Annotated in this window: 47 protein-coding genes and 1 tRNA gene (1 of these 48 running past the window's edge); 18 read left to right on the top strand and 30 right to left on the bottom strand. The window is 62.5% G+C overall.

What is annotated here, in order from left to right; all coding sequences use genetic code 11:
• Nucleotides 1-325: 325 nt before the first annotated feature.
• Genes queF through yaaA form a run of 3 tightly spaced genes read right to left on the bottom strand, consistent with a single transcriptional unit; the run spans nucleotide 326 to nucleotide 2,889 of the window.
• The gene (gene queF, locus AC1DMA_RS27555; RefSeq protein ID WP_478146114.1) at nucleotides 326-1,183 is read right to left on the bottom strand and encodes an NADPH-dependent 7-cyano-7-deazaguanine reductase QueF; all 858 of its coding nucleotides are present in this window, start codon (nucleotides 1,181-1,183) and stop codon (nucleotides 326-328) included.
• A 54-nt stretch (nucleotides 1,184-1,237) separates the two neighbouring features.
• Complete coding sequence (locus tag AC1DMA_RS27550) at nucleotides 1,238-2,083, bottom strand: 2OG-Fe(II) oxygenase (RefSeq protein WP_478146113.1); 846 nt, start codon at nucleotides 2,081-2,083, stop codon at nucleotides 1,238-1,240.
• Entirely contained in the window at nucleotides 2,080-2,889 is an 810-nt protein-coding gene (yaaA, locus tag AC1DMA_RS27545; RefSeq protein ID WP_478146112.1) for a peroxide stress protein YaaA, read from the bottom strand. Before yaaA ends, AC1DMA_RS27550 begins: the two co-directional genes overlap by 4 nt.
• 88 nt (nucleotides 2,890-2,977) lie before the next feature.
• Between yaaA and AC1DMA_RS27540 the strand changes: the two genes are divergently transcribed.
• From AC1DMA_RS27540 to galU, 3 genes are all read left to right on the top strand, one after another.
• A complete protein-coding gene (locus tag AC1DMA_RS27540) occupies nucleotides 2,978-3,955 on the top strand; it encodes an MBL fold metallo-hydrolase (RefSeq protein WP_478146111.1) in 978 nt (325 codons plus the stop codon).
• An 86-nt stretch (nucleotides 3,956-4,041) separates the two neighbouring features.
• Complete coding sequence (locus tag AC1DMA_RS27535; protein WP_478128226.1) at nucleotides 4,042-6,912, top strand: valine--tRNA ligase; 2,871 nt, start codon at nucleotides 4,042-4,044, stop codon at nucleotides 6,910-6,912.
• An 89-nt stretch (nucleotides 6,913-7,001) separates the two neighbouring features.
• Nucleotides 7,002-7,892 (top strand): UTP--glucose-1-phosphate uridylyltransferase GalU, encoded by an 891-nt coding sequence (gene galU / locus AC1DMA_RS27530; protein WP_478146119.1) that lies wholly within the window; start codon nucleotides 7,002-7,004, stop codon nucleotides 7,890-7,892.
• Nucleotides 7,893-7,938: 46 nt separating this feature from the next.
• On the opposite strand, the gene AC1DMA_RS27525 is transcribed toward galU, so the two are convergent.
• From AC1DMA_RS27525 to cysM, 3 genes are read right to left on the bottom strand one after another with little or no spacing between them, the layout of a single operon-like run.
• Entirely contained in the window at nucleotides 7,939-8,166 is a 228-nt protein-coding gene (locus AC1DMA_RS27525) for a sulfurtransferase TusA family protein (RefSeq protein WP_478146118.1), read from the bottom strand.
• Between the two features lie 26 nt (nucleotides 8,167-8,192).
• Entirely contained in the window at nucleotides 8,193-8,723 is a 531-nt protein-coding gene (locus tag AC1DMA_RS27520) for an NUDIX domain-containing protein (RefSeq protein ID WP_478146110.1), read from the bottom strand.
• A 6-nt stretch (nucleotides 8,724-8,729) separates the two neighbouring features.
• Complete coding sequence (cysM, locus tag AC1DMA_RS27515) at nucleotides 8,730-9,632, bottom strand: cysteine synthase CysM (protein WP_478128224.1); 903 nt, start codon at nucleotides 9,630-9,632, stop codon at nucleotides 8,730-8,732.
• A gap of 40 nt (nucleotides 9,633-9,672) precedes the next feature.
• Here cysM and AC1DMA_RS27510 point away from each other — a divergent pair.
• Nucleotides 9,673-9,757, top strand: a tRNA-Leu gene (locus tag AC1DMA_RS27510).
• Nucleotides 9,758-9,817: 60 nt separating this feature from the next.
• On the opposite strand, the gene AC1DMA_RS27505 is transcribed toward AC1DMA_RS27510, so the two are convergent.
• On the bottom strand, nucleotides 9,818-10,603 hold the full coding sequence (locus AC1DMA_RS27505; protein WP_478128223.1) for a methyltransferase, TIGR04325 family: 786 nt from the start codon (nucleotides 10,601-10,603) through the stop codon (nucleotides 9,818-9,820).
• Between the two features lie 169 nt (nucleotides 10,604-10,772).
• Nucleotides 10,773-11,702 carry an SDR family oxidoreductase gene (locus AC1DMA_RS27500; RefSeq protein WP_478146109.1) on the bottom strand — a complete coding sequence of 310 codons (930 nt, stop codon included), beginning with the start codon at nucleotides 11,700-11,702 and terminating at the stop codon, nucleotides 10,773-10,775.
• A 38-nt stretch (nucleotides 11,703-11,740) separates the two neighbouring features.
• Between AC1DMA_RS27500 and AC1DMA_RS27495 the strand changes: the two genes are divergently transcribed.
• Nucleotides 11,741-12,805 carry a CDP-6-deoxy-delta-3,4-glucoseen reductase gene (locus AC1DMA_RS27495; protein WP_478128221.1) on the top strand — a complete coding sequence of 355 codons (1,065 nt, stop codon included), beginning with the start codon at nucleotides 11,741-11,743 and terminating at the stop codon, nucleotides 12,803-12,805.
• Nucleotides 12,806-12,846: 41 nt separating this feature from the next.
• Entirely contained in the window at nucleotides 12,847-13,818 is a 972-nt protein-coding gene (locus AC1DMA_RS27490) for a Bug family tripartite tricarboxylate transporter substrate binding protein (protein ID WP_478128220.1), read from the top strand.
• Between the two features lie 34 nt (nucleotides 13,819-13,852).
• Here the strand turns inward: AC1DMA_RS27490 and AC1DMA_RS27485 are convergent, their stop codons facing one another.
• The 8 genes from AC1DMA_RS27485 to AC1DMA_RS27450 all read right to left on the bottom strand — a co-directional run bounded on the left by AC1DMA_RS27485 (nucleotide 13,853) and on the right by AC1DMA_RS27450 (nucleotide 22,962).
• A complete protein-coding gene (locus AC1DMA_RS27485) occupies nucleotides 13,853-14,569 on the bottom strand; it encodes an ABC transporter ATP-binding protein (protein WP_478128219.1) in 717 nt (238 codons plus the stop codon).
• A 1-nt stretch (nucleotide 14,570) separates the two neighbouring features.
• A complete protein-coding gene (locus AC1DMA_RS27480; protein WP_478128218.1) occupies nucleotides 14,571-15,341 on the bottom strand; it encodes an ABC transporter ATP-binding protein in 771 nt (256 codons plus the stop codon).
• A 17-nt stretch (nucleotides 15,342-15,358) separates the two neighbouring features.
• Nucleotides 15,359-16,540 (bottom strand): branched-chain amino acid ABC transporter permease, encoded by a 1,182-nt coding sequence (locus AC1DMA_RS27475; RefSeq protein WP_478128217.1) that lies wholly within the window; start codon nucleotides 16,538-16,540, stop codon nucleotides 15,359-15,361.
• Between the two features lie 10 nt (nucleotides 16,541-16,550).
• Nucleotides 16,551-17,480, bottom strand: a complete 930-nt coding sequence (locus AC1DMA_RS27470; RefSeq protein WP_478128216.1) for a branched-chain amino acid ABC transporter permease — start codon at nucleotides 17,478-17,480, stop codon at nucleotides 16,551-16,553.
• A gap of 258 nt (nucleotides 17,481-17,738) precedes the next feature.
• Complete coding sequence (locus AC1DMA_RS27465) at nucleotides 17,739-19,031, bottom strand: replication-associated recombination protein A (protein WP_478128215.1); 1,293 nt, start codon at nucleotides 19,029-19,031, stop codon at nucleotides 17,739-17,741.
• Between the two features lie 86 nt (nucleotides 19,032-19,117).
• Nucleotides 19,118-19,750, bottom strand: a complete 633-nt coding sequence (lolA, locus tag AC1DMA_RS27460) for an outer membrane lipoprotein periplasmic chaperone LolA (protein ID WP_478128214.1) — start codon at nucleotides 19,748-19,750, stop codon at nucleotides 19,118-19,120.
• Nucleotides 19,751-19,772: 22 nt separating this feature from the next.
• Entirely contained in the window at nucleotides 19,773-22,157 is a 2,385-nt protein-coding gene (locus AC1DMA_RS27455; RefSeq protein ID WP_478146108.1) for a DNA translocase FtsK, read from the bottom strand.
• A 130-nt stretch (nucleotides 22,158-22,287) separates the two neighbouring features.
• On the bottom strand, nucleotides 22,288-22,962 hold the full coding sequence (locus tag AC1DMA_RS27450; RefSeq protein ID WP_478105128.1) for a Crp/Fnr family transcriptional regulator: 675 nt from the start codon (nucleotides 22,960-22,962) through the stop codon (nucleotides 22,288-22,290).
• Between the two features lie 162 nt (nucleotides 22,963-23,124).
• Here AC1DMA_RS27450 and trxB point away from each other — a divergent pair, with 162 nt between their 5' ends.
• The 3 genes from trxB (at nucleotide 23,125) to rpmG (ending at nucleotide 24,748) form a co-directional block, all read left to right on the top strand.
• Nucleotides 23,125-24,075, top strand: coding sequence for a thioredoxin-disulfide reductase (trxB, locus tag AC1DMA_RS27445; RefSeq protein ID WP_478128212.1), 951 nt, complete (start codon nucleotides 23,125-23,127; stop codon nucleotides 24,073-24,075).
• A 254-nt stretch (nucleotides 24,076-24,329) separates the two neighbouring features.
• A complete protein-coding gene (rpmB, locus tag AC1DMA_RS27440; protein ID WP_028251282.1) occupies nucleotides 24,330-24,563 on the top strand; it encodes a 50S ribosomal protein L28 in 234 nt (77 codons plus the stop codon).
• An 11-nt stretch (nucleotides 24,564-24,574) separates the two neighbouring features.
• Nucleotides 24,575-24,748: a 50S ribosomal protein L33 gene (gene rpmG / locus AC1DMA_RS27435; protein ID WP_007830291.1), complete on the top strand. Its 174-nt coding sequence runs from the start codon at nucleotides 24,575-24,577 to the stop codon at nucleotides 24,746-24,748.
• Between the two features lie 134 nt (nucleotides 24,749-24,882).
• Here rpmG and AC1DMA_RS27430 read toward each other — a convergent pair whose 3' ends face one another.
• The 3 genes from AC1DMA_RS27430 to AC1DMA_RS27420 form a co-directional block, all read right to left on the bottom strand.
• The gene (locus AC1DMA_RS27430; protein ID WP_478128211.1) at nucleotides 24,883-26,097 is read right to left on the bottom strand and encodes a DesA family fatty acid desaturase; all 1,215 of its coding nucleotides are present in this window, start codon (nucleotides 26,095-26,097) and stop codon (nucleotides 24,883-24,885) included.
• A gap of 130 nt (nucleotides 26,098-26,227) precedes the next feature.
• Nucleotides 26,228-27,496: an RsmB/NOP family class I SAM-dependent RNA methyltransferase gene (locus AC1DMA_RS27425; RefSeq protein ID WP_478146107.1), complete on the bottom strand. Its 1,269-nt coding sequence runs from the start codon at nucleotides 27,494-27,496 to the stop codon at nucleotides 26,228-26,230.
• 27 nt (nucleotides 27,497-27,523) lie between these two features.
• On the bottom strand, nucleotides 27,524-29,383 hold the full coding sequence (locus tag AC1DMA_RS27420; RefSeq protein ID WP_478128209.1) for a M48 family metallopeptidase: 1,860 nt from the start codon (nucleotides 29,381-29,383) through the stop codon (nucleotides 27,524-27,526).
• Nucleotides 29,384-29,417: 34 nt separating this feature from the next.
• On the opposite strand from AC1DMA_RS27420, the gene AC1DMA_RS27415 reads away from it, so the two are divergent.
• Nucleotides 29,418-29,654 (top strand): DUF1653 domain-containing protein, encoded by a 237-nt coding sequence (locus AC1DMA_RS27415; protein WP_478128208.1) that lies wholly within the window; start codon nucleotides 29,418-29,420, stop codon nucleotides 29,652-29,654.
• Between the two features lie 74 nt (nucleotides 29,655-29,728).
• Here the strand turns inward: AC1DMA_RS27415 and purN are convergent, their stop codons facing one another.
• Complete coding sequence (gene purN, locus AC1DMA_RS27410) at nucleotides 29,729-30,316, bottom strand: phosphoribosylglycinamide formyltransferase (protein WP_478128207.1); 588 nt, start codon at nucleotides 30,314-30,316, stop codon at nucleotides 29,729-29,731.
• Nucleotides 30,317-30,459: 143 nt separating this feature from the next.
• Here purN and AC1DMA_RS27405 point away from each other — a divergent pair, with 143 nt between their 5' ends.
• The 3 genes from AC1DMA_RS27405 to AC1DMA_RS27395 all read left to right on the top strand — a co-directional run bounded on the left by AC1DMA_RS27405 (nucleotide 30,460) and on the right by AC1DMA_RS27395 (nucleotide 34,239).
• Nucleotides 30,460-31,641: an acyl-CoA dehydrogenase family protein gene (locus AC1DMA_RS27405; protein WP_478146106.1), complete on the top strand. Its 1,182-nt coding sequence runs from the start codon at nucleotides 30,460-30,462 to the stop codon at nucleotides 31,639-31,641.
• A 24-nt stretch (nucleotides 31,642-31,665) separates the two neighbouring features.
• The gene (locus tag AC1DMA_RS27400) at nucleotides 31,666-32,781 is read left to right on the top strand and encodes an acyl-CoA dehydrogenase family protein (RefSeq protein WP_478146105.1); all 1,116 of its coding nucleotides are present in this window, start codon (nucleotides 31,666-31,668) and stop codon (nucleotides 32,779-32,781) included.
• A gap of 123 nt (nucleotides 32,782-32,904) precedes the next feature.
• Nucleotides 32,905-34,239, top strand: coding sequence for a twin-arginine translocation pathway signal (locus AC1DMA_RS27395; RefSeq protein WP_478146104.1), 1,335 nt, complete (start codon nucleotides 32,905-32,907; stop codon nucleotides 34,237-34,239).
• Between the two features lie 27 nt (nucleotides 34,240-34,266).
• On the opposite strand, the gene AC1DMA_RS27390 is transcribed toward AC1DMA_RS27395, so the two are convergent.
• Nucleotides 34,267-34,824 carry an HNH endonuclease gene (locus AC1DMA_RS27390; protein ID WP_478128203.1) on the bottom strand — a complete coding sequence of 186 codons (558 nt, stop codon included), beginning with the start codon at nucleotides 34,822-34,824 and terminating at the stop codon, nucleotides 34,267-34,269.
• A 164-nt stretch (nucleotides 34,825-34,988) separates the two neighbouring features.
• Between AC1DMA_RS27390 and AC1DMA_RS27385 the strand changes: the two genes are divergently transcribed.
• The 4 genes from AC1DMA_RS27385 (at nucleotide 34,989) to AC1DMA_RS27370 (ending at nucleotide 41,364) form a co-directional block, all read left to right on the top strand.
• Entirely contained in the window at nucleotides 34,989-36,026 is a 1,038-nt protein-coding gene (locus tag AC1DMA_RS27385; RefSeq protein WP_478128202.1) for a bifunctional riboflavin kinase/FAD synthetase, read from the top strand.
• A 107-nt stretch (nucleotides 36,027-36,133) separates the two neighbouring features.
• Nucleotides 36,134-38,977, top strand: coding sequence for an isoleucine--tRNA ligase (ileS, locus tag AC1DMA_RS27380; protein ID WP_478146103.1), 2,844 nt, complete (start codon nucleotides 36,134-36,136; stop codon nucleotides 38,975-38,977).
• Complete coding sequence (lspA, locus tag AC1DMA_RS27375; RefSeq protein WP_478128200.1) at nucleotides 38,977-39,474, top strand: signal peptidase II; 498 nt, start codon at nucleotides 38,977-38,979, stop codon at nucleotides 39,472-39,474. The genes ileS and lspA overlap by 1 nt, the downstream gene beginning before the upstream one ends.
• A gap of 234 nt (nucleotides 39,475-39,708) precedes the next feature.
• A complete protein-coding gene (locus tag AC1DMA_RS27370; RefSeq protein WP_478146102.1) occupies nucleotides 39,709-41,364 on the top strand; it encodes a Na/Pi cotransporter family protein in 1,656 nt (551 codons plus the stop codon).
• A gap of 27 nt (nucleotides 41,365-41,391) precedes the next feature.
• On the opposite strand, the gene AC1DMA_RS27365 is transcribed toward AC1DMA_RS27370, so the two are convergent.
• The 5 genes from AC1DMA_RS27365 to AC1DMA_RS27345 all read right to left on the bottom strand — a co-directional run bounded on the left by AC1DMA_RS27365 (nucleotide 41,392) and on the right by AC1DMA_RS27345 (nucleotide 46,880).
• Nucleotides 41,392-42,378, bottom strand: coding sequence for a quinone oxidoreductase family protein (locus AC1DMA_RS27365; protein WP_478146101.1), 987 nt, complete (start codon nucleotides 42,376-42,378; stop codon nucleotides 41,392-41,394).
• A gap of 23 nt (nucleotides 42,379-42,401) precedes the next feature.
• The gene (locus AC1DMA_RS27360; RefSeq protein WP_478146100.1) at nucleotides 42,402-43,205 is read right to left on the bottom strand and encodes an SDR family oxidoreductase; all 804 of its coding nucleotides are present in this window, start codon (nucleotides 43,203-43,205) and stop codon (nucleotides 42,402-42,404) included.
• Nucleotides 43,206-43,221: 16 nt separating this feature from the next.
• Nucleotides 43,222-44,136 carry a DMT family transporter gene (locus tag AC1DMA_RS27355; RefSeq protein WP_478146099.1) on the bottom strand — a complete coding sequence of 305 codons (915 nt, stop codon included), beginning with the start codon at nucleotides 44,134-44,136 and terminating at the stop codon, nucleotides 43,222-43,224.
• Nucleotides 44,137-44,143: 7 nt separating this feature from the next.
• Nucleotides 44,144-45,757: a gamma-glutamyltransferase family protein gene (locus tag AC1DMA_RS27350; protein WP_478146098.1), complete on the bottom strand. Its 1,614-nt coding sequence runs from the start codon at nucleotides 45,755-45,757 to the stop codon at nucleotides 44,144-44,146.
• Nucleotides 45,758-45,908: 151 nt separating this feature from the next.
• Nucleotides 45,909-46,880, bottom strand: coding sequence for a Bug family tripartite tricarboxylate transporter substrate binding protein (locus tag AC1DMA_RS27345; protein WP_478128194.1), 972 nt, complete (start codon nucleotides 46,878-46,880; stop codon nucleotides 45,909-45,911).
• A gap of 95 nt (nucleotides 46,881-46,975) precedes the next feature.
• Between AC1DMA_RS27345 and AC1DMA_RS27340 the strand changes: the two genes are divergently transcribed.
• Nucleotides 46,976-47,902 (top strand): LysR family transcriptional regulator, encoded by a 927-nt coding sequence (locus tag AC1DMA_RS27340; RefSeq protein WP_478146097.1) that lies wholly within the window; start codon nucleotides 46,976-46,978, stop codon nucleotides 47,900-47,902.
• Nucleotides 47,903-47,962: 60 nt separating this feature from the next.
• On the opposite strand, the gene AC1DMA_RS27335 is transcribed toward AC1DMA_RS27340, so the two are convergent.
• From AC1DMA_RS27335 to tfpB, 4 genes are all read right to left on the bottom strand, one after another.
• On the bottom strand, nucleotides 47,963-49,474 hold the full coding sequence (locus AC1DMA_RS27335) for a tripartite tricarboxylate transporter permease (protein ID WP_478128192.1): 1,512 nt from the start codon (nucleotides 49,472-49,474) through the stop codon (nucleotides 47,963-47,965).
• 9 nt (nucleotides 49,475-49,483) lie between these two features.
• On the bottom strand, nucleotides 49,484-49,972 hold the full coding sequence (locus AC1DMA_RS27330; RefSeq protein ID WP_478146096.1) for a tripartite tricarboxylate transporter TctB family protein: 489 nt from the start codon (nucleotides 49,970-49,972) through the stop codon (nucleotides 49,484-49,486).
• Between the two features lie 141 nt (nucleotides 49,973-50,113).
• Nucleotides 50,114-50,269 carry a hypothetical protein gene (locus AC1DMA_RS27325; RefSeq protein ID WP_478128190.1) on the bottom strand — a complete coding sequence of 52 codons (156 nt, stop codon included), beginning with the start codon at nucleotides 50,267-50,269 and terminating at the stop codon, nucleotides 50,114-50,116.
• A 111-nt stretch (nucleotides 50,270-50,380) separates the two neighbouring features.
• Nucleotides 50,381-51,318: the 3' portion of a type IV pilus assembly ATPase TfpB gene (gene tfpB, locus AC1DMA_RS27320; RefSeq protein ID WP_478128189.1), read on the bottom strand. Its footprint extends 859 nt past the window's final position; 938 of the gene's 1,797 nt are visible here — the last part of the coding sequence; the start codon falls outside the window, past its right edge — the gene reads right to left on this strand; it ends in the stop codon at nucleotides 50,381-50,383.

Below are 51,318 nucleotides of genomic sequence, written 5' to 3'. Positions count from 1 at the left end.
GCGAAGCCCTCTATTATTACACGATTTTCAGAAGATTCGAAAAACTTTTGAAGTTTTTTTCTTCCCCCTCTCCGCTCATCTCAATACCACCCCGGAGAGCAACATCAAGATCCGTGTTTAGCGGAGCCTTCGATTATGACACGGTTTTTAGAGGCTTTGAAAACATAAAGAAGTTTTTTTAAAACCCGCTCTATTTACTCTTTTGCCTCCGCTCACCTCGACCGTCTTATAAAGACTCGCCGAGATCCGTGTTTAGCGAAGCCCGCGATTATGCCATCGCTTTTCGGCTGCGGGCAACACTTTGCGAACTTTCTCGTAGACGCATCTACTGGCGCGCGGTACGCACGTTGTCCGGAAGGGCCTGAGGCCAGCTTGTGCGGAACGGGTTGATGTCCAAGCCGCCGCGGCGAGTGTAGCGGGCGTAGACAGCCAACTTGGTTGGACGGCAGCGGCGCCACACATCCGTGAAGATGCGCTCCACACAGGGTTCATGGAACTCGTTGTGATTGCGAAAGCTCACGATGTACGCTAGGAGACCTGCTTGGTCGATGGGGGGCCCGTTGTAGCGGATCTGCACGCTGCCCCAATCGGGCTGCCCTGTTACGAGGCAATTGCTCTTGAGCAATCGACTGGTCAGCGCCTCGGTAACGGGCGCTTGCGCGAAGTCGCTCGTGAGCAGTTCGGGCGCTGGCTGGTATTGAATGCATTCGATATCGAGGCGGTCCAAGTCGAGGCCGTCCAGTTCATGCACAGGAACTTGATCGAACGCCGCGGGCGCCAACAACTTCACCCCGATGCTCGCCACCCGGCCACTGCCGCGCCAGACCGCCTCGCTCAGGTCAGCGCGAAGCCGCTCCCTGACGGCCGCTGAATCGGGAAACACGGTACTGTTGAAGCTGTTCAGGTACAGCTTGAACGACTTGCTTTCGATGATGTTGGGCGTCTCGCAAGGGATCGTGAAGTGCGCGATGGCCAACTGTGGCTTGCCTCGTGCGTTGAGCCAGCTGAGCTCGAAGGCTGTCCACAGATCGGCACCAAAGAACGGAAGCGCACTGCCATCGATGCCCATGGCTTCACGTTGCGTCGCGCGCGAGATCGGGAACAGCAGACTGGCGTCGTATTGGTCAACGTACGCCGAGGCGCGGCCCAACTGCGATTGTTCCGGGGTGTTGTCAAGGCTCATGGGCGTCCTTCAGCTGACTTTTGAAAGGGAATCATGTTGTCCGGAGCATCCGGATCAGATGAACTCGCGTTCGCGCAGCCACTTGGTCGCGACCCACTTTTCGCCGGAAAGCACGGGCGCACCTCCATGCAAGGTGCGCGTTGCAGGATCAGGACGGTCGTAGCTGAAAAACACCCCCGTTCCACGTTTGGGCGCCACTTCGAGGCCGACATCGGGGAAGGTCGTCGCCCCACCCTGTTGCGGCTCCTGCAGGTACATGACCAGCGTGGCCACCCGCTGCCCACCGCGCCGAAGAATGAGCGGCGTGCCGAGCTCGCCCGGGTCGAAGTAGTCGTAGTGCGGCCGATATTGCGCGCCCGGCGCGTATCGCAGGATCTGCAGGCCTTCGCCGAATTCGAGAGGCCATTGAAGCAGCCTGGCGATGCGTTGCTCCAATCGCGCAACCACGGGGTTCTCTCCGCGCTCGAAGAACATGCCGTCGCTGGTTCGATCGACATTGAGCGCCTCGCCACCGGTTTGCGTTTCGACCGTGAGCGACCGCGCGAGACGCTGGCGCGCTGTGGCGATCAACGCGTCGCACTCTTCATCGGCCACGAGATTTCCGAACACGATCACGCGCGGGTTGCGCATTGTCTGGAGGACTTGCACGCGACGGTCACCGGCTTCGATGTAGAGCGGTGCGGCCGACAGATCCGGCCCAGGCATCGGCTTGCTCGGCTCGGCAACCGCCGAGGTCCCGGCCGATTTGAGCTCGACTTCCGCCAGAGCTGCGTCTGCCGCGGCGTCTTGCCATCCGGCTGCGCGCATCGATGCACGCAGGCTCGCAACCGTATGGCCCGCCGCCACTTGCGTGGCGACCCATTCGCGAAGTTCAGGACTGATCGCCTGTCCATGACTCATGATGATCTCCGTCGAAAGACGAGGCGCTCGGGCTTGGACGCCGCGGCATCGAATCCGTACCCCTCGAGGTCGAACTTCTCCAGCACCTTGGGCGTGGCAGCCTTGTGAAGGATGGCCCATCGCGCCATGAGGCCCCGCGCGCGCTTGGCGAAGAAGCTCACAATCTTGTAGCGTCCTTCATCACCCTTGGCGCCAGTGCTGCCTTTCCACTCTTCAAAGACACACTCCACCACGCGAGCCTTGAGAACGCTCTGGTCGACCGACTTGAAGTATTCCTGCGAAGCCAGGTTAATGACAACCGGCGTGCGATCAGCGACCAACCGCTCGTTGAGATGCGCCGCGATCCGCGCTCCCCAGAAGGCGTACAGGTCCTTGCCGTGGCGATTTGCAAGTTGCGTTCCCATCTCGAGCCGATAAGGTTGCAGCAGATCCAGCGGCCGCAGCACGCCGTAGAGCCCGCTCAGGATGCAGACATGGTCCTGCGCCCAGGCAAGCTGTGCCTCACTCATCGTTCTTGCGTCGAGCCCGCCGTAGACATCGCCATCGAATGCGAGCGCGGCCTGCTTTGCGTTCCGCTCGGTTCCCCTGGAAGCCCAGGCCGCATAGCGCGCCACGTTGAGCGCGGAAAGCTTATCGGACAAATTCATCAACTCCGCGACCTGCTGTGGCGACTTCTCGCGCAGGAGCTTGATGAGTTCTGACGCCGGGCTTCGGGGCCCTTCGAAGCGGGCCTGGGTGGACGGTACCGTTTCAGATACCGGAGTTTCGTAGTCGAGAGACTTGGCAGGAGACAGCAAAAACAGCATCGTTCAATTATGTGCGGCGCGGCGCTGGGGCGAGAAAGCGGTATAGAGTGCGCGGTTCATTGCAACACGACCGTTCTGGAGACCCACGATGAAGGCTGCCTCTTTGCTGCGAACCGGTGCTTTCGTTCTTGCCGCCGCCTGTGCAAGCAGCGCGTTTTTGACGTCGCTGCCTGCCGGGGCCGCAGCGCCCTTCGCCAAGGAACAGGCTCCCGGCTTCTACCGGCTGATGGTGGGTGACTTCGAGATTACCGCACTCGCGGACGGCACCGTCGCGCTGCCAGTGGATCAGCTTCTCACGAACACCACCCAAGGCGAGGTCAAGAAGGCGTTGGCCAAGTTCTCCCTCAGTTTGCCGCTCGAAACCTCGGTGAACGGATTTCTGATCAATACAGGCAGCAAGCTGATCCTGGTCGACACCGGAGCCGCTGGCCTGTTTGGCCCCACGCTCGGGAAACTGACGGGCAACCTGAAAGCCGCCGGATACCAACCTGAGCAGGTCGACGAGGTCTATATCACCCACATGCATCCGGACCACGTCGGCGGCCTCATGTCAGGTGACAAGCTGACATTTCCAAACGCGATCGTCCGGGCCGACAAGCGCGACGCCGATTTTTGGTTGAGCCAGGCAAACCTGGACAAGGCACCGGACGCCTCCAAAGACTTCTTCCGCGGTGCAATGGCGTCGCTCAATCCCTACATCGCCGCGGGCAAGTTCAAGCCGTTCGACGGAAACACGGAACTCGCGCCGGGCATCCGCGCAAGGGCCGCACACGGTCACACGGCGGGGCACTCGATCTTCATCGCCGAAAGCAAGGGCGAGAGGATCGCATTCTGGGGCGACCTGATGCACGTCGCCGCGGTGCAGTTCGAACGTCCGTCGGTCACCATCCAGTTCGACTCCGATTCCAAGGCCGCCGCTGTCCAGCGCAAAAAAGCCTATGTCGAGGCTGCCCGCGACGGCTACCTTGTCGCTGGCGCGCATCTTTCTTTTCCGGGCATCGGCCACGTCCGGTCCCAAGGTGCCGGCTATGCATGGGTGCCCGTCAACTATGCAGCGCCGCATTGATCGCGGCACACTCTCAGTCGAATAAAATCCGCCCACTTCCACCCACAAGCGGCATCCTGCGGGATGCCGTTCGTCTTTGTACCGCCATGAGCGAAACCTTGCCCCAACCCGGCCTCGAGAGCCTTTCCAAATCCTTCGAACCCGTTGCCATCGAGGCGCATTGGGGTCCCGAGTGGGAGCGGCGCGGCTATTCGGCCGCTGGCTTCCGCGGCACGCAGAAGGCCAAGGAAGGCGCGCCATCCTTCGCGATTCAGCTTCCGCCGCCGAACGTCACTGGCACGCTTCACATGGGGCATGCGTTCAACCAGACCATCATGGACAGCCTCACACGCTACCACCGGATGGCAGGCGACAACACCCTGTGGCTGCCCGGCACCGACCACGCGGGCATCGCCACGCAGATCGTCGTTGAACGCCAACTGCAGGAACAGAAGATCAGCCGGCACGATCTCGGCCGCAAGAATTTCGTCGCTCGCGTCTGGGAATGGAAAGAGAAGTCCGGCAACACGATCACGGGCCAGATGCGCCGCATGGGCGACTCGGTCGATTGGAGCCGCGAGTACTTCACGATGGACGAGACGCTCTCCAGCGTTGTCACGCAGACCTTCGTTCAGCTCTACAACGAAGGCTTGATCTATCGCGGCAAGCGTCTGGTCAACTGGGACCCGGTGCTCAAGACAGCGGTGAGCGATCTCGAAGTCGAAAGCGAGGAGGAAGACGGCTCTCTCTGGCATATCGCCTATCCGCTGGAAGACGGTTCCGGCTCTCTCACCGTTGCGACCACTCGCCCTGAAACCATGCTGGGTGACGTTGCCGTGATGGTGCATCCCGATGATGAGCGCTACAAACATCTGATTGGCCAGCGGGTCAGGCTGCCGTTGGTCGACCGACTGATCCCGGTGATTGCCGACGACTACGTCGACAAGGAATTCGGCACCGGCGTCGTCAAGGTCACGCCGGCGCACGACCACAACGACTATGCAGTGGGCCTGCGCCACGGCCTTGAGGTCATCGGCGTATTGACGCTCGATGCCACCATCAACGACAACGCTCCCGAGAAGTACCGCGGTCTGGATCGGTTCGTGGCACGCAAGGCTGTCATTGCCGACCTGGAGGTGCTGGGCCTGCTGATCGAGACCAAGAAGCACAAGCTGATGGTGCCGCGCTGTGCGCGCACAGGTGCGGTGGTCGAGCCGATGCTCACCGATCAGTGGTTCGTCGCCATGACCAAGCCAGACGCCAGCGGCCAGTCGATTGCGCAGAAAGCCATCGATGCGGTGCGCTCGGGCGAGGTCACTTTCGTTCCGGAAAACTGGATCAATACCTACAACCACTGGATGGAAAACATCCAGGACTGGACCATCTCCCGCCAGCTCTGGTGGGGCCACCAGATCCCCGCCTGGTATGACGAAGACGGCAAGGTCTACGTCGCAGCCAGCGAAGCCGAAGCGCAAGCGCAGGCCGTCGGAAAGACACTCACGCGCGATGAAGACGTGCTGGACACGTGGTACTCGTCGGCGCTGGTGCCCTTCTCTTCGCTCGGCTGGCCCGAGAAGACGCAGGACCTCGATCTGTACCTGCCCTCGACCGTGCTTGTCACAGGCTACGACATCATCTTCTTCTGGGTCGCCCGGATGATCATGATGACCAAGCATTTCACCGGCAAGGTGCCTTTCAAGCACGTCTACATCCATGGGCTGGTCCGCGACTCGCATGGCAAGAAGATGAGCAAGTCGGAAGGCAATGTGCTCGATCCCGTCGACCTGATCGACGGGATCGCGTTGCCCGAACTGCTCGAAAAGCGTACGCAGGGGCTGCGCCGGCCGGAGACGGCACCGACGGTCCGAAAGAACACTCAGAAGGAATTCCCGGACGGCATCCCGGCCTTCGGCGCCGACGCGCTGCGCTTCACCTTCGCATCGCTCGCCTCGCTGGGCCGCAGCATCAACTTCGACGCCAAGCGCTGCGAAGGCTACCGCAACTTCTGCAACAAGCTCTGGAACGCCACTCGCTTCGTGCTCATGAATTGCGAAGGCCAGGACTGCGGCCTCCGTGAACACACGAAGGAAGAATGCGCTGTCGGCGGCCCTGCGCACGGCTATCTGAAATTCAGCCAGGCCGATCGCTGGATCAGCTCGCGGTTGCAGCGCGTCGAAGCCGATGTCGCCAAGGGTTTCGATGAGTACCGGCTCGACAACGTTGCCAACGCGATCTATCAGTTCGCATGGGACGAGTTCTGCGATTGGTATCTCGAAATCGCGAAGGTGCAGATCCAGCAAGGCGAAGACGCGCAGAAACGGGCGACGCGGCGCACGCTGATCCGAACCCTCGAGACGCTGCTGCGCCTCGCGCATCCGGTCGTTCCGTTCATCACCGAAGAGCTGTGGCAAAAGGTCGCCCCAGTGGCAGGGCGTGCGGGTGAGTCAGTGATGGTCGCCGCTTATCCGAAGAGCCAGCCCGAGAAGATCGATGAGGCCGCCGAAGCGCACGTCGGGCGACTCAAGTCGCTTGTCGATGCCTGCCGCACGCTGCGTGGCGAGATGAACGTCTCGCCTGCGACGCGGCTGCCGCTCTACGCGGTTGCCGACGATGCTGCAGGAAGTGCCTTCCTCCGCGAAGCCGTCCCGGTGCTTCAGGCCTTGGCAAAGCTCAAGGAAGTGAAGGTTTTCGACGACGAGGCCGCCTGGTCCGCCGCCGCCGAGGCTGCACCGGTCGCGGTGGTCGGCGGCGTCCGTCTCTGCCTGCACATGGAAATCGACAAGGCGGCGGAAAAGGTGCGCATCGGCAAGGAACTTGCCCGCGTCGAAGGCGAAATCGCCAAAGTCAACGGCAAGTTGGGCAACGAGGCGTTCGTCGCCAAGGCACCTCCGGCTGTCATCGAACAGGAGCGCAGGCGGCTGACGGACTTCAGCGCGACCGTCGATCGGCTGCGTGATCAGCTTGTCCGCCTCGGCTGACAGACGAAAGTATTGTGCGGGGCTTAGTATCAGACAGCACGTCTCGTACGCAGCCCTCATCCGATCTACCTCGATTCAACCTCATGCCCATGTCCACTTCCCCGACGCGCATTCGCAAGGCCGTGTTTCCAGTCGCAGGCTTCGGCACTCGATTTCTGCCGGCAACCAAGGCCCAACCAAAGGAAATGCTCCCGGTGGTGGACAAGCCCTTGATTCAATACGCCGTCGAGGAAGCCTATGCGGCGGGCATTCGCGACATGATCTTTGTAACGGGGCGCAATAAGCGCGCCATCGAAGATCACTACGACTCTGCCTACGAACTAGAGTCACAACTCGAAGCCAATGGAAAGACCGAACTGCTCGCGATCGCGCGTTCCGTCATGCCGGACGACATGACGTGCTCCTATGTGCGCCAGCCGCGCATGCTGGGCCTGGGACATGCCGTGTTGTGCGCCGAACATCTGGTGGGCAACGAACCCTTTGCGGTACTGCTGGCCGATGACCTGATGGTGGGTCCGGACGGCGGCGAGCCCGTGCTCGCGCAGATGACGCACGCATTCGGCAAGCTCGGCGGATCATTGCTGGCGGTGCAGGAAGTGCCGCTGGAGCACGTCAAACGCTACGGCATCGTCGCTGGCGATGCCGTGGAAGACGGACTGATCAAGGTTAACCGGATGATCGAAAAGCCCAAGCCCGAAGACGCCCCTTCGCGGCTCGGCGTCGCCGGCCGCTACATCCTCACACCTGGCGTGTTCGCTGAAATCCGCAATCAGCCAAAGGGTGCGGGCGGCGAAATCCAGCTCACCGACGGTATCGCCGCGCTCATGGCGAAGGAGTCGGTCTATGCCTATTCCTACAAAGGCACGCGCTATGACTGCGGCAGTAAAGAAGGCTTCCTGCAAGCATCGGTAGAGTTGGCGCTGGCACACCCCGAGGTTGGAGCGTCTTTCCGCCAATATTTGAAGACGCTGGAGCTTTGAGTCGGCTCTGACGCCTCGCAACAGCGAGGCAACAGCGTCGCGGCTGTTACCGACGCCGGAGCACGTGGATGAATTCGTTGCCGACTGTCTGCTGCTCGACGAGATCGTTTCCTGTCTGCCGCGCAAACGCCTGAAAGTCGCGTACCGACCCTGCGTCAGTGGCTACAACCCTCAACAATTCGCCGCTCACCATTTCATTGAGCGACTTCTTGGCCTTCAAGATGGGCAACGGACAGTTGAGCCCGCGGGCGTCGAGTTCTTTGTGGATCTGCATGGCCATTGTTTGAAACTCCAACGATATCAGGAGGCCGGCCTCGGCCATTCCATGAACTGAGGCTCATGCCCTCGCGTGCGCAGCCAGTCCGCCAATGCATAGCCGGTGCCGGCCGGCCAGCAGCGCAGCGCGGAAAGGTCATACAGGCGATAGTCCACCAGCTCGGGCGACAGCATCACCTCGCCGTCAGCCACCGCGTGGTAGGCAATGATGACTTGGTTCATGCGCTGGAAGTCATAAACGCCCACGAGATTCAGCTCGCTCGCATCGAGGTTGGTTTCTTCCTTGATTTCGCGCGCAATGCCTTCCTGCGGCGTCTCGCCGGCTTCCATGAAGCCGGTGATGAGGGCATACGCCTTGTGAGTCCATGCCGCATTGCGCGCAAGGAGCACCTGCCCGCGGTATTCGATGATCGCGGCGAGAACCGGAGTCGGGTTGTTCCAGTGCGTGAAGTCGCAGGCGGTGCAGCGCAGGCGTGACTTCGGACCGCCATCTTCCTGTGCTTCGATCCATGCCAGCGGAGTCGCGCAGGAGGGGCAAAAGCGAGGTTCTTTCATCGTGGTTCAGGCGGGAAAGACGCCGGTCGACAGATAGCGATCACCGCGGTCGCACACGACGAAAACGATCGTTGCGTTTTCGACCGTCTTGGCGATTTCGAGCGCGACCCAGAGGGCCCCTGCAGCTGAAATGCCGCCGAAAATGCCCTCTTCCCGCGCAAGCCGGCGGCACATCTCTTCGGCATTGTCCTGACTCACGTTGACAACCTGGTCAACACGGCTAGGGTCGAAGATCTTGGGCAGATATTCCTGGGGCCATTTGCGAATGCCGGGAATGCGTGAGCCTTCCTCCGGCTGGGCACCGACGATTTGCACCGACGAATTCTTCTCCTTGAGAAACTGCGAGACGCCGGTGATGGTGCCCGTCGTGCCCATCGCGCTCACGAAGTGCGTGATGCGCCCGCTGGTGTCGGCCCAAATCTCAGGCCCGGTCGTCTCGTAGTGGATGCGCGGGTTGTCGGGATTCGCGAACTGGTCGAGCACCCGCCCTTTCCCCTGCTGCATCATCTGCTCTGCGAGGTCGCGCGCGTACTCCATGCCGCCGCTTTTCGGCGTCAGGACGAGTTCGGCACCAAAGGCTTTCATCGTTTGCGCACGTTCGACCGACAGGTCCTCCGGCATGATCAGCACCATCCGGTAGCCTTTGACCGCCGCGGCCATCGCGAGCGCGATGCCGGTGTTGCCGGAAGTCGCTTCGATCAGAGTGTCCCCCGGCTTGATTTCCCCGCGCTCCTCGGCACGCTTGATCATCGAAAGCGCCGGCCGGTCCTTGACCGACCCGGCCGGGTTGTTGCCTTCGAGCTTGCCAAGAATCACATTGCCACGCTTCGCATTGGCATCTGCGTCGATGCGTTGCAACGCCACCAGGGGCGTTCGGCCAATCGCGTCTTCAATCGTCGGATATTGCATGGAGGCACTGTGCCATAATTTCGCGCTCTCTTCCTTCCCTGCCCGGGTGGTGAAATTGGTAGACGCAGGGGACTCAAAATCCCCCGCCGCAAGGCGTGCCGGTTCGATTCCGGCCCCGGGCACCATGGCGCTCCGCCGTGGTTCGGAGACGCCTAAGCTTTCCGAGGGCCGGCAGTCACTTCGACTCAGCCTGCGGGCGATTGCAGATCGAAGCAGCACCCCGCGTAGTAAGCCTGATCGCCGCCCTCCACAAAGGGCACTTCAATCTTCTTTCCTTCATTGCGCCAGGCGTCGCGCCGCACATAGCCGGACTGAACCAGATCCGCGATCAGCTCGTCATACTTCTGGATCCGGTAAGGCGTGAACCCAAAGCCAATGCTGTGCACCGTGAAGATGGTGCGATCGGGATGCACGGTGGTCGTGTTGAGGATGATGCGCTTGGGCTTGACCGGCAGGGCCGCCAGAATCTCAGTCATGCGCTCCGGCAGGAACTGCAGGCATCCGGCAATAAAAAGGACATCGAAACCGCTCGCTTCCTTGTAGTCTGTCGTGAAGCTCAGTTCATCTCCAATGCCTCTTTCTGCGGCAATCTCACGGCCTGCCTGAATGACGCCCGCCACGTCGCAGGTCCTCCAGTGCATCCCCCGCGGGTAATGGAGCATGCGCCGGAACGCGTGGAACTTGATGGCCGCGTGACCCCCGAGGTCGAACACGGTGCGCAGCCCGTCTTCGAACGACCGGGTCAGCCAGAACAAGGCCGGATAGTCATAGAAGAAGACCTGGGGCGTAAAAAGCCGCCTGGCCTCCGCGACGTTGTCAAAGCCGATCGGTTTCGACTTCGGCGCCGCTGCGAGGGCCGCGTCAAAACTTTCATACGACCCCATGAACAGATGTTCGTCCACGTTGTCGACAAACTTGCGGCGGTATGCGGACTCCCGCAGCCGGCGCAGGGGAGCAAGGTTGACGCTCATCTTTAGACTTTCAGGCCGCTTCCAGAGCCATGGAGGATATGTGACAAAAGGCTCTCCCTGTTATCTTTTGCAAACGTTTATCTTATATAGGCGGATTACAGCTCGCAATCGAAATGCCCATGACATCGGGGCTATGCAGCTTGGCATATCGCGGGGCAGCCCCCGCAGCTCACGCGCCGGATTGAAGCCCCGACACGACGGTCGGATAGAGCAGGCGGACGCGCAACTCACGCTTGAGCCGCATGTTGTCCAGCCGCCGCGATTCACCCATGAAGCTGAGCAGTGACAACGGGAGCTGGGCCCGCGCTTCTTCACGCGCGATGCGCGGCGGGCGTGCAAGACCGTACATGTTCGCGGCGAGATCAACGTAGTCACCCATCTTCAGTTCGCTGTCGTCGCTGACATGAAACACGCGCTGCGGACCGCCTCGCCACAGCGCGGCAACGCAGGCTCGCGCGAGATCATCGGCATGGATGTGATTGGTGAAGACGTCGTCTTCCGCACGAAGCACCGGCGTACCTTTCAAGAGGCGCTCGCGCGGCGTGCCTCCCTCGCGGTCCGGCGCATAGATGCCGGGTATACGGAGGATGCGCGCCGACACGCCCGCCCTTCCAAGCCACCGCACGGTGCGCTCCGCATCGACACGCCGATGTGCCCGTGGCGTGTCGGGGCGTACCGTGCGCGTTTCATTGACCCACGCCCCACCGCAATCTCCATAGACACCGCTGGTCGAACCGTAGACGAAGGATGTCGGAAGCGAGCGCAGGCGCAATGCCCGCGCGAGCGCCAACGTGCGGGGGTCTCGCCACCACAGCAGCCCCTCGGCGCGCGGCGGGGGCGCGAGATGAAGCACGCGGGTTGCGAGGCCCGAGATGCGGCGCAACGTGGCCCCTGAGTCCAAGTCCGCGAGAAGCGGCGCAAAACCGCTCTGGCGCAGCAAAGGAACACGTTCGGGCGACGAAGTCAGCGCGATCAGATTGACGCGGTCCCGGAGAAGGCGAGCAGCCCGAAGCCCCACGTCGCCGCATCCGACAACAAGCACGCGCTCCCGCCGGAAGCGCGAGGGCCTCGCGCCCAGAGGGCTGTTGATTGAGGGCAAAATCCATCTCCCTATAGAAGCAGTAGCGAAGAATAACCATGACCAGCGCAGCGCCGAGCGAATCGGGCTTTCACATCACGGTAGAACCCAGCGGCCGCCATTTCGACGCTCAACCGGACGAGACCATTCTCGCGGCCGGGATCCGCCAGGGCATCGGACTGCCCTATGGCTGCAAGGATGGCGCGTGCGGTTCGTGCAAATGCAAGAAGCTGTCAGGCACGGTCACGCTGGGTTTGCATCAGAGCAAGGCGCTGAGCGCCGAAGAAGAATTGGGCGGCTTCATCCTGACCTGCTGCGCCCGAGCGGAAAGCGACGTGGTGCTCGAATCGCGCCAGGTCACCGAGGCTGGCGCCTATCCGATTCGCAAGATGCCGGTGCGGGTGCTCGCATTGGCGAGGAAATCACACGACGTCGTACTGCTGCGCCTGCAATTGCCCGCCGGCGAACCACTGCAGTTTCATGCGGGCCAGTACATCGAGTTCATCCTGCGCGACGGCACGCGCCGCAGCTACTCGATGGCCAACGCGCCGCATACGCTGCTGGAGCCCGGAACGGGCATCGAGTTGCACATCAGGCACCTGCCGGGCGGCAAGTTCACGGATCACGTGTTCGGCGCGATGAAAGAAAAAGAGATCCTTCGCGTCGAAGGCCCCTATGGCAGCTTCTTCTTGCGTGAGGAATCCGAAAAGCCTCTGATCTTCTTGGCTTCGGGCACCGGGTTCGCACCGATCAAGGCGGTGCTCGAACACATGAAGCTGAAGGGCATCGAGCGACCGGTCACCCTGTACTGGGGCGGTCGCCGCCCAGAGGACCTCTACATGGACGACTGGGTCCGAGCACAGCTGGCCGAGATGCCTCATCTGCGTTATGTGCCGGTGATCTCGAACGCAGTGCCCGAAGACGACTGGAGAGGACGAACCGGCTTCGTTCACCGGGCCGTCATGGAAGACTTCAGCGACCTGTCGGGCCATCAGGTCTATGCGTGCGGCGCTCCGGTGGTCGTCGATTCCGCAAAGCACGACTACGTGGCCGAGCGCGGATTGCCCGAGGAAGAATTCTTCGCCGACGCCTTCACGACGGAAGCAGACAAGGCCCTGCCCTGACCCTCACTGACACCCAGATATCAACCAGCACAATCGGATTCATGAACGCCAGACATTTCCTCCTCACGCTCGTTTCTACCGCAGCGGTTCTCGTCTCCGGCCAGGCGGCCGCCGAACAGCGACCGATTCGTCTCGTCGTGCCGTACGCTGCCGGAGGACCGATCGACGTGACGGCCCGAATTCTTGCCGAACGTGTGAAGGACTCTCTGGGCCCGGTGATCATCGACAACAAGCCCGGTGCCGGCGGCAACATCGGCGCCGACATCGTCGCAAAAGCTGCGCCTGACGGTCTCACGATCGGCATTGCTGCCACGGCGACGAACGCAGTCAATCCTTGGCTCTATTCCAAGATGCCCTTCAACGCCGCCACGGATTTCGCGCCCATCACCCAGATGGTCCGCGTGCCGAATGTACTGGTGATGAACGCACAGGCCGCGCAGCGCTTGAAGATCAACACGCTGGCAGACCTGATCGCCTATGCCAAGGCGCATCCCGCACAGCTCAACTATGGCAGCGGCGGCAACGGCAGCGCCGGGCACTTGGCTGGCGAGATGTTCAAGAAGGAAGCCGGCATCTTTGCCGTGCACATTCCCTACAACGGCGGCAATCCCGCCCAGCTGGCACTGATCTCGGGGCAAGTGGATTTCAACTTCGACAACCTCGCGACAGCCGCGCCGAACATTCGCTCGGGCAAGCTGAAGGCCATCGCCGTGACCACGGCCGAGCGGAGCCCCATGCTTCCTGATGTACCAACGGTTGCCGCCACGTTGAAGGGCTTCTCGGTGGACACCTGGTGGGGTCTGGTCGCTCCAGCTGGCACGCCTCCAGAAGTGATCGCCAAGCTCAATCACGCGTTCGTGGACGCGCTCCATTCGCCGGAAACCAAAAGCAAGTTCGCATCGCTATTGGCCGAGCCAGTCGCGAGCACGCCCGAACAGTTCGGCGCCTTCATGAAGAGCGAACTCGCCAAGTACGAAAAGGTCGTCAAGTCCACCGGCGCTCAAGTGGACTGATCTGCGCGCCCCGTGGGGCGCGCGCAGGGCCCGTTCATTCGCCGAGGTAGGCCGCGCGCACTTTCGGGTCGCTCAGCATCACCTTGGCGTCGCCGCTCATGGTGATCAGGCCCGACTCCATCACATAGCCGCGATCGGCCAACTGCAATGCCCGGCTCGCGTTCTGCTCCACCAGCAGCACGGTCACGCCCTGGTCGTAAACCTGCTTCACGACCTCAAAGATCTTGTCCACCATGATCGGCGACAGGCCCATCGAGGGCTCATCGAGCAGCAACACCTTCGGCCGCGCCATGAGCGCGCGACCCATGGCGAGCATCTGCTGTTCGCCACCGGACATGGTGCCGGCGAGCTGCGTTGCACGCTCCTTGAGGCGCGGGAACGTGGCAAAGACGCGATCTATGTCCTTGGTGATCTCCGCCTTGTCGTTGCGGATGTAAGCGCCGATCTGCAGGTTTTCCGTGATGGTCATGCGCGTGAACACGCCACGACCTTCGGGCACCATCACCAGCCCCTCGCCGACCAGATCCCATGCGCCGCGGCCCTTGATGCTCTTGCCCAGGTACTCGATGTCGCCACCCAGAAACGGCAGCGTGCCGGTGATCGCCTTCATGGTGGTGGTCTTGCCAGCGCCGTTGGAGCCGATCAGTGAAACCAGTTCGCCCTCGCGCACCTCGAAATCAACGCCTTTCACGGCCTGGATGCCGCCATAGGCGACCTTCAACCCGCTGACCTTCAAAAGGGTTTGCGCCATCTCAGTGTCCTCCCGTGCCGAGGTAAGCCTCGATCACCTTTTCGTTCTTCTGCACCGAGGCGGGCGTGCCCTCGGCGATCTGTTTGCCATAGTCGAGCACCGTGACGCGGTCGCACAAACCCATCACCAGCTTCACATCGTGCTCGATCAGGAGGATGGTGCGATCATCCTTGCGGATGCGATCGATCAGTTCGCGCAACTGCATCTTCTCGGTCGCGTTCATGCCGGCTGCGGGTTCGTCCAGCGCGATCAGTTGAGGGTCGGTAGCGAGCGCGCGCGCGATCTCCAGGCGCCGCTGGTCGCCGTAGCTCAACGTGCGCGCCTTGTAGTCCGCGAACTTGCCGATGCCGACGTAGTCGAGCAACTCGTGCGCGCGCTTGGTGATCGCAGCCTCTTCGGCCTTGAAGCCACCGGTGCGGAAGATCGCACCGATCACGCCCGAACGGGTGCGGATGTGCCGGCCGACCATGACGTTTTCAAGCGCGGTCATCTCCGAGAACAGGCGAATGTTCTGGAAGGTACGCGCAATGCCCGCCTTGGCGACTTCGTGCACCGCCGTCGGCTGGTAGGGCTTGCCCGCCAACTCGAAAGTGCCGCTGTCAGGCGTGTAAAGGCCCGTGATGACGTTGAAGAAAGTGGTCTTGCCTGCTCCGTTGGGGCCGATCAGGCCGTAGACCTGGCCGCGATCGATCTTCATGCCGACGTCCGAAAGCGCCTGCAAGCCGCCGAACCGTTTCGAGATGCCTTGTACGTTGAGGACGGTGTCGCTCATTCTTGTTCTCCCATCGCTCACGGATTGATCGACATCGGACGGGAGGCCACGCCCGGAACCTCGTCGGACGGGACTTCCACCCCCGGCGCCGCTGCCGGCATGCCAGACGCCGGCGCCGTGCCCTTGCGCGCCAGCGACTTGCCGTGCTCGGGCGACGGCCAGAGCCCACGCGGACGAACCAGCATGATGATGATCATGGCAAGCGCAATGAAGAGCTGGCGCAAGATGGATGCATCGAGCCGGCCGTCGGTCATCGATTGCAGGGGACCTGCCACGTAGCGCAGCACTTCGGGCAGCGCAGCCAGCAGCACCGCTCCGAGCACCACGCCGGGCAAGTGCCCGATCCCGCCAAGCACGACCATGGCGACAATCATCACGGACTCCATAAGGCTGAAAGACTCCGGCGAGACAAACCCCTGGAACGCCGCGAACATCGCTCCGGATACGCCGCCGAAGCTGGCGCCCATGCCGAACGCCAGCAGCTTCAGGTTCCGGGTGTTGATGCCCATCGCCTTGGCGGCGATTTCGTCTTCGCGGATGGCCATCCAGGCGCGACCAATGCGCGAGATCTGCAAGCGATGCGAGATCAGAATGGTGACAAGCACCAGCGCGAGGAAGAGGTAGTAGTAGAGCGTGACGGACGATATCGTGAAGCCATCGAACTTCAGCGGCTTGCCGAGGTTCAGCCCCCAGAAATGGACCGGCTCGATCGCGGTGATGCCTTTGGGGCCGTTCGTGATGTTGACCGGCTGGTCCAGGTTGTTCAGGAACACGCGAATGATTTCACCGAAGCCGAGCGTCACGATCGCGAGGTAGTCGCCGCGCAGCTTGAGCGTTGGCGCGCCGAGCAGCACGCCGAACAGCGCTGCAAGCCCGAACGCCGCGGGTATCACCAGCACCAACGAACTGTGCAGCCCGTTCGGGAACATGGCCTTGAACGCGGGGAATGTCTCCGTCAGGTGCGGCGACTCCAGAAGTGCAAACAGATAGGCACCGATGGCGAAGAAGGCCACATAGCCCAGGTCGAGCAATCCTGCGTAGCCCACCACGATGTTCAGGCCCAGTGCCAGGAGCACGTAGAGGAGCGCAATGTCCGCGATGCGGACCCACGCGTTGCCCTGCATTTGCAGGAGCAGCGGCAGCGCCAGCAGGGCGATGGCCCCAATCAGGATGAAAAGGAAATTCTTGCCTTGTTTCATGGCTGGCTCCTCAGGCGCGGTCCGCCACACGCTCGCCGAGCAGCCCTGAGGGCCGCAACGTCAGCATGATGATGAGCACGACGAACGCGATGATGTCGCTGTATTGGCTGCCCAGCACATCGCCCGTCAGCGCACCGAGATAGCCCGATCCGATGGCTTCGATCACGCCCAGCAGGATGCCGCCTACGACGGCGCCCGCGAGGTTGCCGATACCGCCGAAGACTGCGGCCGTGAACGCCTTGAGACCAGGAATGAACCCCATCGCGTGCTGCGCGATGCCGTAGTTGGAGGCGTACATCACGCCGGCGATGGCCGCCAGCACAGCACCGATGATGAAGGTGGCCGAGATGACCATGTCAGGCCGGATGCCCATGAGTGCAGCCACGCGGGGGTTCTCGGCTGTGGCGCGCATCGCCCGGCCCAGCTTGGTGTAGTTGACCAGCCACGTCAGCACTGCAAGGCAGATGGCGGTGACGCTCAGGATCATCACCTGTGTCGGCGAAATCACGGCGCCGCCGAGGTGGATCGGCGTCGTGGAGAGCAAATTGGGATATGCCTTGTTGGTCGGCTTCCAGATGATCATTGCCAGTGTCTGGAGCAGGATCGACACGCCAATGGCAGTGATGAGCGGCGCCAGCTTCGGACTGTTGCGCAGCGGACGGTATGCAACCTTCTCGATGACGAAGTTGAGAGCGGCAGCCACGACGCAGGCAATGATGAGCGCGACGAGCAGGATCAGCCATCCCGGGGTGCCTGGCATCGACTCCTGCATGAGGCCGATGATGGTCCAACTGGTCAGTGCCCCGACCATGAGCACTTCACCGTGCGCGAAATTGATGAGATTGATGATGCCGTACACCATTGTGTAGCCCAAGGCTATCAAGGCGTACATGCTGCCCAGTACCAGACCGTTGATGATCTGTTGCAGCAAGATGTCCATAACGGGATTCCCTTTTTTTGTGGTTACACCCTTGAGAGGTGTCTCGGCCAGCTCGGCGTACTGAATTGACGCCATACGCTTCACTTAGCAAAAAACCCGCCAGCATGTGTCGGCGGCGGGTTTGTGGGCGGGATTTTAGTCACGGCGGAACGCCGGTTTGGTGCGTTTACGCCCGGGTTTTCCCGCTGGCGCGAGTGTTTTCGGCTTGCGGGCTGCAGAACGCTTGCAAGAGGGTATCGGCCCCCTCAACTCTACGTATCAAGCGGCGGCGTCGCCGTTGCGCTTTCGCAGTTCGCGAAGCTTCTCGGCGATGCGGATTTCGAGCCCGCGTTCGACGGGCCTGTAGAACGGCGGCGGGTCGAGGCCGTCCGGCATGTATCTCTCGCCAGCAGCGAAGCCGCCCTCCTCGTCATGCGCATAGCGGTAGCCCTTGCCGTAGTCGAGCTGCTTCATCAGCCGTGTCGGGGCATTGCGCAGGTGCATTGGCACCGGGCGCGTTCCATCCGCCTTGATGAACGCCTTGACCTCGTTGTAGGCCTTGTAGACAGCGTTCGATTTGGGCGCGATGGCCAGGTAGACAACGCACTCGGCCAATGCGAGTTCGCCCTCTGGCGTGCCGAGACGCTCATAGACTTCGGCGGCATCGAGCGCCAGACGCAATGCGCGAGGGTCCGCCAGCCCGATGTCTTCGCTTGCCATGCGCACGAGTCTGCGCGCCATGTATCGGGGGTCGGCGCCACCATCGAGCATGCGCACGAACCAGTAGAGAGCAGCGTCGGGGTCACTCCCGCGCACGGACTTGTGCAGCGCGGAAATGGTGTCGTAGAACTGCTCGCCGCCCTTGTCGTAGCGGCGCATCCGTTCGCCCAGAACGCGCAGCAGCCAGTCGTCCCTGATGTTGTCGAGCGACTCTGTGCTGGCGGCGATCGACAGCGTCTCGAGCGTGTTGAGAAGCCGTCTTGCGTCACCGTCGGCGTAGGCGATCAGCCGATCGATGGCCTTCGACTCGATCGCAGGCACTGCCTGGATGTCCTGGGCACGGGTCACGATCTGCTTCAGATCGTCCTCGCCGAGCGGTTGCAGCACGTAGACCGCCGCCCTCGACAACAAAGCCGAATTCACCTCGAACGAAGGGTTCTCGGTCGTCGCACCGATGAAGGTGAAAAGACCCGATTCGACGTGCGGCAGGAACGCGTCCTGCTGGCTCTTGTTGAACCGATGCACTTCGTCGACGAAGACGATCGTGCGGCGCTGCTCGAGCCCGTCACGCGCGGTGATGGCTCGCTCGACGGCGTCGCGAATATCCTTCACGCCCCCGAGCACGGCGCTGATGCTGAGAAATTGCGCATCGAACGCATCGGCCATCAAACGCGCAATGGTGGTCTTGCCCACGCCCGGCGGGCCCCACAGAATGCATGAATGCGGCTGGCCTGATTCAAAGGCGATGCGCAACGGCATGCCGGGACCGAGCAGATGCTGTTGGCCAATGACCTCGCCCAAGGTCTTGGGGCGAAGGCGTTCTGCGAGAGGTTGATGCGTGGAGGGAGCCATCGATGAGCCGTAGTGTCGCGCAGCATTCGAAGCGGCGGCCGATGACGACTACCGAGGGTCGGCAGCATGCCGGGACCGCGAGGGTGCTACTGCCGGACTACGTCGGCGCCCGCGGGCGGCTTAAAGACAAAAGTGCCGGCCGGAAGTGAGGGATTGACCTCGACCTTGCCGAACTTCAGTACCGACCGTTGGCCAAAACTGTCGAGGATTTCAAGTGCCGCCAGGGAATCGCCCTGGAACCCGATCTGCACGCTTTGAAGTTGACCGTCCTTATTCTTCGGTGTGGCCTTGACCCACTGCAAACCATCGCGCTCGGGCGCGGCCTCCAGCATGAAGTCGGCCTGCAGGGTCTTCAGGTCGGGCGCAGCCGCAATCAACGCCGCCGGCGTCGATCCAAGCGCTTGGGCCTGTTTGCGCTGCGTGACCTGGTTCAGATCGGCGTCGTAGAGCCAGAGCGTCTCTCCATCGGCAACGATGCTCTGGACGAAGGGTTTCTTGTAGTCGAATCTGAATCTGCCCGGCCGCTGGAATGCGAAGGAGCCGGTGGACACTTTGTCGCGCGAGGCGACGCCTTCTTTCGGCGGCGAGGTCACGGTCTGGGTGAACTCGGCAAGCCCCGACTTGGCCGTCTTCACGAAAGCCTCGAGGCTTTCCATCCCGCCGGCGCTCGCGGCGGCCGCCAGGACCGCCAGCGCCATACCCACAATCAACTTCTTCATCGGCATCCCTCGCTGGACAAGTTCATTCAGTGCGCGCAGGGACGAGAATTTCGCGCTGGCCGCTGCCGCTCATCGCACTGACGAGACCTGCGTTTTCCATGTCTTCGACCAGCCGCGCGGCACGGTTGTAGCCGATCTTCAGGTGACGCTGAACCAGCGAAATGCTCGCCTTGCGGTTCTTGAGCACGACTTCCACGGCCTGGTCGTACATCGGGTCCTTTTCGCCGCCATCGCCGCCCCCTTCGCCGAGCAGGTCGCTGTCACCGTCGACTGTGCCGCCTTCGAGCACACCCTCGATGTAATCCGGCTCGCCCTGCGATTTCAGATAGGCAACGACGCGATGCACTTCCTCGTCGCTGACGAACGCGCCATGTACCCGGACTGGCAATCCGGTGCCGCTCGGCATATAGAGCATGTCACCCATGCCCAGCAGCGCTTCAGCCCCCATCTGGTCGAGGATGGTGCGCGAATCGATCTTGCTCGACACCTGGAATGCGATACGGGTTGGAATGTTGGCCTTGATCAGACCAGTGATCACATCCACGCTCGGTCGCTGCGTGGCGAGGATCAGGTGGATGCCCGCCGCGCGTGCCTTCTGCGCAAGCCGAGCGATGAGTTCCTCGATCTTCTTGCCCACGACCATCATCAGGTCGGCCAACTCATCGATCACCACGACAATGTGCGGCTCGCGTGCGAGCGGTTCGGGGCTGTCCGGCGTGAGGCTGAAGGGGTTGTAGATGAACTCCTCGCGCGACTTCGCCTCATCGATCTTGGTGTTGTAGCCGGCCAGGTTGCGCACACCCAGCTTGCTCATGAGCTTGTAGCGGCGCTCCATCTCGGCCACGCACCAGTTGAGTCCATGGGCTGCCTGTCGCATGTCGGTCACCACGGGCGCCAGCAGATGCGGAATGCCTTCGTACACCGACATTTCGAGCATCTTCGGGTCGATCATCAGAAGACGGACATCGCGCGCCTCGGCCTTGTAGAGCAGGCTCAGGATCATCGCGTTGATGCCGACCGACTTGCCCGAACCGGTCGTACCGGCGACCAGCACGTGGGGCATTTTTGCCAGATCGGCCACAACCGGATTGCCCACGATGTCCTTGCCGAGGCCCATGGTGAGCATCGACTTGCCCTCGTTGTAGATCTGCGAGCCCAGGATTTCGCTGAGCCTGATCGACTGCCGCTTGGCGTTCGGCAGTTCGAGCGCCATGTAGTTCTTGCCTGGAATCGTCTCGACGACGCGGATCGACACCAGCGACAGAGAACGCGCGAGGTCCTTCGCAAGATTCACGATCTGCGAGCCCTTCACGCCAGTAGCGGGCTCGATTTCGTAGCGGGTGATCACCGGCCCTGGGGAAGCAAGCACCACGCGCACCTCGACGCCAAAGTCCTTCAGCTTCTTCTCTATGAGGCGCGACGTCATCTCGAGCGTGTCAGCCGAGACGGTCTCCTGCCGTGTCTGCGCGGCATCGAGCAGATCGACCTGTGGCAGCTTGCTGTCGGGCAATTCGCGAAACAATGGCTTCTGGCGCTCTTTCGCGACACGGTCGCTCTTGGGTACCTCCGCGAGCGCTGGTTCGATTTGAACCGGCGGAGAAGCTGGACGCCGTTTGGGTCGCGGCACCGCCCGCATTTCGTCGTCCGGAGCTTCGCTCTCGCCGCCGGGGTCGACCGATACCAGTTCTTCGCGCTCGCGCACCGCCCGCTTGCCCATCGCGATGTCTTGCGCAATTTCCCGCCTTTCGCGACGCGACTCGAAGAGCGAATAGAGGCGCGTCCCGATGCGCTCGGCGATCTGCCCCCACGAGAACCGGAACACGAGCGCCGAACCGATCACCCCACATGCAATGGCGATGAGCGCAGAGCCGGTGAAGCCCATCCATTTGACGCTGGCCGGTCCGACCAGATAACCCAACACCCCACCGCCATGTCCGGGCAGTCGAAATTCAAGCCGATAGAGACGCGACCATTCAAGGACGGCGCTGGCGCACAACAACAAGATGAGCCCAAACCAGAACGCGAGCCGGCTGCGGTTGAACGGACCGCGCGGGGCTTCCTCCGGCACGGCAGCGCCACCGCCGCGCATCCATCCTGCCAATGAGGAAAGCCAGACGCGCACCCCGGCCGCAAGACACCACCAGACCGAATATCCGGCGAGGAAATAGCTCGCATCCGCAAGCCATGCGCCAATACGCCCGCCCCAGTTCTTGACCTCGCCCCCTGTACCGGACGTGGACCAGGCTGCGTCAGAGGGCGTGAAGCTCAACATCGCCATGAGCCAGAACAGCAGCGCGACAAAGCCGGCGATGAGAGTGATCTCGTGGGCGAATCGCATCGCGCGCAACCGCACCGGCTGGCCGTCGACCGACGAAGACGATTGGAGAGTATTGAGCGAATAAGTCATGAAAGGCACAGCCACCACCCGTCAGGGACGGACTGGTGGTCAAAGGAAACTACAACGAAAACCATCGCGACCGCGTTGTCAGGGTCCGCCGATGCAGGGGCCGCCGTGCTGCGCACTGCCGGCCGGACCATCAGGCCAGCGATGAGAGCCGTTCCTTGATGATCATGGCGCCGTCCGGCAACGTCTGCACGAATCCGCGCTCCTCGAGGTCCTTCATGACGCGGCTGACCATTTCGCGCGAAGCACCCACCATCTTGGCCAGATCCTGTCGGGAAATCTTGTCGCGCACCTTGAGGTTGCCCGCTCCGTCGTCCACTGCGAACTCGAGCAGCGAACGCGCCACGCGCCCATAGACATCCATCAGCGCCAACGACTCGATCTTCCGATCGGCGTGCCGAAGCCGGGCAACCAAGCCGCGCATGATGTTGTAAGACATCGAGGAGCTTTCCGGCAGGCAACGAGCAAAAGCCTCGCGGCCCAGCATCAGCACATCGGTCTGGATCTCGGTGCGAACGGTGGCCGAATGCGGCTCGTCGTCGATCATGCTCATCTCGCCGATGTAGTCACCTGGCTGCAAGGTCGCCAGGATCACCTCTCTGCCTCGGCTGTCGGTACTCATCACACGGGCGCGTCCGGTCAGGATGATATAGAGCGCATCGGACTTCTTGCCCTGCTCCACGATCACTTCAGCGCGCTTGAAGCGCTTCTTGACGATCGCATCCGCAATGCTCGCGGACTGCGTTGGCGTCAGTGCCGCGAAGAGTGGCACGCGGCGGAGCAATTCAAGATTGGACAGCATCGACATTCATCAATTCCCGGATTCCGCACGATTCACGATCAATGGATTAATACAATCGCGCGCATTGAAAACAGCCCCGCCCGGGCATTGAACCGGACGGTGATACTCCATATCTATCACCCTGAAAATGTACACGCTGCTGCAGCGTCAATCTGAGGTTTTCTACTCATGTCCTCCCCACGCCACGCTAAGGTTCTCATTCTCGGCTCAGGTCCGGCCGGCTATACCGCGGCAGTCTACGCTGCGCGAGCCAATCTCGAACCGATGCTCATCACCGGCATCGCCCAAGGCGGCCAACTCATGACGACCACCGAGGTCGACAACTGGCCTGCCGATGTCCATGGGGTCCAGGGTCCCGATCTCATGCAACGCTTTCTGGAGCACGCCGAGCGCTTCAAGACCCAGATCGTCTTTGACCACATTAACAAGGTCGATCTCAGCAAGCGGCCGTTCACACTCACCGGCGACAGCGGCACCTACACCTGCGACGCGCTCATCATTGCCACCGGTGCATCCGCCAAGTACCTCGGCCTCGACTCCGAGCAGCACTTCATGGGCCGCGGGGTATCGGGCTGCGCGACGTGCGACGGCTTCTTCTACCGCGACCAGGAGGTGTGCGTCATCGGCGGAGGCAACACCGCCGTCGAAGAAGCGCTTTACCTCTCAAACATTGCGAGCAAGGTGACGCTGGTGCATCGTCGCGAGAAGTTCCGTGCGGAGCCCATCCTCATCGACAAGCTCCACGAAAAGGTCGCGGAAGGCAAGATCGATCTGAAGGTGCACAACACGTTGGATGAAGTCCTGGGGGACGATTCCGGCGTCACTGGCATCCGCCTCAAAAACACTCAAACCGGTGCTACCGAGAAGCTGGATCTGAAGGGCTGCTTCATCGCGATCGGGCACCATCCGAATACCGACATCTTTCAGGGCCAAGTCGAGATGAAGGACGGATACATCCTGACCCGAGCGGGGTTGCAGGGCTTCGCCACCATGACGAGCATTCCAGGCGTGTTTGCCGCAGGCGACGTGCAGGACCACATTTATCGCCAAGCCATCACCAGCGCTGGCACCGGCTGTATGGCAGCGCTGGACGCCCAGCGATTTCTCGAGCAGGAATAAGGCCGCCCAGTCAGCTTTGAGCTGGGCACAACTGCCGCGGCCAGAGCTGACGAGGGGGCTTCTCCGCGTTTGCGTGTCGATCTGACTGAAGGATGCCTGGCGGGCTATAATCGCCGGCTTTGCTGAGTTCTGCCAGACTCTTGGCTCATGCAGCAAATCGGGGTACCGCCACCCGCTTCTGGCGAGGTCAAGCTGCAAACCACCTTGCAACTCCGTTGCACTCAGGTGCCAGCTGTTCAAGAAAGAGTGTCCACATGGCACGCGTATGCGAAGTTACGGGCAAAGGCCCGATGGTCGGAAACAACGTTTCCCACGCCAACAACAAAACCAAGCGCCGGTTCCTGCCGAACCTGCAATACCGTCGTTTCTGGGTCGAAACTGAAAACCGCTGGGTTCGCCTGCGCGTTTCGAGCGCTGCCCTGCGCCTAATCGACAAGAACGGCATCGACGCCGTGCTCGCAGACCTGCGTGCACGCGGCCAAGCTTAAGGAGCTGAATCATGGCAACGAGCAAAGGCGGACGCGAAAAGATCAAGCTGGAATCCACCGCKGGTACCGGCCATTTCTACACGACCAGCAAGAACAAGAAGACGATGCCCGAAAAGATGTCGATCATGAAGTTCGACCCGAAGGCACGCAAACACGTTGAGTACAAGGAAATCAAGCTGAAGTAGTTCGGCTGAGCTTTCAAAAAACCCCGCTGAGATTCAGCGGGGTTTTTTATTGGCCTGCGATTTCCCATGCGGGCAGAAAAAAGCCGGCTTAGAAGCCGGCTTTTTTGAATCGGCGTTGCCGATACTTCTGAATCTCAGGCGCGAGCTGCTCGCAGGCGGGTCGAGAATTCGCGCAGTCCGGAGATGCCGCTGGCTTCCGCGCGATGGCACCAGGCAGCGAGATCCGCAGCCAACTGCTCACGCGACTGCGACGTATTGAGCCACAGTTGCCGAAGCTCTTCGCGCATGGTGATCATCTTGTCGAGCACCGGATGCGCCGCTCGCACCTGCACCAACTGGGGTCGTGCCGCTGCGGGCACCTTGTCGTCGTCACGATGCAACCACCGCTTGGCCGCCTTCAACACCGACAAGTCGGCTCCCTTCGACTTGAGTGCCGCCAATTCGTGACGGGTGGTGCGGCGCATTTCGCGCGCATAGCCGGCCATCACCTCGTAGCGATTCGCTATGACCGCTTCCAGCGTTCTTGCATCGGCCACAGGCTGCACGTCGCCCATCTGGAGCTTCGGCGGAACCTTTTTGACCTTGGCCCAGCCGATCTTCTGCATCAGGCTGATGTAGACCCAGCCGATATCGAACTCGTACTTCTTCACCGAGAACTTGGCGGAAGTCGGATAGGTGTGATGGTTGTTGTGCAGCTCTTCGCCGCCGATGATGATTCCCCAGGGAATCAGGTTGGTGCTCGCATCAGTGGCTTCGAAGTTGCGATAACCCCAGAAGTGCCCGATGCCGTTGACCACACCGGCCGCCCAGAACGGGATCCAGAGCATCTGCACAGCCCAGACTGTGAGGCCGATTCCGCCAAACAGTGCCAGGTTGAGGATGAGCATCAGGCCAACGCCTTGCCAGCTATAGCGCGAGTAGAGATTGCGCTCGATCCAGTCGTTGGGGGTGCCATGGCCGAATCGCTCCATGGTGTCTTTGTTCTTCGATTCCTTGCGATACAGCTCTGCGCCGCGCCACATGACTTCGTCGATGCCCTTGATCTGGGGGCTGTGCGGGTCTTCTTCGGTTTCGCACTTTGCGTGATGCTTGCGGTGGATGGCGACCCATTCCTTGGTCACCATGCCGGTACCGAGCCACAGCCAGAAGCGGAAGAAGTGAGAGGGAATCGGACCAAGATCCATGGCCCGATGCGTTTGCGTCCGGTGCAGGAAAATCGTCACACCCGCGATCGTGATGTGCGTGGTGACGAGCGTGTACAACACGATCTGCCACCAAGTGAGATCCCACAAGCCGTGTCCGAGCCAATCGATGGCCGCGCTCAGTACGGCAGAGTCAGGAAGCAACATTGAATTCAATACTCCATAGCCGCACGAAGGTGCAGCCTTCAGGTAACTGGCGATTTTAAAGGTTCGGCCCTGAAAAGGGGGCTAAATCCTTGATCCACCGCAGGTTCCGACCTTCTTTGGAGCTTTGTGCCTACTTCCGCGTCCACACCGATGCAAAAAACCCGTCCGTCGCATGGCGGTGGGGCCAAAGCCGGAGAAAACGTCCTCCTTCGCCGCCGATGCACAGGGACTCGGCATTCGGAATCTTCAATCCTTTCAGCAGTTCGGACACGTCCTCTGCCTCGAAGTCGGGGTTCGCCGCGCCAAAAGCTTCGGCGATGACTTCGTTCTCCTCCGGCAGGATGCTGCATGTTGCATAGATAAGCCGCCCCCCGGATTTCACCAATCGCGCGGCGCTTTGCAGAATCGCTGCCTGCTTGACTGTGAGTTCTTGTACGGATTGCGGGGATTGCCGCCACTTCAGATCGGGGTTTCGCCGAAGCGTACCCAAGCCTGAGCAAGGCGCGTCAACCAAAACACGATCGATCTTGCCCGCCAGGCGCTTGATGCGGTCATCTCGCTCATGCGCAATCGCAGCAGGGTGCACGTTGGAGAGCTTGCTCCGCGCAAGCCTCGGCTTCAGCGCATCCAGCCGGTGCGCCGAAGTGTCGAAGGCGTAAAGCCGTCCGGTATTTCTCATGGTCGCGCCGATCGCAAGTGTTTTGCCGCCTGCGCCTGCACAAAAGTCGACCACCATCTCGCCCCGCTTTGCATCGAGCAGCAGCGCGAGCAGCTGAGATCCCTCGTCCTGCACTTCGACCGCGCCGCGGGCAAAAGCGTCGACCTTGGTGAGTGCCGGTTTCCCCTCGATGCGGAGACCCCAAGGCGAAAACGGCGTTGCCATAGACTTGATGCGCGCCAGTGCCAGTTCTTTTTGCACGTCCGCCCGCTTGTCGTTGAGGACATTGACACGAAGATCGAGCGGGGCCGCCTGTTGCAAGCTCTCTACCAGCTGCCAGAACTGATCGCCCAACTGCGCCTTAAGAGGCGCCACCAACCATTCCGGCAAGTTGTGCCGGTGACGTTCGAGTAAATCGTCCTGTTTGACGGCGTCGCAGTTGTCTAGCCATCGCTTTTCAGTGTCGTTCAATGCACTCTTGAGGAAGTCTCGCGGCCCGTAGAAGCCGAGGATCGCCATCCGGCGCTCCTTTGGGCCGCTGCCAGAAGGCGACAAGTGATCGAAAAGCAGCTTCTTGCGGAGTACCGTGTAAACAGTCTCGGCCAATGTGGCGCGCTCACGGGGCCCGAGTTCGCGGTGATCGCGAAAGAAGCGGGAAACGACCTGATCGGCCGGGTGATCGAATTTCAGAACGAGGCCGACCAGTGCGGCTGTGGCCTCAAGCAGGGCTTTGGGGTGCATGCCCCATTGTCTCAGCCGAAGCCCCCGTCACGCGGAAGCGCGCGTCCAAACCGGCCCGAAAGCCTGACGCTCGATCTCCGCGAGGGTAGGCGAATGCCCGGCCCACAAGACCAGCGCAGCGCCGGGAATGCTCAACGTGTGCTCCAGTTGACGGCAGAGATTCCAGCGCTCTTCGTCCGGAAGCGCAGGCAGTTCGAGAAAGACGACGTACGCGCGCCGCCATGGAAACTCGCGAAGGTTCTTGCGCACCACCCATGCCCGGTTGATCGCCCCGCAACGCACGAAGTCCGCGCGCAATTCGCCGAGTTCGAACTCGCTCAGATCATGGCGCGCGATCTGGCTGAAGAACGGCGTTTCGGTGATTTCTTCCCACGCGCGCTGCTCGGCGGCCTCGGCCGTCCTGGCTCGCTCGCGCCAGAGCCTGAGCGCACGATCGTCGTGGGCTCCATTGTCGAGGTCTTCTAGTGCCGCAACCGCTGTCTTAGCCGCCCACCATCGGCTGGCTGCGCTCGATTCGTGCAAGCGCTCGAGCAGCGCCAGACGGCTTGGCCGATCGCTGGCGGGGAGTACCTGCGCCAAGCCGCGCAGTGCTCCGGGATGGTCCGCTGTGATTGCGAGCGCACGTTCATACAGCTTGCGCACGTCAGGTGCGCGATCGATGCGGCGCGCGCAGTCGGCCCACTCCACCATCTCGTCAGCGCTGTTCCGTCCGGCACTCTCCGAGAGCGCCGCCACACGTTCGCGCACCCGAACCAGATAGGCGTGATGCTGCTTCCAGTCGCTCGCGTGATCCCGGCGCCATTCGTCGTCGAAATGGGCAATCCACTTGCCTGCGTCCGCCAGCAGGCCGAGCGCCGGCTTGTCAGACCAGGACGGCATGGCGGATTTCTCATCGAGTGCTTCCAGCCGATCGCGCAAAACCGGATGCGTGTCGTCCACGTCGCTCACGCTGCGAAGCGCATCGCGCAGCGCCGCGCGGGCGAAGTCCTCTTCGACGGGGGCGCAAAACCGGGGCGCCATGGAGGAGAACGGCCCCGCCGGCAGAGCATCATCGAGCGCGCGCCCCCAATGCGCCGGCCAGAATTGCTCCGCGTACCAGGCGCTTTTGACGGCGATCTCCTTCAGGGCACTGGCAACGACGCGCGTCCCCAGAAGCCGCGCCGCGACCCGATCGGCTTCGTATTCATCCTGCCGCGCCAGCGCGAAAGTCTTCGCGGCAAAGCGGGGAAAGTACCACCGAAAGAAGGCTTGCGACGCGAATGCCATGACACCCTCGTCGCGCTGGAAATTAGCGTCGAGCCGGAGCCAGGAAAGGCGGGTGCGGTAAATCCACGCGCTCAGCTTGCCGTGGTTGCCGCGCAAGTGACCGTATTCGTGCGCCAACACCGAAAGCAGCCGGCGCCGGTCCAGCGCCATCAAAAGGGGCAGCCCCACGCTCAGGTAATTGGTCGCACCCCCAAAGAGACCGAAGCGCGGCAACTGGCGGATGCTCGCATTGAATTCGCTGTCGAGATAGACGCGATGCACGGGTGGTCCGTCGATCTTCCGCTGGATACGGTCGAGGGACTCGAAAAGCCCGGGCGCGTCTTCACGCTCCAGCACGATTCCTTCCGGCGCTTCGAGGCGCACCCAAAGCGCGCGCAGCGTCGCCCAGAGCAACCCTAGCGCAAACAACAGAAGCCAGCCGTGGGCTACACCAAAACGTCCGCCGACACCCAAAGACCCGGCCACCCACACGATGATGCCAACCGCAAGCGCCAGGCAGGCGACCACCCACAGGTAACCCAGCGCGGCAAAAATGGCGACGCCGCGCCGGTAGCCGGTGCTGTCATCGGCGCTGGCATGCTCGCTCAGTCGCACCAGATGAACAAAATCTGCCCGATTCATCCTGACCTTTCAGCCTATAGAGGGAAACAACCACGTGTCAGACGAAATCCTGCCGCCCCTGATCGAAACACCGCCTGGGCGCTACCTCCACTACAAGGGCGGCGAATATGAAGTCCTCGGCACGGTGCGCCACAGCGAGACGCTGGAGCCGATGACGCTCTATCGAGCGCTTTATGGGGAGCGCGGCCTTTGGGTGAGACCCGCAGGCATGTTCGATGAAGTCGTGGATGTTGAGGGCTCATCACGGAGACGCTTCGTCAAGCTCGACTAGGCGAAGTGCGACCAGAGGCGCGACCAGAACTTTTCAATCCGACATCCCCCAGCACACGAGATGGTGGGATTGTGTCAGTTTGTGTCGCGTTCGAGCCAGCTTGCGATGGCTTGGGGGTAAACCCTGTGTTCTTGCGCCAACACCCGCGCAGCCAAGATTTCAGGAGTGTCGTCGGGCATGACAGGCACTGCCGCTTGGGCAAGGATCGGCCCATGATCCAGTTGCACCGTCACCTCATGAACGGTCACCCCTGCCACCCGGCACCCGGCCTCCAGTGCTCGCCGGTGCGTGTCGAGCCCCGGGAAAGCGGGCAGGAGCGACGGGTGAATGTTCAGCAGCCGGCCTTCGTAGCGCGCAACGAAGTCGGGGGTCAGGATGCGCATGAATCCGGCCAGAACAATGAGCGCCGGCGAATGCGCGTCGACTTCGCGGGCAAGTGCCGCGTCGAACTCCGGCCTGCTAGAAAACTCCTTGTGCGAAACCACGGCCGTGGAAACGCCATGCTGCCGGGCGATCAGCAATCCTTGCGCATCCGCCCTGTTGCTGATGACTGCCGCCACGCGCGCGCCCAAGCGCGCCGCCCAGCGACCGCTTTCAGCCGCTTTCAGAATGGCCGCCATATTGGAGCCACTCCCCGAGATCAGGATCACAATGTTCTTCATGGGACGCGGGATTATCTGTGCTTGGTCAGGGGCTCCGGGCTTGTCGCCGCGCGGACACCTCGAACAAGCACGACCGTGCTAAAACCATCGGTTTCGGAGACACGCCGCCTCCTGCGGCGTTCGATCAACACAGCGAGGCACGCATGGATTTGAGCTTCACACCTGAAGAACAGAAGTTCCGCGAAGAGATTCGCGCATGGGTCAAGGAAAACCTTCCCGCAGAGATTTCCCACAAGGTGCATAACGCGCTGGAATTGACGCGCGACGATCTGCAACGCTGGGCCAAGATCCTTGGAAAGAAAGGCTGGCTGGGATACGGCTGGCCCAAGGAATTTGGCGGACCCGGTTGGACGGCGATCGAAAAACACCTGTTCGAAGAAGAAGCCGCCCTCGCCGGCGCGCCGCGGATCATTCCCTTCGGACCCGTGATGGTGGCACCGGTGATCATGGCCTACGGCAATGCCGAGCAGCAGAAGCGCTTTCTGCCCGGTATCGCGAGCGGTGAAGTCTGGTGGAGTCAGGGCTACAGCGAACCGGGCTCCGGTTCGGACCTCGCCTCCGTCAAGACCAAGGCAGAACGTCAAGGCGACAAATACATCGTCAACGGCCAGAAGACCTGGACCACGCTCGGCCAATACGGCGAATGGATCTTCTGCCTGGTCCGCACCAGCAATGAGGGCAAGCCGCAGACCGGCATCAGCTTCCTGCTCATCGACATGAAGTCGCCCGGCGTCACGGTGCGGCCGATCAAACTGCTGGACGGCGGCTACGAAGTCAACGAAGTCTGGTTCGACAACGTCGAAGTGCCAGCCGAAAACCTGATCGGCGAGGAAAACAAGGGCTGGACCTACGCCAAGCACCTGCTCTCGCACGAGCGCACCAACATCGCCGACGTGAATCGCGCCAAGCGCGAGTTGGAGCGCCTCAAGCGCCTGGCAAAGAGCGAGGGCGTGTGGGAAGACCAGCGCTTCCGCGACGAGATCGCCAAACTCGAAGTCGACGTCGTCGCGCTGGAGATGCTGGTGTTGCGGGTTCTTTCTGCCGCGACGTCGGGCAAGAACTCGCTGGACATCGCCGGTCTCCTCAAGATCAAGGGCAGCGAGATCCAGCAACGCTATTCGGAACTGATGATGCTGGCCGGCGGCCCCTATTCGCTGCCGCTGATTCGCGCAGCGATGGAAGCGGGCTGGCAAGGCGATTTCCCTGGCGGACATCCGCAACTGGCGCCTCTTGCATCGACCTACTTCAATCTGCGCAAGACCACCATCTACGGCGGCAGCAACGAAGTACAACGCAACATCGTCGCGCAGACGGTCTTGGGCTGAACGCGGGCTAAAAAGGATCAAGCAATGGACTTCAATTTCAGCGACGACCAGCAACAGCTTCGCGACGCGGTCGCCAAGTGGGTCGAAAAGGGCTACACCTTCGAGCGCCGCCGAGCCACCGAAGCAGCCGGGGGTTTCTCTCGTGAAGCGTGGGACGAGCTGGCCGAACTGGGCCTGGGCGGCCTCTACATCCCCGAAGACGAGGGCGGGTTGGGCATGGGACCTGTGGAAAGCATGGTCGTCATGGAAGAACTCGGGCGCGGCATCGTGCTGGAGCCGTTGGCTCAGTCATTCATCGCAGGTGCCGTGCTTGCCCGGCATGCCAACGAAGAGACCAAGGACAACTGGCTGCCGCGCATCGCCGGCGGTCAGGCGATGGTGGTCCTGGCCTACCAGGAACGAAAGGCACGCTATCGCCTGGATATCTGCGAGGCTCAGGCGACCCAGGCCGGTGACGGCTGGAAGCTGAGCGGCAGCAAGAGCCTGGTGCCCGCCGGCGACGAGGCCGACGCGTACATCGTGCCCGCACAGCTCGGCGGCAAGATCGCGCTCTTTCTCGTCGAACGCGCGGCCGACGGCGTTGCAGCCCGGGGCTACGGCACGCAGGACGGCAGCCGCGCGGCAGAGGTCGTTTTCGACAATGCGGCCGCCACTCTGATCACCAAGGACGGCTTGCCCGTCCTCGAACACGCCGTCGACATTGGCATTGCCGCCACTTGCGCCGAGGCGGTCGGCGTGATGGACAAGACGCTGGCGATCACTGTCGAGTACATGAACACCCGCAAGCAGTTCGGCGTGGCGATCGCTACCTTCCAGGCGCTTCGCCACCGCGTCGCCGACATGAAGATGCAGCTCGAACTGGCCCGCTCGATGAGCTACTACGCCAGCCTGAAGCTCAACGCACCGGCTGCGGAGCGTCGCCAGGCACTTGCGCGCGCCAAGTACCAGTTGGGCGTCTCCATGCGCTTCGTCAGTCAGCAGGCCGTGCAACTTCACGGCGGAATCGGCGTGACGGACGAGTACATCGTGAGTCACTATTTCAAGAAGCTCACGCAGCTTGAAATGACCTTCGGCGATACGCTGCACCATCTGGGCGAGGTCTCGGCCCGCATGCAGGACACGGCCGGCGTGTTCGCCTGATCCGCGCAATCTCCTCTCTCTGCAAGGCGCCCGCCGGCTTCGAGCCCGCGGGCGCTTTTTCTTGAACCGGAGATTGCCGTGCAAACTCTGGTTGATTGATCTCTGCCAGTCTTGCCATCGACCATGCTTCCCGCCCCCGCTACCCCGCCAAGCGCCGCCGATCGGGCACCCATCGTTTTCATGCACGGCAATGGCGATTCGGCCGCCTTGTGGCTGACCACGATCTGGCGCTTCGAATCGAACGGCTGGCCGCGCGATCGATTGTTTGCACTGGATCAACCTTTTCCGCTGGCTCGCGATGACGATGCCATTCCGCAGCCGGGGCGCAGTTCCACCGCCGATTCGATGGCCTTTCTGAAGCACGAAGTCGAGCGCGTCCTGACGTCGACGGGCGCGTCCCGCGTCGTCTTGATCGGCAACTCGCGAGGCGGCAACGCGATCCGCAACTACGTGCAGAACGGCGGGGGCGATCGCGTCGTGAGCCATGTCGTCCTGGGCGGCAATCCGGCACACGGCATCTGGGCTATCGAAGGGCTTCGCGAAGGCAGCGAGTTCTCCGGACTGAGTCCTTTCCTGCGGCAGCTCAACGCGGCAAAAAATGCGGAGGGCGATGAAGTCACGCCCGGCGTGAAGTGGCTGACACTGCGCTCGGACAGCAACGACAAATACGCGCAACCTGACGGGATCTGGATCGGCGCCCAAGGCAAGCCGACGCACATCGGGTTCGACGGACCGGCTCTCAGGGGCGCGACCAACGTCGTATTGCCGCGCGTGGATCACCGGGAGACTTCGTTCTCGGCGGCCGCGTTTGCAGCGACCTGGCGTTTTCTCACGGGCAAGGATGCGAGAACGACACAACCGGTTCCTGAAGCGCCAGTGGTCCTGTCCGGCAGGGTCACCGGCTTGGGCCTGCACCCGCTGGACGCTGCGAGCGGCGGCTTCGTCAACAACTTGCCCCTGGTTGGCGCTCGCCTCGAAATTTTTGCCGTCGAAGCCTCTACCGGAATGCGGGGCGGCCCGGCCGCGTGGGTGCAGACCATCGAATCCGACGCACGATGGGGCCCCTTCGTCGGCCAGACGGACACAGCCTATGAGTTCGTCCTGAGCGCGAAAGGCTACGCGACAACGCATATCTACCGAAGCCCGTTCCCGCGCTCGAGCAGCGTCGTCCATTTGCGGCCGGAGCGCATGCCGGAGACCGGCAGCGGCACGAAGGCGCTCGTGATCTTTACGCGCCCGCGAGGGTATTTCGACGCGCGGCGCGACACCATGCGCTTCGACGGCCAAGCGCTGCCACCCGGCGTGCCGCCACAAGGCTCGGGCGTCTCGGCGTCCACACTCAGGCTGACAAGCGATGTGCATCGCACCGTCGCGGCCGAATTCAATGGTGAGCACGTGGCGGGCCTCTCCTGGCCCGCGGCGCAGAACCACTTGACGGTGCTCGAATTGACCTACTGACCCGGAAGGCGGATCAGGTGCGCAAAGCTACCCGTGCAGCCGCGAACTCTGCGGCAGATGCGCCATCAGGAATTCCATCTGGTCCGCGAGAATGCGGCGATTGCGAAGGATGAAGTCCTCCCAAAGGCTCGGCACGTACGGCGCATACAAGAGGGGCATTCCGGCCTGTTCCGGCGTCCGGCTGCTCTTGCGGTGATTGCAAGGCTTGCAGGCCGTCACCACGTTCATCCAGGTGTCGATGCCCTTTTGCGCAAAGGGAATGATGTGTTCGCGCGTCAGCTCTTCCTCGTGAAAGTGGCCGCCGCAATATGCGCATACATTGCGATCCCGCGCGAACAGTTTGCCGTTCGTCAGCCCCGGCCGCTGGGTGAAAGGGTTGATGCGCGGCACGCCCTTGGTGCCGATGATGCTGTTGATGGCGATCTGCGACTGCTGGCCAGTGACCGCGTTGTGGCCGCCCCGGAAGACTGCGACTTGCGCGCCCACCTCCCAGCGCACCTCGTCGGAGGCGTAGTGGATCACCGCCTGTTCAAGCGATATCCACGATTGAGGCAGCCCTTGGGCCGACAGCTTCAAGACCTTCACCACACGCCTCCTCAAGCAAAGAGAACAACGGAAAGACCTGCACGCCAAGCGAGCCGAAAGGGCTTGCGCATGACGCAGTGCGTCACAATATACCGGCTTTGTGACAAAACGGCCTGATGTGCCCATTCCACGGGCGCAAAGTGCTATCAAAAAGATACCGACCGATGCAGATTTTCCGGGGTTTTCGGCATCCGGGCGTGGCTCCGGCCTGTGCCCTGACCATTGGCAATTTCGACGGTGTCCACCGTGGTCACCAGGCCATGCTCGGGCTTCTGAACACCGAGGCGCGCGCGCGCAACCTCCCCAGTTGCGTGCTGACCTTCGAGCCGCATCCCCGGGACTACTTCGCGGCCATCACCAAGCGGCCGGAACTGGCTCCCGCCCGGATCGGCACGCTGCGTGACAAGCTGACAGCGCTGGCCGCCGCCGGCGTCGCGCAGACGATCGTGCTGCCTTTCGATGCCGCTCTTGCGTCACAGACTCCCGACGAATTCATCCAGCATGTGCTGATCGAAGGCTTGGGCGCGCGCTACGTTCTGGTCGGGGATGACTTTCGCTTCGGCGCCAAGCGCGCCGGCGACTACGCGATGCTCGACCGGGCCGGCGACCAGCACGGCTTCGACGTCGCGCGGATGAACAGCTATGAAGTGCACGGCCTTCGCGTCTCGAGCTCCGCCGTACGGGAGGCGCTCGCCGAAGGTCGCATGGCCGATGTGCACACCCTGCTGGGGCGGCCTTACGCAATCTCCGGCCACGTGGTCCATGGACGAAAGCTTGGGCGTGCGCTGGGCGCTACCGCGCCGGGCCGCGACGACGGGTTTCGCACCCTCAACCTTCGTTTCAAGCATTGGAAGCCGGCCGCAAACGGAATCTTTGCGGTGCTGGTCCACGGCCTGACCGACTCGCCGCTTCACGGCGTCGCCAATCTGGGCGTGCGCCCTTCCCTCGATGCCAACGACGTCAACGCCGGCCGCGTGCTGCTCGAGACGCACTGCCTCGACTGGCCTTCTCATCTCGGTTCCGAAGGGGCCTACGGTAAAATCGTCCGCGTGGAACTGCTGCACAAATTGCACGACGAATTGCGCTACACCAGTCTCGAGGCCCTTACCGCGGGCATCGCGAAGGATGGGCGTGACGCGCGCGCATTCTTTGCTTCCACCCACGCCGAGACCCATCGCCAAACCACGCGCGATCGAATTTAAAGCGGAACCTTCGCTTTCCGCCGCGTCCGGCCTCGCCTTCACAGCAAAGGCCGCACGCTCCCGATCCCCTCGCGCGTTGCACGGCAGCGCAGATTTCTGGAAATTCCATGGCTGACAACAAGACCGACGGCGGCACCGACTACCGGGCCACGCTGAACCTGCCCGACACCCCCTTCCCGATGCGCGGCGACCTGCCCAAGCGCGAACCCGGATGGGTCAACGAATGGAACGAGCAAGGCGTCTATCACCGCCTGCGGGATGCACGCCACGGTGCGCCCAAGTTCATCCTGCACGACGGCCCACCCTATGCCAACGGTCAGATCCACATGGGTCACGCGGTCAACAAGATCCTGAAGGACATGATCACCAAGGCGCGCCAGCTTGAAGGCTACGACGCGCTCTATGTGCCCGGGTGGGATTGCCATGGCCTGCCGATCGAGAACGCGATCGAAAAGAAGTACGGCCGCAACCTGAGCCGCGACGAGATGCAGGCCAAGAGCCGCGGCTACGCGACGGAACAGATCGCACAGCAGATGTCCGATTTCCAGCGCCTGGGTGTCCTGGGTGAATGGGACCACCCGTACAAGACGATGGACTTCGCCAACGAGGCGGGCGAAATCCGCGCCTTCAAGCGCGTGATCGAGCGCGGCTTCGTCTATCGCGGGCTCAAGCCGGTGTACTGGTGTTTCGACTGCGGCTCGTCCCTGGCTGAATTCGAGATCGAATACGCCGACAAGAAATCACAGACGCTGGACGTCGCCTTCAAGGCGCACGACCCCGCAAAGCTCGCCGCCGCATTCGGCCTGCCGGCACTCGGCAAGGACGCCTTCGCGGTGATCTGGACCACCACCGCCTGGACGATCCCAGCCAACCAGGCGATCAACCTGAATCCCGAGCTCGACTACTCGCTCGTGGATACAGAGCGCGGCCTCCTCGTCCTTGCCGCCTCGCTGGTCGAGATGTGCATGACCCGCTACGCGCTCGACGGCAAGGTGCTTGCCACCGTCAAGGGCGAGAAGCTGGGCGGACTGGAGTTCGAGCATCCGCTCTACGACGTGGATGCAGGCTTCCGTCGCCTCTCGCCGGTCTATCTTGCGGACTACGCGACGGCCGATGACGGCACCGGTCTGGTCCACTCCTCGCCGGCCTATGGCGTGGATGACTTCAATTCCTGCATCGCTCACGGCATTTCCTATGACGACATCCTGAATCCGGTCCAAGGAAATGGCTCCTACGCGGCTGACTTCCCGCTTTTCGGCGGCCAGAATATCTGGAAGGCGGTTCCGGTCATCATCCATGCGCTGCGCGATGCCGGCCGCCTGATGACGACCGAGCAGATCTCCCACAGCTATCCGCATTGCTGGCGTCACAAGACGCCGGTGATCTACCGTGCCGCAGCGCAGTGGTTCATCCGCATGGACGAAGGCGAAGGCGTGTTTACCAAGGACAAGGCGCCCAAGACGCTGCGCCAGACGGCGCTGGAAGCCATCGAGCAGACGAGCTTCTATCCAGAGAACGGCAAGGCGCGCCTGCACGACATGATCGCCAACCGGCCCGACTGGTGCATCAGCCGGCAGCGCAGTTGGGGCGTGCCGATCCCGTTCTTCCTGCATCGGGACTCGGGCGAGTTGCATCCGCGCACGATGGAAATCCTCGATCAGGCCGCCGACATCGTCGAAGAAGGCGGCATCGAGGCATGGAGCCGCGTGACCACTGAAGAAATCCTCGGCGATGCCGACGCGCCGCATTACACCAAGAGCACCGACATCCTCGAAGTGTGGTTCGACTCCGGCTCGACCTTCTTCCACGTGTTGCGCGGCACGCACCCCAAGGTGCACCACGAAACCGGCCCCGAAGCCGACCTCTACCTCGAAGGCCACGACCAGCATCGCGGATGGTTTCATTCGTCGCTGCTGATCGCGTCGGCACTCGAAGGCCGCGCCCCCTATCGCGGCCTGCTCACGCACGGCTTCACGGTCGACAGCCAGGGCCGCAAGATGAGCAAGTCGCTCGGCAACGGCATCGACCCGCAGGAAGTCAACAAGAAGCTCGGCGCCGAAATCACGCGCCTGTGGGTGGCTGCGAGCGACTACTCGGGCGACATCGCCGGTGACGACAAGATCCTCGCCCGCGTGGTGGATGCCTATCGCCGGATCCGCAATACGCTGCGCTTCCTGCTCGCGAACACCAGCGATTTCGACATCGCGAAGGATGCGGTGCCGCTCGACCAACTGCTCGAAATCGACCGCTACGCGCTCAGCCGCGCCGCGCAGTTTCAGGCGGACGTGCTCGCGCACTACAAGGTCTACGAGTTTCACCCGGTGGTTGCGAAGCTGCAGGTGTATTGCTCGGAGGACCTAGGCGCGTTCTACCTCGACGTGCTGAAAGACCGGCTCTACACGRCCGCCCCCGGCTCGCTTGCGCGCCGCAGCGCACAAACCGCCCTGTGGCACATCACCCAAGCGATGCTGCGCTGGATGGCACCATTCCTGAGCTTCACGGCCGAAGAAGCCTGGAAGTTCTGCGGCGACGGCCGGTCGATTTTCGTGCAGACCTACAGCGACCTCGGAACACCCAACGACGCACTGCTCGCCAAGTGGACCCGCATCCGAGAGATCCGCGACGCGGTCAACAAGGAAATTGAATCGGTGCGCACAGCGGGCCAGGTCGGCTCGTCGCTGCAGGCCAACGTGACCATTGCCGCGCCGGCCAATGACCATGCGCTGCTCGCTTCGCTGGGCGACGACCTGAAGTTCGTCTTCATCACCTCGGCCGTGGCGCTGACGCCTGGCGATGCGTTGTCGGCCACTGTGACGGCAAGCACGGCGGCGAAGTGCGAGCGCTGCTGGCACTGGCGCGACGACGTCGGGCACGATGCCGCGCATCCTGGTCTCTGCGGACGTTGCACGAGCAACCTCTACGGCGCGGGCGAAGCAAGGAACATCGCCTGATGGCCCGCCAGTCTTCGGGCGCCCGGGGCCTCGGCATCTGGCCCTGGCTTGGCCTTGCACTGGTGATCGTGATCGTCGATCAGTTCACCAAGACGCTGATCCTCGGCTATTACAAGTACGGCGACGCGACCTACGTCACCAGCTTCTTCAACGTCGTGCGTGCCCACAACACCGGCGCGGCTTTTTCGTTCCTGGCGGATGCGGCAGGCTGGCAGCGCTGGTTCTTCATGGCCATCGGCATCGCGGCGGCGCTCTTCATCATCTGGATGCTCAGGTCGCACGCGGGGCAGAAGCTGTTCTCGTTTTCGATGGCCGCCATCCTCGGCGGCGCGATCGGCAACGTGATCGATCGCATGATGCACGGCTACGTGGTCGACTTTCTCGACTTCCATCTTGCCGGCCGGCACTTTCCCGCCTTCAACGTAGCGGACAGCGCGATCACGATCGGGGCGATCTGCCTGGTCATCGATGAGTTGCGGCGGGTAAGGAAGACTTAGCTCGCCCCCAGGCTGCGCGCACTTCGTGTCGCTTCGCCTACCCCCTACCGGGGGCAACACCGGCGGCCTGGCAAAGCCAGTTCCGCGGTGTTTCTGTTGCTCGCCCCCAGGCTGCGCGCACTTCGTGTCGCTTCGCCTACCCCCTACCGGGGGCAACACCGGCGGCCTGGCAAAGCCAGTTCCGCGGTGTTCCTGGCCTGGGCTTCCGGGGGTGCTCTATAGTGCTTCTATTCCATGAAGCACTTGTTGAATTTGCTGGCGGCGATCGCGCTGCTGGTGTGGGGTACCCAACTCGTTCGCACCGGCGTGCTGCGGGTGTTCGGCGCAAATCTGCGCCGCATCCTCGTGCACAGCATGCGCAATCGCTTCACGGCGGCATTGTCCGGAATCGGAGTGACGGCACTCGTGCAATCGAGCACCGCCACTTCGCTGATGACTTCGTCCTTCGTCGGCCAGGGACTGGTCACGCTCCCAGCGGCGCTGGCGGTGATGCGGGGCGCCGACGTCGGCACAGCGCTGATGTCGGTGCTGTTCTCGGCAGATCTTTCATGGCTGTCCCCGCTTTTCATTTTCGTCGGCGTTGTGCTGTTCATTACGCGTCCTTCCAGCGTGGCGGGCCGCGTGGGCCGCGTGCTGATCGGGCTGGGGCTGATGTTGCTGGCGCTGCAGCTGGTCGTGGAGGCCACCGGCCCGCTATTTGAAAGCCCGGCCATGCGCGCTGTGCTTGGATCGCTCAACAGCGACGTGCTGCTCGAAATCACCATCGGAGCCGCGCTGTCGATCGTTGCCTATTCGAGTCTGGCGGTCGTGCTGCTGGTCGCAGCGATGGCAAGCTCGAACGTGGTGCCGCTCGACGTGGCCCTCGGCCTCGTGCTCGGCGCCAACCTGGGAAGCGGCTTGCTGGCCGTACTCACCACCGCCAAGTCGTCTATTGCAGTGCGGCAAGTGACGGTAGGCAATCTCCTGTTCAAGGCGCTCGGCGTTGCCATCGCAGCGCCGTTCGTCGGGCTCTGGCTGCGGGAGGTCAGGCCGTTCGTCACCGACGCGACGCAGCTGGTGGTGCTCTACCACCTGGCGTTCAACGTCATCATGAGTGTCTGCTTCATCGGATTGACCGAATACGTCGCCCGGCTGGCCACGCGCCTGCTGCCGGGGCCCACGGAGGCCACAGCCCGACGCCCACAGCATCTGGACCCCTCCGCGATCTCGACGCCATCTCTTGCCATCTCCAACGCTGCGCGAGAGGCGTTGCACCAGGCCGACGTGGTCGAAACGATGCTGATCGGCGTGCTCAACGTGATCAAGCACAACGACCTTCGCCTCGCCCAGGAACTGCGCAATCTCGACGACACGGTCGACGAGCTCTATTCGGCGATCAAGTACTACCTCACCAAGATTTCGCGCGAGGCGCTGGGCGAGGAGGAGAGCCGCCGCTGGACGGACATCATCAGCTTCACGATCAACATGGAGCAGATCGGCGACATCATCGAGCGCGTGATCATCGACATCGAGGACAAGAAGATCAAGCCGCAGCGCAATTTTTCCGAAGCCGGCATGCGCGAGATCGTCGAACTGCACGAGCGGCTGGTGGCCAATCTGCGCCTGAGCATGAGCGTTTTCCTGAACGGCAATGTGCGCGACGCCCAGAAGCTGCTCGAAGAAAAGGCGCGCTTCCGCGATCTGGAGCGCGCCTATGCCACGACCCACCTGGGGCGGCTATCGGACCAGACCGCGCTCAGCATCGAGACCAGTTCGCTGCACATCGACCTGATCAGCGAACTCAAGCGCATCAACTCGCACATCTGCTCGATCGCCTACCCCATCCTCGAATCCGCCGGCGCACTGGCGCCGACGCGCATGCGCGAATCGCGCCTCAGCCAGTTGCAGTAGGCGCACGAGCGGCGTGCGCCGCTGTGGCTACGACAGAGTCAGGATGGTGCAGCCGGTCGTCTTGCGCGCTTCGAGATCACGGTGCGCCTGCTGCACGTCGGCCAGCGGATAACGCTGGTCGATCGGGATCTTCACAGCGCCGCTTTCGACCACGGCAAACAGATCGTCGGCCATGGCCTGCGTGCTTTCGCGGCTCGAAATGTGCGTGAACAAGGTCGGCCGCGTGACGTACAGCGATCCCTTCGATGCAAGCAAACCGAGGTTGAAAGGCGGCACCGGCCCCGATCCATTGCCGAAGATGGCCAACAGCCCGAACGGCCGCAGGCAATTCAACGAGCCTTCGAAAGTGTCCTTGCCCACGGAGTCGTAGACGACCTTGACGCCCTTGCCGCCCGTGATCTCCTTGACGCGCTCGGCGAAGTTCTCGGTGCTGTAGTTGATGGCGTGGGCTGCGCCGTGGGCCAGTGCGAGCTTGCACTTGGCATCGGTGCCTGCGGTGCCGATCAACTGGAGCCCGAGCGCCTTTGCCCATTGGCAGGCAATGAGCCCCACGCCGCCAGCGGCCGCATGGAAAAGGATGAAATCGCCGGGCTGCAGTCCTTCGGCCGGCAGCGTCTTCTTCAACAGATACTGCGCGGTGAGGCCCTTGAGCATCATCGCCGCGCCAGTCTCGAAGGAAATCGAATCGGGCAGCTTGCAGACGAACTTTGCAGGCATGACTCGCGCTTCGCAATACGCGCCCGGAGGTTGGCTCGCGTAAGCCGCGCGGTCGCCCACCTTTAGATGCGAAACGCCTTCACCCACCGCCTCGACCACGCCCGATGCTTCCATGCCCAGTTGCAAGGGCATCGGGAACGGGTAGAGCCCGCTGCGCTGGTAGGTGTCGATGAAATTGAGACCCACCGCCTTGTGGCGAATGCGGATCTCGCCGAGGCCCGGATCGCCCACCTCGACGTCGACGATCTTCAGTTCCTCGGGACCGCCCTGGCGGTCGATGCGGACTGCTTTGCTCATGAATGGCTCCTTGTCTCGAACGATCAGTAGGTCCCCGGGTACGCACCCCCGTCGGCCAGCACGTTCTGGCCCGTCATGTAGGCCGCGTGCGTGCTGCACAGAAATGCGCAGATCGCGCCGAACTCGGCGGCGTTGCCGAAACGGCCCGCTGGAATGTTCTTCTGGCGGCTGGCTCGGATGGCCTCGATGTCCTGGCCGGTCTTCTTCGCGGCACCGATCATGGTGCCCTTGAGGCGGTCGGTGTCGAACGACCCCGGCAGCAGGTTGTTGATGGTCACGCCCTTGCCAGCGATGCCCGAGCGCGCCACGCCCGCCACGAAGCCGGTCAGGCCGCTGCGAGCGCCATTGCTCAAGCCGAGGATGTCAATCGGCGCCTTGACCGAACTCGAAGTGATGTTGACGATGCGACCGAACCCGCGCGCAGCCATTCCGTCCACGGTCGCCTTGATGAGTTCGATCGGCGTCAGCATGTTCGCGTCGAGCGCCTTGACCCAAGCTTCGCGGTCCCATTCGCGGAAGTCACCGGGCGGCGGGCCGCCGGCATTGGTGACGACGATGTCGAAGTCCTGGTGCAGCGCGAAGGCGGCAGCGCGTCCGTCTGCGGTGGTGATGTCAGCCGCGATGTGCTTCACGAACGGCTTGGCGGCGCCGTCCACGGCAGCAGCCGCGGCGTGCAAAGTCTTCGCCGCGGCTTCTAGTGCCTCGGCGCCACGTGCCACGATGACAACGTTGACGCCTTCTCGCACCAGCGCCTCGGCGCAGCCGTAGCCCAGGCCCTTGCTCGCGCCGCACACGAGAGCCGTCTTGCCTGCAATTCCCAAATCCATGTTCAGTCCTCCGGGCTCATCGGCCCATGCGTGTGAATACAAAGATGCCGGCGATCACGAGCGCGGTACCCGCGGCGATCCACAGGGTAAACGGTTCGCCGAGGATCACCACGCTCATCAGGATCGTGGACATCGGCCCGACCATACCCGTTTGGGCGGCCAAGGCGGGGCCGATGCGTTCGATCGCCATCATGACGGCAAGGACCGGTACGGCCGTACACAGCGTCGCGTTGAGGATCGACAGCCAGATGACCTCAGGCGCGACTTCGAAGGCGGCGCTCATCGGCCGCAAGAGCATGAACTGCGCGATGCAGAAAAGGCACGCCACGCTGGTCGCCAGACCCACCAGCCGCAGAGAACCCAGCCGCTTGACGAACTCGCCGCTCGCAACCAGATAGATGGCGTAGCTCACGGCGCTGAGGAACACCAGAAGCGCGCCCCACGCCGCCGCCGCGCTCTGGCCGAGGCTCACTTCATGCCCGAACACCAGCAGCACGCCGACATAGCTGATCGCCATGCCGGCAACTTGGCCGCGGGTGATGCGCCGACGATAGATGATCCAGCCGAACAGCAGGACCAACGTCGGGTTGAGATACAGAATGAGCCGTTCCAGGCTCGCGGTGATGTAGGCCAACCCTGCAAAGTCGAGAAAGCTCGCCAGGTAATAGCCCGAGAAGCCCAACCCAATGACGCCCAACCAGTCGCGCCCGGTGAGCGCCGGCTTTCCGCGCCCGGCCCACCACGCCATCACCACGAACAACGGCAACGCAAAAAGCATGCGCAGCATGATCAGCGTGACAGCGTCGACGCCATAGCGATACGCCAGCTTGACGATGATCGCCTTGCCGCTGAACGCGATCGCGCCGAGCGTCGCGAGTGCGAGGCCCGGCGCGAGACTCTTGTGAGATGAAGTCTGGTGCTCCGGCGTCACTCTGAAACTAGAAGCCCGCCGCAAGGCCGTCGCGGCGCGCATCGCTTGCGGCGACATAGCCTTCGACCGCAGGATCGCCCGCGCGCCAGATGAACTGGCCGGCACCGAAGTCCTGGTACGAGTCGTTGATCACGTCCACCTTGTGGCCGAGGTCGGAGAGGCCCTGAACGGTGGCCGAGTTCATCGCCGCCTCGACGTTGATCTCCAGCCCCTGGTTGAAGCGCCAGCGCGGTGCGTCGCAGGCGGCTTGCGGATTCTGCTTGTAGTCGAGCATGCGCACCAGCGTCTGCATGTGCCCCTGCGGCTGCATGTTGCCGCCCATCACGCCGAAGCTCATCACCGGCGCGCCGTCCTTGGTGAGGAAGGCGGGGATGATTGTGTGGAAGGGCCGCTTGCCCGGTGCGACGAGGTTCGGGCTGCGATCGTTCAGGCTGAAGCCATGACCCCGATTCTGCAAGCTGATGCCGAATCCCGGCTCGACGCAGCCGGAGCCGAAGCCCATGTAGTTGCTCTGGATGAAGCTCACCATCATTCCGTTTTCGTCCGCGGCTGTCAGGTAGATCGTGCCGCCCTTGACCGGATTGCCCGCCTTGAAGTCCTGTGCCTTGTTCAGGTCGATGAGTTTGGCACGCGACGCGAGATAGGCGTCATCGAGCATTTGCAGGGTAGTCACCTCCATCGACGAAGGGTCCGACACATAGCGATAGGTGTCGGCAAACGCGAGCTTCATGGCTTCGATCTGCAAGTGCTGCGAAGCGACCGAATCGACCGGGATCGACTCGATGTCGAAGTGCCGCAGGATGCCCAGCGCGATCAGCGCCGCAATCCCCTGGCCGTTCGGCGGAATTTCGTGCAGCGTGTGATTGCGGTAGTTCTGCGCGATCGGCTCGACCCACTCGGGCTTCCAGTTCGCGAGATCCCGCACCTTGAGACTGCCGCCGTTCTCGTTGGAGAACTTCTCCAGCGCCTCGGCGATTTCGCCGCTGTAGAACGCGTCCCCTGTCGTCGCCGCAATGGCCTTCAGCGCGCGGGCAGCAGCCGGAAACCGGAACAGTTCTCCCACTTCCGGCGCACGCCCCCAAGGCAGAAAGCTCTGCGCGAACCCCGGCTGCGATTGCAGGATCGGCGTGGCCGCAGCCCATTTCTGTCGCACGACCGGCGGCATGAGATAGCCACGTTCCGCGATCTCGATCGCTGGCGCCATCAGGTCCGCAAAAGGCAGTTTGCCGAATCGTTCCGACAGCGCGACCCAACTCCCCACCGCGCCCGGCACCGTGACCGAGTCCATCCCGCGCTGTGGCGGCGTGGCCGCATCGCCCCCGTACTTGCGCCGAAAGTAATCCGGTGTCCAGGCAGCAGGCGCACAGCCCGAGCCATTCAGCCCATGCAGCTTCTTCCCGTCCCACAAGATACAAAAGGCATCGCTCCCCAACCCGTTGCTCACCGGCTCCACCAGCGTCATCACCGCCGCCGTAGCAACCGCCGCATCCACCGCATTGCCGCCTTGATAAAGAATCCGCAGCCCCGCCTGAGACGCCAACGGATGCGAAGTCGAAACCACGTTCCGCGCAAAAACCGGAATCCGAGTCGACGTGTATGGATTCCCAAAATCGAATTTCATAAAAGCCTTCCAAATAGTCCAAATCCCTCGCGCGCCCGGCGAAGCAAGGGCCCCACCAGAAACACCGCGGAACCGGCTAAGCCGGGCCGCCGGTGTTGCCCCCGGTCAGGGGGTGGAGAGCGACACGAAGTGCGCGAGCCTGGGGGCGAGCTCAGTCTCCGGTGATCTTGCGATCGACAATGATCTTCTTCCACTTGGCGGCGTCTTCGGCCACCATGCTCGCGAACTGTGCGGGCGTGCTGGTCGCAGGCGCGATGCCCAGGCGAGCCAGCTTGTCGCGCACTTCAGGGTCGGTGAGCGATTGATTGGCGGCTGCGTTGATCTTCGCGACCAAGTCGGCAGGCATGCCCTTCGGCCCGTAAAGCCCGAACCATGTATTCGACTCGAACCCCGGCAGCGTGTCCGCAATCGGCGGCAGTTCGGGTGCGAGTGGGCTCCGCTTGAGCGAGGTCACCCCGAGCGCCCGCAACCGGCCGTCGCGCACGTGGGGCATTCCGGTCGGCAGCGCATCGAACAGGACATCGATCTTGCCGCTGATCAGGTCGGGAATGGCGAGCGCCGTGCCCTTGTACGGAATGTGCAGCATCGAAATGCCCGCTTGCGACTGAAAGAGCTCGGCCGTGAGTTGCACGATCGTCCCATTGCCGCTCGACCCGTAATTGAGTTTGCCGGGGTTCTTCTTGGCGTAATCGATCCATTCCTGCACCGTCTTGGCAGGCGAATTGTTCGGCACCAGCATGATGCTCGGCGCATCGCCCACATGAACGATCGGCGTGAAGTCGCGCACCGTGTCGTAGGGCAGTTTGCTATAGATGGCCGGGCCGATCGAGTGGGTGCTCGTCGTCGCCAGGAGGAGCGTGTAGCCGTCAGGGGTCGACTTGGCTGCGGCATCGGAACCGATTGCACCACCGGCCCCGGGCTTGTTGTCGACGACGAGTGTCGTGCCGAGCTTTTCGCCCATCTTCTGCGAAAGCGTGCGCGCGAAAAGATCGGTCGCGCCGCCGGCGGGAAAGGGAACGATCAACCGGATCGGCTTGGTCGGGTAGCCCTCTGCAAAGACCGCGGGCGAAGCGGCCACGCAAAGCGCGGCAGCCATGGCCTGGAGGAACTGGATACGTTTCATGGTGCTGGATTGTGTTCCCTGTGAAGCATCGAATGCTATGCAGCGGCGCGGCATCAAGCCAGATAATCCCGTTAATGCAACTATGAGCCGCGCTAATGACAAAGGCCGCTACTGAAGAGATCTCCATGCAGCAGTTGCGGGCGCTGGCGGCGGTCGCCGAGTCGGGCAGCTTCACGTTGGCGGCAGAAGCCCTGCAACTCACACAGCCGGCGATCAGTCATCTCATCAAGCGCATGGAACATGAGCTCGGCCAGCCTCTGGTGGTGCGCGGGCGGCGCATCCGCATGACTGGCGCCGGACAGATGATGGTCGACACGGCTGTTCGCGCCCTTCGGCTGATCGACGAATCCGTGAGCGCCTGCCGATCGCAGTCCCAGCTTCGCGAAGGCCGGGTGGTCCTGGCGGTCGGCCATCTCACGGCCGGCGCGCTGATGCCGCCATTGCTCAGCCGCTTCTCGCAACAGCATCCGGCGCTCGCGACCGCGCTGCTCGACAGCACGGCCGAGCAGATGATTTCCCGGATCCTTTCGCAAGAGGCCGACCTCGGCTTCGGTTCCGACATCGGACAGAAGCACTCGGAGCTTGCGACGGAGCCGCTCTTCAGCGATCGCATGGCCCTGTTCGCGCGCGACGATCACCCGCTGGCGCGACGGATCGTGATCGACGCCAAGCACCTCGAAGGCTTGCCGTTCATCCACGTCAATCCGGACGCGGTCATCTGGCGATCGGTGAGCCGGCAGCTTTCGAGCGTGGCCAACGTCTATCCGCGCGTTGTTCATCACGTCTCAATGCTGTCGACCGCGTTCGGGCTCATTCAGGCGGGTGCCGGTGTCGCGCTGCTGCCTCGCTATGTGGAAGTTCTGATGCCGGGCAACCTTCGCGCGATCGCGGTAGCGCGTCCGATGCTCGAATACCCCGTCGTTGCCGTGCGGCTCGCGAAGCATCCGCTCAGTCCTGCGGCCATGGCCTTCCTTGCGATGGCGCGACAGCACATGAAGCCCCGCCGCGAAGAACGGTCCTGAAAGCGGCGCCCCTCAAAGCAAAAAAGCACCCGGAGGTGCTTTTTCGCAGGCTGTCGGGAATCACTCCTCGACGAATGCCTCTTCCCGCTTGGACTTGACGGCCGGCAGCAACACGATCACCAGCAGAAGCAGCGCGGCAGCCAGCAGGCCCGCCGAGATCGGCCGAGTGACGAACACGGCCCAGTCGCCGCGCGACAGCAGCAGTGCGCGCCGCAGGTTCTCTTCCATCATCGGCCCCAGGATGAATCCCAGCAGCAATGGCGCAGGTTCGCAACCGAGCTTGAAGAAGCTGTAACCCACAAAACCGAAGATCGCCACCATCCAGATGTCGAAGGTGTTGTTGTTGGTCGAGTAAACGCCAATCGCACAGAACAGCACGATCGCCGGGAACAGGTACTTGTAAGGCACCGACAGCAGCTTGATCCACATGCCGATGAGCGGCAGGTTCAGGATGACGAGCATCGCGTTGCCGATCCACATCGAGGCGATCAGTCCCCAGAAGAGTTCGGGGTTGCTGGTCATCACCTGTGGGCCGGGCTGGATGTTGTGGATGGTCATCGCGCCCACCATCAGCGCCATCACGGCATTGGGCGGAATACCCAGCGTCAGCAGCGGGATGAACGAAGTCTGCGCGCCGGCGTTGTTGGCCGACTCGGGCGCGGCCACACCGCGGATGTTGCCCTTGCCGAAGGGCACTTCGCCCGGATGCAGCTTGGTCTTCTTTTCGATGGTGTAGGCCGCGAAGGCGGCCAGCAGCGCACCGCCGCCCGGCAAGATGCCCAGGGATGCGCCGAGCGCCGTGCCGCGCAGCACCGCCGGCGTCATGCGCTTGAAGTCTTCCTTGGTCGGGAACAGGCCGGACACCTTGGCGGTGAACACTTCGCGGTCTTCTTCGGGCCGCGACAGGTTGGCGATGATTTCGCCGTAGCCGAACACGCCCATGGCGATGGTCACGAAGCCGATGCCGTCGGTCAGTTCGGGGATGTCGAAGCTGAAGCGCGCCACGCCCGAGTTCACGTCAGTGCCGACCAGACCCAGCAGCAGGCCCAGCACGATCATCGCGATCGCCTTGAGCAGCGAACCCGAAGCCAGCACCACCGCGCCGATCAAGCCCAGCACCATCAGCGAGAAATACTCGGCCGGGCCGAACTTGAAGGCCAACTCAGTCAGTGGCGGTGCGAAGGCGGCCAGGATCAGCGTGCCGACACAGCCCGCAAAGAACGAGCCCAGACCAGCAGCCGCAAGCGCGGGTCCCGCCCGCCCCTTGCGGGCCATCTGGTAGCCGTCGATCACGGTCACCACCGAGGATGATTCGCCCGGCAGGTTGACCAGAATCGCAGTGGTCGATCCGCCGTATTGCGCGCCGTAGTAGATGCCGGCCAGCATGATCAGCGCCGACACAGGCGGCAGCGCGTACGTCGCGGGCAGCAGCATCGCGATGGTCGCGACCGGGCCGATGCCCGGCAGCACGCCGATCAGCGTGCCCAGGACGCAGCCTGCGAGGCAATAGAGCAGGTTGGTGAAGGTGAACGCGACACCAAAGCCGAGAGAGAGATTTGCGATGAGATCCATTTGTCGTCCTCAACCCGTGATGAAGGTGGGCCACACCTGGATCTGCAGCTTCAGCGCCCAGATGAAGGCGATGTAGCTTCCGACGGCGAGGACGGTCGCGAGAACGAGCACCTTGCGCAGATTGAATTCGCTGCCTGCGAGGCTCGAGATCAGCACCAGCGCATAGATGGCGATGATCATCCCCATGGCCGRCACGCCGAAGCTCGGCAGGCCGCCGAGCAGCACGCCGAACGCGAGGTTGGCGCCGATGATGTAGACCACCTGCTTCCACGCCCACTTGCCGATCTTCTCGCCGTCCTCGGTCTCGACCGAGAGGCCGGTGAACATGATGGCAAGGCCGATGACGGCCATGAGGATGCCGAGCATCAGCGGGAAGTAGCCGGGGCCCATGCGCGCGCCGTTGCCGACGTTGTAGGTCGTCGCGCCCCAGGCGAAAGCGACCCCGACGACGGCGAACATCACCCCCGAGAAGAAGTCTTTCTGACTCTTGATTTTCACGAACAGTCTCCACGAATGAATTCGACGGAGATTGTGTGGTCAGCCCAAAGTCAGCTTGATGTGGATTCCACCTATCGCGATTTCAGGGTTATCCCCAAGCCCGCTGCGGATCCGCATGCGCGGACACCGCCGCCCACGGAGTCAGCGCACCGTGTGAAAAGAGTCTGAAGCCTTCTTGAGCCGGTTGGCCAGGTTGCGGCGGAACTTGTCCATTTCGTGCTGATTGAGAACGTCGATCAACCAGCCGCCCGCCACCACCAGTGCCAGTACGCCAATCGTCAGAATCTCAGAGTTCATTTCCATCTCCCGGATCGTTGGGAGACTCGACTTTGCGACGTTCGCGGCCTCTTGGGAATCATCCGAAATGCCGATGTTGCTAATTGCGCGGAGCGTGAACTTGTTCCTTGTTCACTCGAGCGGCGGCGTCGCGCTCAGCACTTCCTCGATGGTCGTGAGTCCCTCGGCCACGCGCAGGGCACCAGCCAGACGCAGCGGCCGCATGCCATCGCTTACCGCCTGGCGCCGGAGCGAAAGCATGTTCGGCTCCTTGGTGATCTCGTTCTTGAAGGCTTCGGTCACGCTCAGGAGTTCGTAGAGCCCCATGCGTCCCATGTAGCCGGTCATCCGGCAGTCCACGCAGCCGACGGGCTTGTAGGCACGCACCGAGCCGCTGATCTGCCATGGCGAAACGAACTCGGCCAGCTTTTCGCGCGTCACCGTCTCGTCGGGCGCCTTGCAATGCTTGCACAACGTGCGCACCAGCCGCTGGGCGAGCACGCCGAGCATCACGGCATTGATCAGATACGAAGGCACTCCCAACTCCATCAGGCGCGTGATGGCGCTCGGCGCATCGTTGGTATGCAGGGTGCTGAAGACCAGATGGCCCGTCAGCGCCGCCTGCACCGCCATCTCGGCCGTCGCGAGGTCGCGGATTTCGCCGACCATGATGATGTCCGGGTCCTGCCGCATCAGCGCGCGCAAACCTTCAGTGAAGCCGAAGTCGAGCTGCGGCTGCACCTGTGTCTGGTTGAAAGACGACTCGATCATTTCGATCGGGTCTTCGATCGTGCTCACGTTGACTTCTTCCGTTGCCACCCGCTTGAGCGTCGAGTAGAGCGTCGTCGTCTTGCCCGAGCCCGTCGGGCCGGTCACAAGGATGATCCCGTGCGGCCGCGTCACGAGATGCTCCCAGCGCCGCGCGTCGTGCTGCGCAAAGCCCAGCGCGTCCAGGTCCTTGACCGCGGTGTCGGGGTCGAAGATGCGCATCACCATCTTTTCGCCGAAGGCAGTCGGCAGCGTCGAAAGGCGCATTTCGACTTCTTCGCCGCGCATGTTGCGGGTCTTGA

The sequence above is a fragment of the Variovorax sp. 05N34 genome (assembly GCF_056397405.1).
The sequence above is the reverse complement of the archived record's forward strand: the minus strand, read 5'-3'. Positions and strand labels throughout refer to the sequence as shown.

What these genes read in the sequence shown, in the direction of transcription:
- queF (WP_478146114.1), bottom strand. Translation starts at nt 1,183, where the DNA reads ATGAGCCTTGACAACACCCCGGAACAATCGCAGTTGGGCCGCGCCTCG.
- AC1DMA_RS27550 (WP_478146113.1), bottom strand. Translation starts at nt 2,083, where the DNA reads ATGAGTCATGGACAGGCGATCAGTCCTGAACTTCGCGAATGGGTCGCC.
- yaaA (WP_478146112.1), bottom strand. Translation starts at nt 2,889, where the DNA reads ATGCTGTTTTTGCTGTCTCCTGCCAAGTCTCTCGACTACGAAACTCCG.
- AC1DMA_RS27540 (WP_478146111.1), top strand. Translation starts at nt 2,978, where the DNA reads ATGAAGGCTGCCTCTTTGCTGCGAACCGGTGCTTTCGTTCTTGCCGCC.
- AC1DMA_RS27535 (WP_478128226.1), top strand. Translation starts at nt 4,042, where the DNA reads ATGAGCGAAACCTTGCCCCAACCCGGCCTCGAGAGCCTTTCCAAATCC.
- galU (WP_478146119.1), top strand. Translation starts at nt 7,002, where the DNA reads ATGTCCACTTCCCCGACGCGCATTCGCAAGGCCGTGTTTCCAGTCGCA.
- AC1DMA_RS27525 (WP_478146118.1), bottom strand. Translation starts at nt 8,166, where the DNA reads ATGCAGATCCACAAAGAACTCGACGCCCGCGGGCTCAACTGTCCGTTG.
- AC1DMA_RS27520 (WP_478146110.1), bottom strand. Translation starts at nt 8,723, where the DNA reads ATGAAAGAACCTCGCTTTTGCCCCTCCTGCGCGACTCCGCTGGCATGG.
- cysM (WP_478128224.1), bottom strand. Translation starts at nt 9,632, where the DNA reads ATGCAATATCCGACGATTGAAGACGCGATTGGCCGAACGCCCCTGGTG.
- AC1DMA_RS27505 (WP_478128223.1), bottom strand. Translation starts at nt 10,603, where the DNA reads ATGAGCGTCAACCTTGCTCCCCTGCGCCGGCTGCGGGAGTCCGCATAC.
- AC1DMA_RS27495 (WP_478128221.1), top strand. Translation starts at nt 11,741, where the DNA reads ATGACCAGCGCAGCGCCGAGCGAATCGGGCTTTCACATCACGGTAGAA.
- AC1DMA_RS27490 (WP_478128220.1), top strand. Translation starts at nt 12,847, where the DNA reads ATGAACGCCAGACATTTCCTCCTCACGCTCGTTTCTACCGCAGCGGTT.
- AC1DMA_RS27485 (WP_478128219.1), bottom strand. Translation starts at nt 14,569, where the DNA reads ATGGCGCAAACCCTTTTGAAGGTCAGCGGGTTGAAGGTCGCCTATGGC.
- AC1DMA_RS27480 (WP_478128218.1), bottom strand. Translation starts at nt 15,341, where the DNA reads ATGAGCGACACCGTCCTCAACGTACAAGGCATCTCGAAACGGTTCGGC.
- AC1DMA_RS27475 (WP_478128217.1), bottom strand. Translation starts at nt 16,540, where the DNA reads ATGAAACAAGGCAAGAATTTCCTTTTCATCCTGATTGGGGCCATCGCC.
- AC1DMA_RS27470 (WP_478128216.1), bottom strand. Translation starts at nt 17,480, where the DNA reads ATGGACATCTTGCTGCAACAGATCATCAACGGTCTGGTACTGGGCAGC.
- AC1DMA_RS27465 (WP_478128215.1), bottom strand. Translation starts at nt 19,031, where the DNA reads ATGGCTCCCTCCACGCATCAACCTCTCGCAGAACGCCTTCGCCCCAAG.
- lolA (WP_478128214.1), bottom strand. Translation starts at nt 19,750, where the DNA reads ATGAAGAAGTTGATTGTGGGTATGGCGCTGGCGGTCCTGGCGGCCGCC.
- AC1DMA_RS27455 (WP_478146108.1), bottom strand. Translation starts at nt 22,157, where the DNA reads ATGACTTATTCGCTCAATACTCTCCAATCGTCTTCGTCGGTCGACGGC.
- AC1DMA_RS27450 (WP_478105128.1), bottom strand. Translation starts at nt 22,962, where the DNA reads ATGTCGATGCTGTCCAATCTTGAATTGCTCCGCCGCGTGCCACTCTTC.
- trxB (WP_478128212.1), top strand. Translation starts at nt 23,125, where the DNA reads ATGTCCTCCCCACGCCACGCTAAGGTTCTCATTCTCGGCTCAGGTCCG.
- rpmB (WP_028251282.1), top strand. Translation starts at nt 24,330, where the DNA reads ATGGCACGCGTATGCGAAGTTACGGGCAAAGGCCCGATGGTCGGAAAC.
- AC1DMA_RS27430 (WP_478128211.1), bottom strand. Translation starts at nt 26,097, where the DNA reads ATGTTGCTTCCTGACTCTGCCGTACTGAGCGCGGCCATCGATTGGCTC.
- AC1DMA_RS27425 (WP_478146107.1), bottom strand. Translation starts at nt 27,496, where the DNA reads ATGCACCCCAAAGCCCTGCTTGAGGCCACAGCCGCACTGGTCGGCCTC.
- AC1DMA_RS27420 (WP_478128209.1), bottom strand. Translation starts at nt 29,383, where the DNA reads ATGAATCGGGCAGATTTTGTTCATCTGGTGCGACTGAGCGAGCATGCC.
- purN (WP_478128207.1), bottom strand. Translation starts at nt 30,316, where the DNA reads ATGAAGAACATTGTGATCCTGATCTCGGGGAGTGGCTCCAATATGGCG.
- AC1DMA_RS27405 (WP_478146106.1), top strand. Translation starts at nt 30,460, where the DNA reads ATGGATTTGAGCTTCACACCTGAAGAACAGAAGTTCCGCGAAGAGATT.
- AC1DMA_RS27400 (WP_478146105.1), top strand. Translation starts at nt 31,666, where the DNA reads ATGGACTTCAATTTCAGCGACGACCAGCAACAGCTTCGCGACGCGGTC.
- AC1DMA_RS27395 (WP_478146104.1), top strand. Translation starts at nt 32,905, where the DNA reads ATGCTTCCCGCCCCCGCTACCCCGCCAAGCGCCGCCGATCGGGCACCC.
- AC1DMA_RS27385 (WP_478128202.1), top strand. Translation starts at nt 34,989, where the DNA reads ATGCAGATTTTCCGGGGTTTTCGGCATCCGGGCGTGGCTCCGGCCTGT.
- lspA (WP_478128200.1), top strand. Translation starts at nt 38,977, where the DNA reads ATGGCCCGCCAGTCTTCGGGCGCCCGGGGCCTCGGCATCTGGCCCTGG.
- AC1DMA_RS27370 (WP_478146102.1), top strand. Translation starts at nt 39,709, where the DNA reads ATGAAGCACTTGTTGAATTTGCTGGCGGCGATCGCGCTGCTGGTGTGG.
- AC1DMA_RS27365 (WP_478146101.1), bottom strand. Translation starts at nt 42,378, where the DNA reads ATGAGCAAAGCAGTCCGCATCGACCGCCAGGGCGGTCCCGAGGAACTG.
- AC1DMA_RS27360 (WP_478146100.1), bottom strand. Translation starts at nt 43,205, where the DNA reads ATGGATTTGGGAATTGCAGGCAAGACGGCTCTCGTGTGCGGCGCGAGC.
- AC1DMA_RS27350 (WP_478146098.1), bottom strand. Translation starts at nt 45,757, where the DNA reads ATGAAATTCGATTTTGGGAATCCATACACGTCGACTCGGATTCCGGTT.
- AC1DMA_RS27345 (WP_478128194.1), bottom strand. Translation starts at nt 46,880, where the DNA reads ATGAAACGTATCCAGTTCCTCCAGGCCATGGCTGCCGCGCTTTGCGTG.
- AC1DMA_RS27340 (WP_478146097.1), top strand. Translation starts at nt 46,976, where the DNA reads ATGACAAAGGCCGCTACTGAAGAGATCTCCATGCAGCAGTTGCGGGCG.
- AC1DMA_RS27335 (WP_478128192.1), bottom strand. Translation starts at nt 49,474, where the DNA reads ATGGATCTCATCGCAAATCTCTCTCTCGGCTTTGGTGTCGCGTTCACC.
- AC1DMA_RS27325 (WP_478128190.1), bottom strand. Translation starts at nt 50,269, where the DNA reads ATGAACTCTGAGATTCTGACGATTGGCGTACTGGCACTGGTGGTGGCG.